44 protein-coding genes and 1 pseudogene (2 of these 45 running past the window's edge) are annotated in these 57,671 nt (G+C 61.1%); 29 read left to right on the top strand and 16 right to left on the bottom strand.

Annotated elements, in window-relative coordinates; translation table 11 throughout:
• The 5 genes and pseudogenes from ACFX4T_RS11560 to ACFX4T_RS11540 form a co-directional block, all read left to right on the top strand.
• Positions 1-736, top strand: the 3' portion of a protein-coding gene (locus ACFX4T_RS11560) for an MFS transporter (RefSeq protein WP_377651950.1). The gene continues 554 nt to the left of window position 1, outside the view; only the last 736 of its 1,290 coding nucleotides appear in the window; its start codon lies beyond the left edge, outside the window; its stop codon occupies positions 734-736.
• Positions 737-1,459: 723 nt separating this feature from the next.
• A pseudogene (locus ACFX4T_RS11555) lies at positions 1,460-1,770 on the top strand (glucose-6-phosphate dehydrogenase); the annotation flags it as partial.
• A gap of 61 nt (positions 1,771-1,831) precedes the next feature.
• A complete protein-coding gene (locus tag ACFX4T_RS11550) occupies positions 1,832-2,596 on the top strand; it encodes an IclR family transcriptional regulator (RefSeq protein ID WP_377651949.1) in 765 nt (254 codons plus the stop codon).
• Positions 2,597-2,708: 112 nt separating this feature from the next.
• On the top strand, positions 2,709-3,680 hold the full coding sequence (locus ACFX4T_RS11545) for a PDR/VanB family oxidoreductase (protein WP_377651947.1): 972 nt from the start codon (positions 2,709-2,711) through the stop codon (positions 3,678-3,680).
• A gap of 26 nt (positions 3,681-3,706) precedes the next feature.
• Positions 3,707-4,915, top strand: coding sequence for a cytochrome P450 (locus ACFX4T_RS11540; RefSeq protein WP_377651945.1), 1,209 nt, complete (start codon positions 3,707-3,709; stop codon positions 4,913-4,915).
• Positions 4,916-5,391: 476 nt separating this feature from the next.
• Here ACFX4T_RS11540 and ACFX4T_RS11535 read toward each other — a convergent pair whose 3' ends face one another.
• From ACFX4T_RS11535 to ACFX4T_RS11515, 5 genes are all read right to left on the bottom strand, one after another.
• On the bottom strand, positions 5,392-7,005 hold the full coding sequence (locus tag ACFX4T_RS11535) for an MFS transporter (RefSeq protein WP_377651943.1): 1,614 nt from the start codon (positions 7,003-7,005) through the stop codon (positions 5,392-5,394).
• A gap of 100 nt (positions 7,006-7,105) precedes the next feature.
• Entirely contained in the window at positions 7,106-7,993 is an 888-nt protein-coding gene (locus ACFX4T_RS11530) for an ATP-binding cassette domain-containing protein (RefSeq protein ID WP_377651942.1), read from the bottom strand.
• A complete protein-coding gene (locus ACFX4T_RS11525) occupies positions 7,990-9,759 on the bottom strand; it encodes a dipeptide/oligopeptide/nickel ABC transporter permease/ATP-binding protein (protein ID WP_377651941.1) in 1,770 nt (589 codons plus the stop codon). Before ACFX4T_RS11525 ends, ACFX4T_RS11530 begins: the two co-directional genes overlap by 4 nt.
• A gap of 116 nt (positions 9,760-9,875) precedes the next feature.
• On the bottom strand, positions 9,876-10,817 hold the full coding sequence (locus tag ACFX4T_RS11520) for an ABC transporter permease (protein ID WP_377651940.1): 942 nt from the start codon (positions 10,815-10,817) through the stop codon (positions 9,876-9,878).
• Between the two features lie 65 nt (positions 10,818-10,882).
• Entirely contained in the window at positions 10,883-12,292 is a 1,410-nt protein-coding gene (locus ACFX4T_RS11515; protein WP_377651939.1) for an ABC transporter substrate-binding protein, read from the bottom strand.
• Between the two features lie 686 nt (positions 12,293-12,978).
• Here ACFX4T_RS11515 and ACFX4T_RS11510 point away from each other — a divergent pair.
• Positions 12,979-13,905, top strand: a complete 927-nt coding sequence (locus ACFX4T_RS11510) for a LysR family transcriptional regulator (RefSeq protein ID WP_377651938.1) — start codon at positions 12,979-12,981, stop codon at positions 13,903-13,905.
• A gap of 23 nt (positions 13,906-13,928) precedes the next feature.
• On the opposite strand, the gene uidA is transcribed toward ACFX4T_RS11510, so the two are convergent.
• From uidA to ACFX4T_RS11480, 6 genes are all read right to left on the bottom strand, one after another.
• Positions 13,929-15,704, bottom strand: a complete 1,776-nt coding sequence (gene uidA, locus ACFX4T_RS11505; RefSeq protein WP_377651936.1) for a beta-glucuronidase — start codon at positions 15,702-15,704, stop codon at positions 13,929-13,931.
• Positions 15,705-15,708: 4 nt separating this feature from the next.
• Complete coding sequence (locus ACFX4T_RS11500) at positions 15,709-16,719, bottom strand: LysR family transcriptional regulator (RefSeq protein ID WP_377651935.1); 1,011 nt, start codon at positions 16,717-16,719, stop codon at positions 15,709-15,711.
• 52 nt (positions 16,720-16,771) lie between these two features.
• Positions 16,772-18,445: a sulfatase gene (locus ACFX4T_RS11495; protein ID WP_377651933.1), complete on the bottom strand. Its 1,674-nt coding sequence runs from the start codon at positions 18,443-18,445 to the stop codon at positions 16,772-16,774.
• A 45-nt stretch (positions 18,446-18,490) separates the two neighbouring features.
• On the bottom strand, positions 18,491-20,824 hold the full coding sequence (locus ACFX4T_RS11490) for an arylsulfatase (protein WP_377651931.1): 2,334 nt from the start codon (positions 20,822-20,824) through the stop codon (positions 18,491-18,493).
• Positions 20,825-20,903: 79 nt separating this feature from the next.
• Positions 20,904-22,445 (bottom strand): sulfatase-like hydrolase/transferase, encoded by a 1,542-nt coding sequence (locus ACFX4T_RS11485; RefSeq protein ID WP_377651930.1) that lies wholly within the window; start codon positions 22,443-22,445, stop codon positions 20,904-20,906.
• A 220-nt stretch (positions 22,446-22,665) separates the two neighbouring features.
• Complete coding sequence (locus tag ACFX4T_RS11480) at positions 22,666-23,613, bottom strand: formylglycine-generating enzyme family protein (RefSeq protein ID WP_377652046.1); 948 nt, start codon at positions 23,611-23,613, stop codon at positions 22,666-22,668.
• A gap of 285 nt (positions 23,614-23,898) precedes the next feature.
• Here ACFX4T_RS11480 and ACFX4T_RS11475 point away from each other — a divergent pair, with 285 nt between their 5' ends.
• From ACFX4T_RS11475 to ACFX4T_RS11405, 15 genes are all read left to right on the top strand, one after another.
• Positions 23,899-24,918 carry a VOC family protein gene (locus tag ACFX4T_RS11475; protein WP_377651928.1) on the top strand — a complete coding sequence of 340 codons (1,020 nt, stop codon included), beginning with the start codon at positions 23,899-23,901 and terminating at the stop codon, positions 24,916-24,918.
• A 6-nt stretch (positions 24,919-24,924) separates the two neighbouring features.
• A complete protein-coding gene (locus ACFX4T_RS11470) occupies positions 24,925-25,869 on the top strand; it encodes a fumarylacetoacetate hydrolase family protein (protein WP_377651927.1) in 945 nt (314 codons plus the stop codon).
• Positions 25,866-26,903, top strand: coding sequence for a cyclase family protein (locus ACFX4T_RS11465; RefSeq protein ID WP_377651925.1), 1,038 nt, complete (start codon positions 25,866-25,868; stop codon positions 26,901-26,903). The genes ACFX4T_RS11470 and ACFX4T_RS11465 overlap by 4 nt, the downstream gene beginning before the upstream one ends.
• A 41-nt stretch (positions 26,904-26,944) precedes the next feature.
• Entirely contained in the window at positions 26,945-28,015 is a 1,071-nt protein-coding gene (locus tag ACFX4T_RS11460; protein WP_377651923.1) for an amidohydrolase family protein, read from the top strand.
• Positions 28,016-28,026: 11 nt separating this feature from the next.
• Positions 28,027-29,007 carry a fumarylacetoacetate hydrolase family protein gene (locus tag ACFX4T_RS11455; protein WP_377651921.1) on the top strand — a complete coding sequence of 327 codons (981 nt, stop codon included), beginning with the start codon at positions 28,027-28,029 and terminating at the stop codon, positions 29,005-29,007.
• 2,576 nt (positions 29,008-31,583) lie between these two features.
• Complete coding sequence (locus tag ACFX4T_RS11450; RefSeq protein ID WP_377651919.1) at positions 31,584-33,251, top strand: family 78 glycoside hydrolase catalytic domain; 1,668 nt, start codon at positions 31,584-31,586, stop codon at positions 33,249-33,251.
• 714 nt (positions 33,252-33,965) lie between these two features.
• Entirely contained in the window at positions 33,966-34,970 is a 1,005-nt protein-coding gene (locus ACFX4T_RS11445; RefSeq protein WP_377651917.1) for a LacI family DNA-binding transcriptional regulator, read from the top strand.
• 66 nt (positions 34,971-35,036) lie between these two features.
• On the top strand, positions 35,037-36,440 hold the full coding sequence (gene uxaC, locus ACFX4T_RS11440) for a glucuronate isomerase (protein ID WP_377651915.1): 1,404 nt from the start codon (positions 35,037-35,039) through the stop codon (positions 36,438-36,440).
• The gene (locus ACFX4T_RS11435) at positions 36,437-37,891 is read left to right on the top strand and encodes a mannitol dehydrogenase family protein (RefSeq protein ID WP_377651913.1); all 1,455 of its coding nucleotides are present in this window, start codon (positions 36,437-36,439) and stop codon (positions 37,889-37,891) included. The genes uxaC and ACFX4T_RS11435 overlap by 4 nt, the downstream gene beginning before the upstream one ends.
• A gap of 34 nt (positions 37,892-37,925) precedes the next feature.
• Positions 37,926-39,155 (top strand): D-mannonate dehydratase ManD, encoded by a 1,230-nt coding sequence (gene manD / locus ACFX4T_RS11430; RefSeq protein ID WP_377651912.1) that lies wholly within the window; start codon positions 37,926-37,928, stop codon positions 39,153-39,155.
• Positions 39,152-39,715: a gluconokinase gene (locus ACFX4T_RS11425; RefSeq protein WP_377651911.1), complete on the top strand. Its 564-nt coding sequence runs from the start codon at positions 39,152-39,154 to the stop codon at positions 39,713-39,715. The genes manD and ACFX4T_RS11425 overlap by 4 nt, the downstream gene beginning before the upstream one ends.
• A gap of 287 nt (positions 39,716-40,002) precedes the next feature.
• The gene (locus ACFX4T_RS11420; protein WP_377651910.1) at positions 40,003-40,401 is read left to right on the top strand and encodes a YidH family protein; all 399 of its coding nucleotides are present in this window, start codon (positions 40,003-40,005) and stop codon (positions 40,399-40,401) included.
• On the top strand, positions 40,398-40,748 hold the full coding sequence (locus ACFX4T_RS11415; protein ID WP_377651908.1) for a DUF202 domain-containing protein: 351 nt from the start codon (positions 40,398-40,400) through the stop codon (positions 40,746-40,748). The genes ACFX4T_RS11420 and ACFX4T_RS11415 overlap by 4 nt, the downstream gene beginning before the upstream one ends.
• A 624-nt stretch (positions 40,749-41,372) precedes the next feature.
• A complete protein-coding gene (locus tag ACFX4T_RS11410; protein WP_377651907.1) occupies positions 41,373-42,047 on the top strand; it encodes a polysaccharide deacetylase family protein in 675 nt (224 codons plus the stop codon).
• Positions 42,048-42,307: 260 nt separating this feature from the next.
• On the top strand, positions 42,308-43,585 hold the full coding sequence (locus ACFX4T_RS11405; protein WP_377651906.1) for a hypothetical protein: 1,278 nt from the start codon (positions 42,308-42,310) through the stop codon (positions 43,583-43,585).
• A 171-nt stretch (positions 43,586-43,756) separates the two neighbouring features.
• Here ACFX4T_RS11405 and ACFX4T_RS11400 read toward each other — a convergent pair whose 3' ends face one another.
• The 3 genes from ACFX4T_RS11400 to ACFX4T_RS11390 form a co-directional block, all read right to left on the bottom strand.
• On the bottom strand, positions 43,757-44,278 hold the full coding sequence (locus ACFX4T_RS11400) for a PDDEXK nuclease domain-containing protein (protein WP_377652044.1): 522 nt from the start codon (positions 44,276-44,278) through the stop codon (positions 43,757-43,759).
• 668 nt (positions 44,279-44,946) lie between these two features.
• Positions 44,947-45,276 (bottom strand): phosphotransferase, encoded by a 330-nt coding sequence (locus ACFX4T_RS11395; protein WP_377651905.1) that lies wholly within the window; start codon positions 45,274-45,276, stop codon positions 44,947-44,949.
• 40 nt (positions 45,277-45,316) lie between these two features.
• Entirely contained in the window at positions 45,317-45,799 is a 483-nt protein-coding gene (locus ACFX4T_RS11390; protein WP_377651904.1) for a hypothetical protein, read from the bottom strand.
• A 94-nt stretch (positions 45,800-45,893) separates the two neighbouring features.
• On the opposite strand from ACFX4T_RS11390, the gene ACFX4T_RS11385 reads away from it, so the two are divergent.
• From ACFX4T_RS11385 to ACFX4T_RS11355, 7 genes are all read left to right on the top strand, one after another.
• A complete protein-coding gene (locus tag ACFX4T_RS11385; protein WP_377651902.1) occupies positions 45,894-46,385 on the top strand; it encodes a hypothetical protein in 492 nt (163 codons plus the stop codon).
• A gap of 75 nt (positions 46,386-46,460) precedes the next feature.
• Positions 46,461-47,033, top strand: a complete 573-nt coding sequence (locus ACFX4T_RS11380) for an SRPBCC family protein (protein ID WP_377651901.1) — start codon at positions 46,461-46,463, stop codon at positions 47,031-47,033.
• Between the two features lie 139 nt (positions 47,034-47,172).
• On the top strand, positions 47,173-47,790 hold the full coding sequence (locus ACFX4T_RS11375) for a hypothetical protein (RefSeq protein ID WP_377651899.1): 618 nt from the start codon (positions 47,173-47,175) through the stop codon (positions 47,788-47,790).
• A 98-nt stretch (positions 47,791-47,888) separates the two neighbouring features.
• Positions 47,889-48,626 (top strand): YcnI family protein, encoded by a 738-nt coding sequence (locus tag ACFX4T_RS11370; RefSeq protein WP_216921555.1) that lies wholly within the window; start codon positions 47,889-47,891, stop codon positions 48,624-48,626.
• 101 nt (positions 48,627-48,727) lie between these two features.
• Entirely contained in the window at positions 48,728-49,354 is a 627-nt protein-coding gene (locus tag ACFX4T_RS11365; RefSeq protein ID WP_216921558.1) for a DUF4232 domain-containing protein, read from the top strand.
• 55 nt (positions 49,355-49,409) lie between these two features.
• Positions 49,410-54,320, top strand: a complete 4,911-nt coding sequence (locus ACFX4T_RS11360) for an ATP-dependent helicase (protein ID WP_216921561.1) — start codon at positions 49,410-49,412, stop codon at positions 54,318-54,320.
• Positions 54,313-55,143, top strand: a complete 831-nt coding sequence (locus ACFX4T_RS11355) for a DNA-formamidopyrimidine glycosylase family protein (protein ID WP_377651898.1) — start codon at positions 54,313-54,315, stop codon at positions 55,141-55,143. The genes ACFX4T_RS11360 and ACFX4T_RS11355 overlap by 8 nt, the downstream gene beginning before the upstream one ends.
• 29 nt (positions 55,144-55,172) lie before the next feature.
• Here the strand turns inward: ACFX4T_RS11355 and ACFX4T_RS11350 are convergent, their stop codons facing one another.
• Positions 55,173-55,802 (bottom strand): YitT family protein, encoded by a 630-nt coding sequence (locus tag ACFX4T_RS11350; RefSeq protein ID WP_216921566.1) that lies wholly within the window; start codon positions 55,800-55,802, stop codon positions 55,173-55,175.
• Between the two features lie 60 nt (positions 55,803-55,862).
• Between ACFX4T_RS11350 and ACFX4T_RS11345 the strand changes: the two genes are divergently transcribed.
• A complete protein-coding gene (locus ACFX4T_RS11345) occupies positions 55,863-57,317 on the top strand; it encodes a PLP-dependent aminotransferase family protein (protein ID WP_377651896.1) in 1,455 nt (484 codons plus the stop codon).
• Here ACFX4T_RS11345 and ACFX4T_RS11340 read toward each other — a convergent pair.
• Positions 57,314-57,671 carry the 3' portion of a DUF4188 domain-containing protein gene (locus ACFX4T_RS11340; protein ID WP_377651895.1) on the bottom strand. Its footprint extends 146 nt past the window's final position, so the window shows 358 of its 504 coding nt (coding positions 147-504); its start codon lies off the right edge, out of view; the stop codon is at positions 57,314-57,316. The two genes, ACFX4T_RS11345 and ACFX4T_RS11340, sit on opposite strands and share 4 nt — an antisense overlap.

The raw sequence follows: 57,671 nt of genomic DNA, 5'->3' as shown, positions 1-57,671 counted from the left end.
GCCTTTCATTCTCGCAGCTGCAGCGTACCTTATCGCTGGACTGACACTGACCGTGTTCCTGCGACCCGATCCGTTCCTCCTCGCTCAGCGGCTACGGCAAGCCCAACCGGACCCGTCAGAAGACGGCTCACCATCGGTGCCTGCGAGCCCAGGCCGCCCAGGGCGGCGAGGCGTGTATACCGGGGCGGCGGTCATGATCGTTGCCCAGATCACGATGACGGCCATCATGACCATGACCCCGGTGCACATGCTCATGCACCACCACGTCCTTGAAGCGGTCGGCGCCGTCATCGGAATCCATATCGCAGCGATGTACCTTCCCTCGCTGGTCACCGGCTACTTGGTAGACCGCATCGGCCGCACCGCCACGGCCGTCGCTTCCTGCGCGACCCTGCTCCTTTCAGGGGTTGCCGCGGCGCTCCTGGGCAACTCTCTCGCAGCCTCCATCACCGCCCTGGCGCTCCTGGGCCTGGGCTGGAACTTGGGAATCATCGCCGGAACCGCCTTGGTTGTCGACGCTACAGCACCAGAAGAGCGAGCAAAAATCCAAGGCAGCGTCGACGTGCTCATCGCCCTCTCCGGCGCTGGTGGCGGAGCCGCCTCGGGCATCATCATGGCCGCGACCAGCTACTCCACGCTGTCCTTCGCGGGCGGAATCCTCGCTCTGACGCTCATACCCATCGTCGCCCGCCAAACACGCCGGCCGGCACCCCGAAAGAAGGCCAGTGGCTCGTAAAGCATGACTGTTGCCCAGATCAATGGATGTCGATGGGTGCCGCCGGGACGAGACGGTGGTCTGCGCGGCAGCATGGTGCACGACAATCGGAGGAACGCAATCCCGGGCAAACGCTCTTCGGCGAACATCCAGCCGCGCGGCAAAGCCTCTGGGAGCCCCATTCCGGATCAGACCGCAGACTGGGGTTTGACATGCCGGATTCCACCTGTCTTTACGGAATCACAATTATCGGCGTTTAAAAAGGGCCGGGGGAGAAACCTCAGGAGGGGCCGGTTTACCTGCCGATAACGACCTTGTCGGCCGCGGCGAAACCGCTTGCAGATCGTCGTCGATGCTATAGATGGTCTCGGACCGGTCGGTGAGCCTTGGAAATGTCCTCGGTCGTGATGTTGATGAACGCCGATCGGTTTTTCAGGTGTAGCACCGGCTCCGTGTGCGGTCACAGCAGCCGGTCGTAGAACACTCTTCCTTCGCTTCGAGGTGGAAGCAGGGCGGGCGCGGATGTAGCCGTAGCAGGCGGGGCAATCTACAGCGCCGCTGATCCGGCACTGGCAGCCAGGAACGGAAGGCCGCCATCAACTAGCGCGTATTCCTGCTGCTTTGGGCGGCCTCACCGATGGGTGGGGCCGCCTATCCGTGTAGGAAAGGATAGGATGGTCGGCCCAACAGCGTCGTTGACCGCTCCTCGTTCCCGGAAGCGCCGTGCGCGTAACTCGATACGTGATGCGTGATCGCCGTTTGAACCGGATCGCGGGTCGATAGTCGTTGGTCCTTTTGGGGTTAGGGGGATCTTGCCCGCAAGACGTTGATGCCGGCGGCGTATGCCCGGACCAACCGTGGCCTGTTGCCGCCCAGTTTCGCGTTGGTGGGTCCCGCCCGCCGGGGACTGTGAAAGCGAGGATTTCGCCTCGGAGGTGAAGGCCTCGGTGCAAACCCATGCGCGGCCCCCCGATGAGGGGGTGTGGAACCAGCTGTCTGAGGGCCAAAGCGGGTTCGACGACGACGCGGCCTTTGAGCCGGTCGGCGAGGCGATCACATCTCGACCCCCTAAGTCTGCGGTCGACACGCCACGGCCCATCGAGGAAGCTGTTGTACATGCCCCGCACTCAAGGAGGAGAGTCCGTGCTCTCCCGTGTCGTCCGAATTGTTGAGACCTTCGCGCCGGGCGACTCGGCGCTGTCGGTCACCGAAATCGCGCGGAGGTCCGGGCTTCACATTGCAACGGCTTCACGTTTAGTGGAAGAACTGTGCAGCTTCGGCTGGCTTGAGCGGGACAACGACAGGAAAGTCCGAGTTGGTATGAGGATGTGGGAGGTTGTCTCCAGGGCCTCCCCAACACTGAGCCTGCGGGAGGCAGCTATGCCCATTATGGAAGATATCCATGGCATCGTCGGTCAGCATATCCAACTCGGTGTTCTCGAAGGCGACGAGGTGCTGTTCATAGAACGGCTGACAGCCCCGGGCGCCGTCATCAATTACACCCGGGTCGCAGGACGGTTGCCGCTGCATGCCTCGTCATCAGGTTTGCTTCTGCTGGCCTACGCAGCGCCTGCCCAACAGGAACGCATCATCGCCGGGCCCCTGAAGGTATTCACTGGGCAAACCATCAGCAATCCCTCCCAACTCAGGTCAGCTCTCGCGGATGTGCGCAGGCAGGGATACGCGTTCCTGGCAGGACATATCCACCCTGACGCCACAGGTATCGCCGTGCCAGTCCGTGACCCTGCTGGAAAAGTGGTGGCCGCATTGGCCATAGTTCTCCCAAACGACGACACAGCTCGCTCCCGCATCGCTGTTCTCCAGGCCGCTTCCGCCGCGGTTTCCCGCGCGATGGTGTATCCGGCACCACCCCAGCACTAAGTCGCACCACTGGAACGGAAAACTTTCACTCTCAACCATTGATACTGCTGTGGTGACCGGTGCCACGCTCGAACGATTCTTATCCAAGAAACAAGCGAGCAAAGGAGCCGAAATGTTCACTGGAACGAATTCCGCTGCTGACACCTCCCCAGTCAAGCTGATAGTGACGGCAAAAGCGAAGGTCGCCGATGAAGTGGTCGCACTGACTATGGCCCACCCGGACGGGCGACGACTGCCGGACTGGACGCCGGGTTCACACATCGATGTGGTGCTGCCCTCAGGAGTTAACCGCCAATATTCCCTGTGTGGGAACCGGTGGGACGCGCACAGCTACCGCATTGCCGTTCTGCACGAGACGGAAGGCCGGGGTGGATCGGCATACATCCATGAGGAAGTTGCTGCCGGAACAACGGTTGCGGTTGGGGGACCACGTAATAACTTCCGATTGGTGCCGTCTGAAAGGTACGTCTTCATTGCTGGCGGGATCGGTATTACTCCGATGTTGCCCATGATCCGGCAGGCAGAGATGCTGGGTGCTGACTGGAAGTTGCTGTATCTGGGACGGTCACGGACCACTATGGCGTTCCTTGACGAGTTGGCTGTCTACGGTGACCGCGTCGTGGTGCTACCGAAGGACGAGACAGGGCCGTGCCTACTGGAAGAGATGATTGGCGGTCCAGCTGCTGATACGAAGGTTTACGTCTGCGGGCCGCAGCGGCTGCTTGCCGCCGTTGAGCGTCACTGCGTGGATTGGCCAGCAGGTCTCCTGCGCCTTGAGCACTTCGCCGCCAAAGCCCAAGGGGTCCCCGCAAGGGACACCGCCTTTGAAGTGGAGCTTGCCCGGGCCGGCATGTCAGTGACCGTCACCCCGGATGTGAGCATCCTCGATGCATTGCAGAAAGCAGGAGTGAATGTGCTCACTTCCTGCCGGGAAGGCACCTGCGGAACCTGCGAAGTCGCGGTACTGACTGGGGATCCGGACCATCGTGACTCCATGCTCAAAGACGCTGACCGTGCAGCCGGTAACTGCATGTTGCCGTGCGTCTCGCGCTCCTGCAGTGACCGCCTCGTACTTGATCTCTAATACGCGTCCAGCGAAAGGACCATCAAATGACTTCCCCGGTCTCCACCTTCGAAACCCCCGTCAGCAGCGCCGACCCTTTCAGTTACGACGTCCTGGAGGATCCGCTCCCCTTTCAAGCCGAACTCCGCGCCGCAGGACCGGTGGTCTACCTCGAAAAATACGACGTCTACGGCATGGGCCGCTACGAGGAAGTCCACGCGGCCCTCACGGATTGGCAAACCTTTCAGTCTGCAGCAGGCGTCGGTCTAAGCAATTTCCGTAAGGAAAAGCCGTGGCGGCCCCCGAGCCTTCTCTTGGAAGCAGACCCGCCGCACCACGATGCCCCCCGCGCGGTCCTGACTAAGATTCTAGGACCCAGGGAGATCCGCAGGCTCGGCGAATCCTGGGCCGCCGATGCCGAGGACCTCCTCGATCAGCTGCTTGCCAACGGTACCGAATTCGACGCCGTCACCGACCTGGCCGCAGCCTTCCCCCTTCGCGTCTTTCCCGACGCCGTGGGCATCCCCAAGTCGGGACGGCAAAACCTCCTGCCGTACGGAGACCACGCGTTCAATGCCTTTGGACCGGCCAACGAACTCGTAGCCAAGGGCGCGCCTCGGGTCGCGGAACTGTCCGCTGCGATCGCGTCCCACTGCGCCCGGGACGTGCTCACACCCGACGGATTCGGCGCACAGATCTATGCCGCTGCGGACAGAAGAGACATCACGGAAGCCCAGGCACCCTTGATCGTCCGCTCACTGCTCACGGCAGGGGTAGATACAACCGTGAACGGCCTTGCCGCCGTGATCTATGCCTTCGCGACGAATCCCACCCAATGGGACAGGTTGCGCGAAAACCCAGGGCTGGCCCGTACCGCTTTTGACGAGGCCGTACGGTTCGAATCTCCCGTGCAGACGTTCTTCCGAACCACCACCCGGGACATCGAAGTTGGAGGGACACTCATCCGGGAAGGCCAAAAGATCCTCATGTTCCTGGGCTCAGCAAACCGCGACCCCAGGCGATGGGAAAACCCCGATGAGTTCGACCTGAGCCGGGAGCCTTCCGGTCACGTCGGCTTCGGCTTCGGCATCCATCAGTGCGTTGGCCAGCACATCGCCCGCCTGGAAGCATCCACTATCCTCACTGCACTAGCCAAAAGGATCGCGGCCATCGAAATCTCCGGACCGACCCGCAGGCATCACAACAACACGCTTCGCGCGTGGGAGTCCCTCCCCGTCCGTGTGCGCAGAGCCTGAGAAGTCCATGGCCATCAACTGCCCTGACGTTCGAGTTGAGACACGGGCGTAGTTTTTCGAGATGACGGACTCCGGCCCCTCCGAGGAACCTCTGCAAGAACGCCCGGCAGGGATTCCTCGCCGATACGCCAAATACAAACCAGTTCAGGGGTCGGCGTCCCCTCCGGCGACCAACGCTGGTGGTTGCGACGAGCTGCTGGCCTACGTCCGATCTCTCGGGGCCGAGCTTCCACGCTCCAAAGAGGGTCTTGCGGCACTCGATCACCTCCTAGATGGACTCGATAACCGAGCCACTCTGGCAGAGCTAGTCCGTGTGCCATCGGCATGTTTTACGGTGACGTTCTCACTCACACCGTTCCAGGGGCGCATCGGGAAGTCATTGTAGAAGGCAGATCTTGCGTCCGCGTTTCCCGACCGCAGCGGTTTCCGTGGTTTACGTCGCCGAAAGGCGACTAGACATTGGGACCCCAACTCTCCTACAGAACTATGCGCACGTATGGGAAATCCTGGCCTCCCAAACCTAGTCGAGGGCCGTGACTGGGATCGGTACTTCGCGGCGCTGCCTCCGTTGCCTCATCCGGCAACTCGATAGTCTGCCGAAGCGGCAACTCCCTGATGCAGATGACTGCGACGAGGCCAATAAGTGCAATTCCGGCCGCTATGAGGAAGGCGTACCCGGTCCCCTCGGCGTAGGCACCCCGGACGACATCAATCGCCGGAGCTGACATACCGGTGAAATCAGGTGTAACGCCCTTCTCTCCTACAACCGCACCTTCTTGAGTTGCGAGATCATTTACACGTCGGCCCAATAATGCTCCGAGGAAGGCAACACCAACAGCGCCTCCGACAGATCGGAAGAACGCAACGGTGGCGCTAGCTGTACCAATGTGTTCGGAAGAGACAGTATTTTGCACCGCTAAAACCAGGTTCTGTATTAACATCCCGAGGCCAAGGCCAAGCGCGGCCGTATAAAGTCCTGTGAGCCACAGTTCAGTTGAGCGACCCATAGTTCCACAAAGAGCAAGCCCCGCCACTGCAAAAATCGCCCCAGTGACTAGATAGCGCTTCCACCACCCGTACCGGCTGATAAGTTGCCCGACGGCAACAGAACCCAACAGGTTACCCGCTACCATTGGCAGCGTCAGTAACCCAGCCTCCGTTGGTGTGGTGCCTCTTGCCACTTGATAATACTGGCTTAGGAATGAAGCGGCTCCGAACATGGCACCTCCGAACGTCATCGAGGCGAGGATGCATAAGGCCGTCGTTCGCTCCATCACGATTTTTAGAGGAATGATGGGGTCCTCAACTTTTGTTTCTACGAAAAGCAGTAGTGCCGAGATAAGAAGAGTGCCAAGCAGCATTGCAGCCGTTTGCCAGGACCACCACGGATAGTATTTGTGCCGGCCAGCGAAAGAAATCCACACAATAAAGAGGCTCACAGCGGCGGTAAGCAGTACTGCACCTAACCAATCGACACGCCCGGACCGTCGTAAGGAACTCGTGTTGAGCGTCTTGTGGATAACACCAAGCGCCACCACCGCGAGAGGAATGCAGACAAAGAAGGTCCAGCGCCAGCCGAGGACGGAGTCCACAATGAAGCCACCCAGCAAGGGACCGCCCGCGGTCCCAACCGTGGCCACTGCTCCCACATAACCTGAGTATTTTCCTCTATCCCTCGGTGAGATCGTGGTGCCAAGGATTGCCATGGATAGGGCCATGAGACCCCCCAGTGCCAAGCCTTGAACGGCGCGGGCAGCTATCAGACGGACCATGTCATTGGATGAGCCTGCCATCACGCAGCCGGCCACGAAGATCACAATATTGAACTGAAATAGCGTCTTTTTGTTAAAAATATCTGCCATTTTCCCCCAGATAGGGGTTGATACAGCCGTCGTCAATAACGGAGCGACCATCACCCAGGCGAAGTCCGTCTGCGTGCCCGCCAACTCTGCCATCATGGCGGGAAACGCATTCACAACGATGGTGTTGCTAAGGATCGCGGTCAAAAAGGCCGCAAGCAAGCCAGTGAGTACCTTGATGATTTGCCGTTCGTCCAGTTTGGTTGCTCCTTCAATGACTTCGCGACTCATCCCCCGTGCTCCAACTGGTCTTCTACATCCAAGCCAGCCGGAGGAACTTTGCGAACCCCAGAAATAGGGTGTATTTATGCGTGGGCTGTTCCCGCAGGTTTCAATTCACAAGTCCTGCACGGGATTCGTGCGAAAGCCTCCGCCATGCCATGCGTCTTGCGGCTTGGGCATCGGGATCTGGAACAGGGGATGCTAGCAACAGCCGCTGTGTGTAAGGGTGATTTGGCTCTGTCGTGACCAGATGAGCATCTCCGCTTTCTACGAGGTTCCCGCGATACAGCACAGCGACGCGACCGCTGACGTGACGCACTACGTCGAGGTCATGGGAAATAAACAGATACGCGACTCCGGTGTCCTTTTGAATTTCGGCGAAGAGGTCAAGAACGCGGGCTTGCGTGGAGAGGTCCAATGCGCTGACTGGCTCGTCACAAACGATCACCTTTGGTTGCAAGGCGAGTGCCCGCGCGATTGCAACGCGTTGGCGCTGGCCCCCCGAAAATTCCCTTGGAAGGCGGTCCATTGCGTCCGTTGGCAAGTGAACACGACCAAGGAGGCCACTCACACGCGCCCGGGCTTCCTTCGGCGAAACGCCGAGGGTGAGCAAGGGCTCTGAGAGCGTATCTCCGACTGTCCTCGAGGGATTCAGTGAGCTGTACGGGTCTTGGAATACGACCTGGAGGTCCTTTCCCAGTCGTCGCCTCTCCCGCCGCTTTAGTTGGGAGATCTCGCGGCCTTCAAGTTGTATGCTCCCGCTGGTCACCGGCGCCAGTCCTAGAATGGCCCGTCCGATGGTCGTTTTTCCCGATCCCGACTCACCGACCAATCCCAAGGTCTCTCCGGGGGCGATTTCCAACGAGACGCCGTTGAGGGCCTGGAAACCTTTGCGAAAACGGTGCTTGGAGGGGAACTGCACGATGAGGTCATTAACCGAGAGAATTGGTCCCGGGCGGTTCGGTCCGGACCGCCCCATCTGTAGGGATGAAGTCATTTCGCGCTTTCCTTACCAGCGAGTCCGCCATATTCAGTGGACCCATCGATGTTGACGAGGAGTTCGTCCTGGGCCTTCTCGAAGAGCACATCTTTCATATGGCTGTGCGTTCCTGAGGCGACCATTGATTTCAGCAGCATCTGCGTATAGGGGTGTTGTGGGTCGCCCATGATCTGTCGCACCTGGCCTTGTTCCACGATCTCGCCTTGCTTCATGACGGCGACCCGGTCGCAAATGTCGGCGACGACGCCAAAGTTGTGCGTGATGATAAGAACGCCGAGCTTGAGCCGCTTTTGGAGTTCCCGCAGGACTTCGAGAACTTCGGCCTGGACGGTGACGTCCAGTGCGGTTGTCGGCTCGTCCGCGATGAGCAGGTCGGGCTCGCAGCTGATTGCGCCTGCGATTAGGACCCGTTGGGCCATGCCACCGGAGATTTCATGTGGATAGGCACGTAATGTGCGGGCGGGGTCGGCAATGCCGACGCTGGCGAGCAGCTCCAAGGACCGGGCTTCTGCCTCTCCCTTCGACATCTTCATTTGTTTCCGAAGTGGTCGCATTAGTTGGTAACCAATGGTGAAGGACGGATCCAAGTTGCTCATTGGTTCTTGAGGGACGTAGGCCAGACGAACCCCCCTAAGACCTGCATACCGCTTCTGAACGATCCTTTGATCACCGGGGGCCACAAGCCACTTTTCGTCGAAGCTGATGCTACCTCCAGTTACGACGGCGCTGGCGGGCAGAAGACCAAGGGCTGCAAATGCGGTTTGACTTTTACCGGATCCCGACTCGCCAACTAGTCCTAGGACTTCGCCGCGTGCAACGCTGAGGGAAACACTGTTCACCACCTGACGGAGCCCGCCGCGACCCTCGGGATACGCGAGACTGAGGTTGCGCACGCCCAGAATCGTGTTCTGTTCCTCGGCTGGAGCTGGAAGCTGGGCGTTCTCTTTTCCCTTGTTTGTCTCGATTAAACTGGTCTTTTGGGGGGAGCGCACGGCATGCTTTGGCTGGTCTTCAAGAGCGTCGCGCAATCCGCTGCCCAGAAGGACGAATGCCGCGGTCACCAGGCCAATGGCCAATGACGGCCAGAGCAGGTTCAGCTGGTTCAGGTAAATGTTCCCGAAGGCGTCGCCCACCATGGATCCCCAGGTGACTGTGTTCGGATCGCCTACCCCAAGGAAGTCCAGGGCAGATTGAACCCCGATTGCGATCCCGCCGACGTGCGCCGTGTGGATGATTAGCGGCGCACGCACTACCGACAGCACGTGCCGGCGCATAATTCGTAGATCGCTCAGGCCGGACACTTGAGCGGCCTCTACGTACAGTTCATGGCGAACAGACTTAACAGCAGCAGCTGTTAGCCGAAAATACGAAGGTGAGACCATAAGACCGAGCGCCACCATAGTAATGACCAGGGAAGGACCAAAGGCGGCTCGTACCGTCAGCAGAACGATAACCCCGGGCAACGCAAGCAGGATGTTCGCTGCCCAACTTGCGACCTCGTCGACGGCCTTGCCATAGTATCCAGCCAAGAGACCCATGGGTACACCAACGATGAAGGCAGTGCCGGCCACGATGAGTATCCCGATCAGTGTCGTCTGGCTTCCCCAGACGATGCGACTCAGTATGTCTCGTCCGACGCTATCGCTACCAAGCGGATGGGCGGCTGAGGGCACTGCAAGTGCGTCTGCCAAGTTCGATGCGTCCGGCGGGTACGCCGCGACAAGGGGCGCCAAGACAGCCACCACAATTAGAGTGAGCAACACCAGAGCGGAAAGGCATGAAATTGGGCTTCGCAATAATTTGGAGAATATTCCGCGACGGGACTTAGCCGGAATCACCTGCTGGCCATTCTGGGATGCAACATTGTTCTTGCTTGCGTTCATGCTGTCCGAACCTTTGGATTGAGCCATGCGTTGAGTAGGTCGACCAGGAGGTTCACGATCACTACGACTAAAATCGTGTAGACCACGATGCCCATCACCAGCGGGGTATCGCTGGTACTGGTGGCAGTTAAGGCAAGTGAACCAATTCCTGACAATGCAAACAGGTGCTCAATGACGACAACGCCACCAAGCATCCCGATGAACTGGAGTCCAAGGACCGTGAGCGTAGGTGGAGCTGCATTTCGTAGGACATGAACCGTGAGGATCTCCAGACCCGATGTACCCCTGCTGCGAAGGGTGCGGACATAATCTGCATCCATCTGCGACAGCAGCCCGTTGCGGAGTTGCTGCGTCACGGCAGTCGCTGACCCGATTGTGAGCGCGATTACCGGAAGGGCAAGACTTGTCACCCAATCCCCAACCCCGGCACCGGCGGAGATTGTGCTGATGGCGGGAAACCAGCCCAGTTGGACCGCGAACACGGCTACGAGGAAAATGGCAATCAAGAAGTTCGGCACTGCACTGCCAATTGTGCTCAAAACTTGAATCGTCTTATCCGGCCAACCGCGATGGACCGCGGCCGACCCCGCCAGGAGGACGGCCACGACAACCGTGGCCAGTGTGCTGGCTATCACGAGCGCAAGCGTCATCGGGAGCCGGTTCATGATTGATTCCCACACTGGCTGGCCGTTATACCAAGAGACGCCCAGATCGCCGCCGAGGGCTTTAGCCCACCAAGCACCAAGACGCATTAACAGCGGTTGGTCGAGGCCAAGTTCCTGTTCCTTGGCAACAATTTGTTCTGGCGTCGCATCCGTACCCAGGAGGTTGAGGGCCACGGATGCGCCGGACAGGAAGAGGAGGGAATAAGCGGCACTGCAAACCACGATGAAAACGACGACATTGGAAGCCAGTCTGCGTGCGATGAACAGATACATCTGTCTAGGACCTTTCTGCGGAAACGGGAGGGAAGCAGCTAACCGCTTCCCTCCCCCAATCCGGTTCAGCCAGCGGGGACGATCCCGAAGATGGACGGATTGTTTTGGTAGGCCTGGGCCAGCACTTTCACTTTGCTACCATCTGCGGCGTATGGGGTTGCCAAGCGGTACCAAGGGGCAAACCAGGCATTCTCCACCATGTAGCGGCTTAGTTTCTGGGCCGCTTCAGGGCTGTCGCCACTTTGCTGTATCGCATCGAGCAGTTTTTGAACGTCCGGCGTCGTGGACTTGAAGGCGTTGTACTGTGACTGCGGAAGCAGCGTTCGCTGCACAACCTGCCACGTGGGGCCAAGACCTATGATTGACCACGGCGCCACATAGTCCCCTCCTGAGATGGAAGCCTGAAAGTTTTGCCGCGGAATCGAAACAGTCTCAACCTTGATGTTGATAGCTTCCAACGACTGCTTCGCAAACGCCTGGACGACATCGTTGCCGGGGGCCCAAGGCATCTTGATGGTGAAGCCGTCAGCATAGCCAGCGTCGGCCATCAATTTCTTTGCTTTATCGAGGTCGTACGGGTAAGCGTTGTCCAGCTCGGGAACATAAGCGCTGCTATCAGGTGCAAAGATCTGACTCGTCGGCTCTCCGTCGCCCTGCGAATTTTGCTGCACAACTAACTTGCGGTCGAACGCGTAGTTAATTGCTTGGCGCACGCGCACATCACCTAACGCGGGCACCTTGGTGCCGGCGCGGTCCAATAGCAACAAACCCTGTACTGCGGACGTCCACTGAGTAACTTCAAGTTTGCGCGCCTGCGCCTCCTTGGACTGGCGCGGATCAATCTGTGCCATGTCTACCTGTTTGGATGCCAAGGCGTTAAAGCCGGCTGCAGGGTCGCTTAGAAGCCGCAAGGTCATGGTCTTCCAGTGCTGGACTTCTGGATTCCAATAACCATCCCGAGCTTCGTACACATATTCTGTACCTTCAACAGACTTGGGAGAGAGTTTATAAGCCCCCGTTCCACTCGGCGTCGTGCCCAGGGTACCCGCGGCAGCCGACTTCGGATTCGCTTGCAGGCCAGCCGCCTGCGACAAGTTGTACGTCAACAGAGGATCGGCCGCCGACAACTTGATATCGACTGTCTTCTTGTCTACGGCCGTGACACTGGCCACGGACCGCAATTGAGCGGCCTGGGGTCCGTTCGCTGATTTGAACCGGTTGAGGTTCGCAACGACCACCTCAGAATTGAAAGGTGTCCCGTCGTCGAATTTGACGTCCTCACGGAGCTCAAGACGGAGATCCGTCTTGGCTTGGTCGGTGTACTCCCATCGGGTCGCAAGCCAAGGAATGGCGTTTCCTTTGGCGTCGACACCCAACAGGGTGTCGTAGACGGCCCGTTCCATCTCGAGTGGAATTGCCGTCCCGGCCTGAGCCGGGTCCCAGGACGGAAGGGGGCTGTAAATGGCCACTTTCACGCTTTCACCCTTGGCAGCGACTCCCGGCGTACTTTGCGTCTGGGCACCTCCCGCCCCTGAGCAACCGCTCAGAGCTAGCGCCGAGGCCACGACTCCCGTCAGGGCAATCAGTCCACGCCTTAACCTCATTGTTAAACCTTCCTCATTGAACTACTGCCGCTTAAGAGCGGAGACTCTCTCCCGGTATGCGGTCCTGCATTGATCACACAGTCCAATGCGTAACGCATTTGGTGCTGTGACTTGGGGAGAAGCAGCGAGTTTTTTATGCATTCCACAACCTACTGTGAGGCAGGCCATGTATCTTAGAAAGGCGTATTTAACGATAGTACCTATTAACCTAGGCAATAGAGGGAGCCGCTGAACTGCCCGCGGACGTACCTACCGAAAGCGACCAGAGATCTCTTCCTGGAGGCGGCGTCGCTAATGGGTTCGACTCTTTGGAAGAACGCCCCGACCAAGTGAACTTGCCGCGGCTTGGTTCTGCCGGCTTGAACGGCCTCGCCTGTTGCTAGGACGCGACTCATGTATCACCGATGACAGCACAACTTGCCAGCTACTATTGCCTGTGTTGATTACAGGGCACCCCCTGACTGGTCTGACGGGTCAATAGGTGGGGGCGGCGGCAGCGTAATCAGCAACTAGTGAGTGCCGGAGCAACCAGAAGACCTAGGAAGGACAGCCAATCCATGAAGGGTATCGATCTAAATCTGGTGCCGCTGCTGCAGGTGCTACTCGAGGTCCGGAATGTCTCGCGCGCGGCCGAGCAGCTTCAAATCAGCCAGCCCGCGGCCAGCACAGGGCTGGCACGCCTTCGCCGACATTTTGATGACGAACTGCTGCTGAGGGTCGGCAGAAAATACGAGCTGACGCCGTTTGCGCAGTCGTTGGTCCCCCTGGTGGACGAAACGATGCAGCAGATCCGCCTTATGTCGGGCGCGCGGTCACACTTCGACCCCACTTCCACTGAACGTGCATTCAAAATCGTCGCTTCTGGCTACTCAGCTACGCTTCTGATTGGTCCAATCCGCCGGATCCTTCGCAGGGAGGCACCGCATGTCTCGATCGAATTCGTACCGCTCGGGTCCATCACTCCGGAACCGGCCGAATTTTCCAGAGTTGATTTGCTCGTGGCTCCTGCGGATTATGGGATGCCGGGGTCCAACCGGCACCTGTTCAGGGACAGCTTCGTTGCAATAGTGTCTGCCGATAACCCGGTAGCGAACGACGTCCTTACGTTGGCAGAAGTGGCCAACTTGCCGCACGTCGTCGCGCGTATCGGAGAGGGCATACGTACCCCTGCGGACCTGATGTTTGACCAGCATGATCTGAAACGAAACCTTGTTGCATCTGCGGCAGGGTTCAACTCGCTGCCCCTGATCATCGAAGGGACGGACCTCATAGCCATCGTTCCGCGGATGCTCGCCACTAAAGCGCAAAACGCCGGCATCCGAATGATGGAGCTTCCCCTGGAAGAAGAGGTGTACCTCGTCGAATCAATGTTTTGGCACCCTGCCCAGACCAACGATCCTGCCAACACCTGGCTGCGCTCCGTGGTACAACGCTCAGCCGCCCTTCTCCCAGGGCTATTCCAGGAGAACCCCAACGAGACATAACGCTGAAATGCCCCAGACCTCCGTCAGCTCTGCAACCATCTCTTTCGAAGGATATGAGCCGCTGCCTTAGGTCGACGGTCCCGCGTGAAGACACCCTTCTTGTTGCCGTCGACGCGGATAACGCCGGTAGCTGTCTGGAAGTCTGCGAAGTTCCAGACATGTTCGCCCACTACGGCTCCGATCCTGTCGAAGACCCGATGGTACATGTCCAGGAAGGCTGCCTGGAATTCCTCGCTCCATGGCGTCTCATATATCGAGTGGAGTCCGGTAATCGTATCTGCGCCGTATTCGGTGATGATGATCGGCTTGCTGTGCCTCGACTCCCATTCCAGGAGTTCCTTTTCCAGCGCTGCCTCCGCGCTGGGAAGATCGCCGTGGTGGTGGTACCAGCCGTAGTACCTGTTGATCATGACCACGTCGAAAAGATCCGTAAGGGTGTCCTTGTCGGGTGTATCGAAGCCTACATTCACATAGCCTACGGGTCGGGTGGCATCGAGCTTCCGGGTCAGGGCCGCCAGTGGCTCGAAGTAGGGACGCGCGCCGTCGTCGGAGGCATTCGGTTCGTTAGCAATGCACCACATAACCACGGAGGGATGGTTCTTGTCCCGTGCGATCAGTTCTGAAATCGCCTGCCGATGGCTTGCGGCAGTGTCGTCGTTGACATAGTCGTCAGAATAGGTGGATTTGGGTCCGGCGCCGAATCCAAACACGGTGTTAAGGCCCACGGCGCCCGTCTCGTCGATCACTACAATGCCGTGACGGTCTGCATAGTCCATCACCTCTTCAGCGTACGGATAGTGGGTCGTGCGGAAGGAGTTGGCCCCCGTCCAATCCAGCAGCTGAAAGTCATTCACCATCTGAGCCTGGCTGTGTCCCTTGCCGATTCCCACATGGTCTTCGTGCATGCCGAAGCCCTTGAAATAGAAGGGCTCACCGTTGATGAGGAATTGCTTGCCGCGGACCTCAACCGTGCGCACGCCGAACGATTGCTCGTAAAGGTCAACGAGCCGTCCCTCTTCATGCACTTCGGCTACAAGCGTGTAGAGATAGCCCTTGCCCGGTTGCCAAAGTTGTACATCCGGAATGTCGATGTGCCCTTCGCGGCCCTCGATCGAAGCTACCTCGCGGCCTTCCGCATCCAGCACTCGGGCGGAGACACTTTCTTTGCCTGTTGCTCCTGACAGATCGATGCTGTAGCTGACAGCTCCGAGGTTCCCCTTAAAGCTGGTGGTCACCGTGACATCATCGACCCGGACGGTGGGGGTGCTGTAGAGCCAGACGCTTCGGTGAAGACCGGCATAGTTGTAGAAATCATGCATGTACTGCTGCTGCCGGCGCCCGTCCTTGGTCTCGGTGACGACTCCGGGCGGAATCGAAGCCTGGGTGAGCTCGTTCTTCACCGCGATAGTTAACCGGAATGTACCGCCCGGTGTGACATGGTCGGTGATGTCCGCAGAGAATGGTGTGTACCCGCCCTGGTGCTCCGCTACCTTTGTTTCGTCGACAAAGACGATGCCTTCGTGGGTGGCCGAGTCCAAGCGCAGGTGAATCCTTTCCCCTCCCCATCCACGTGGCACCTGAACTTCACGCTGGTACCACACGTATCCGACATGATCTCGGATGGCTTTGTCAGCAAACAGGTCGTTGTAGCTGGAGGGAACGCCGGCTTCCAGGTCCGTCTTAAGCCGCGCGTTTTGCCATTTCTCTGTTAGCCCGGATCGTTCGAAGTCGACCTTGAAGCTGTACAGACCGTCAAGGTTGATAAGTTCCCGGGTTGGGCTGTTCTGCGGTTTTAACATGTTTCTACCTTTTGATTTGGGCCGGTTCCGGAACTGTCGCTGACAGGTTTGGCGAGGGGGCTGTGACTGTCAGCCGGTGGCTTCTGGGCTGGAAGAGTTCCGGCAGCTGGGTGCTGGAACGTCTGACCACTGAGCGCAGCCAGGTGCTGGCGGGGTCGTTCGTTTGGGTGGGGTGCCAGAACATGGCCTCGACCAGGTACGCTTCCCGGTCCAAGGGCAGTTCAAGAATGGCTATGGCATCGGTCTGCTGGGCACGTGCGGCCAGCATACGTGGAACGGTTGCAACGAGGTCTGTTCCTTCGACGAGCAGGGGCAGAGCGAGGAAGCCGTTGGCGACAGCCGCGACGTTGCGCTTGAGGCCGGCTTTTTCGAAGAGTTTGTCTGCCGGGGTGCGAATGCCCTCCCCGAAAAATCCGACGGCGTGCGGCAGGTACGCAAAGTCTTCCAAAGTGAGGCTGTTCTGTCGGAGGATGCCGTTGTCTGCTGCAACGATCGCGACAAAACTGTCCCGGAACAGCTGCCTGCTGGAGCCAGGCATACCATATCCAGCAGGAGCGATGAGGAGGTCCATCCGGGAAAATTCAGACACTTCTCCGCTGATGGAACTCGTAGGTATGAACTCCACCGCGACGCCCGGTGCTTCTTCCTGCAGGATCCGCCGCAGCGGTCCTACCAACAGGGTTGCGGCGTAGTCGGACGCGGCGACGATGAAAGACCTAGCGGTGGTCGAGGGATCGAAACCAGACCGCGCCCCAGACATGCGGTGAATCCGGTGCATCGTTTCGTCCACCAGCGGGACCAGTGACTGCGCGAAAGGCGTCAGCTCGTATTTCCTGCCGACGCGCAGCAGCAGTTCGTCATCAAAATGCCGGCGAAGACGTGCCAAGCCGGTGCTGGCCGCGGGCTGGCTGATTTGAAGCTGCTCCGCGGCCCGAGAGACGTTCCGGACCTCGAGGAGCACCTGTAGCAGCGGCACCAGATTGAGATCGATTCCCTTGACTGTTCCCCGCGTCATGTCGTCCTGGAAGCGCGGGGAAGAGAGAGCCACGATGCTTGCGCTGCTAGCGTCACGAGCTCGACCGTTCGTTGGTTGCAACAAGCTGGGGAGGCTTGCCAAAGGAAACTTCCGGGCTCGGTTCGAACCCAAGCCTCCAGGCCTTAAACCATAATGATCGTCCAGCCGATTCCACCGGGCCTGTATATAACTGCCAATCCCGTCCGTCGTCCTCTGGCGACCCGCCAAGGCGTTCAAGCATTCCAAGGGTTCGCCCGGTGGCTCCGGGAGCAACGGTGGTCCAACCGATGGACGCTCCTGGGGTTTCACACGTCGCCTCGAAGCCGTGAGGGGTATCGGTGACTACAGGTGCGGCGGTCTCCCGCCGTACACCCCCCGGGCGCCACATATCGATGAGCGTGTCTTCGTTTATCAGGCCGAGGTCTCCATATCGGTCTTGCCAGTCCTTTAGAACCCTCCGCATGCGCGCCACTGTTGACCTGTAGTTCGGGTTGCTGGCGAGGTCGCAAGTCTCGTGCGGGTCAGCCGAGATGTCATACAGCTCCTCCTCCGGCTTAGTCGATGCTACGAGTGTGCGTTGGAGGTCGGTGAAGAGACTGCGTGGCTCACCGCGACCGATCTGGCTGGCCTCTTGCTTGGCCAGGTTACGCAGTTCCGCCCAGGTCGCCAGCTGGTCCGGGTAGCTCGTATGGGGAAGAGCTGCGCGGTCGGGGTGAAAGTGGCGGATATATCGGAACTTGGCGTCCCGGACTGTCCGGGAGGTGTCTTCCGCCTCATCCATTCGGTCCCGGCCTCCGAACGCGTATTCGTTTGTTCCGTGAACAATCTGCCCGTTCGCGGAAAGGAACGGCACGCCCTGCATATGCCCAGGGACGGGAAGGCCGCAGGCCTTGAGCATGGTCGGACCAAGGTCAAGGGTTTGCACCACGTCTGTAATCACCGTGCCCGGGGCGATTTTCTCCGGCCAGCGTACGATGAGCGGTTCGCGGAGGCCCGCTTCCGTGGCCCACCGTTTTGCCCTGGGCATGCCCCGTCCGTGGTCGCTCCAGAACACGACAATCGTGTTATTGGTTAAGCCGTCTTCCTCCAACTGATCAAGGATGCCGCCCACCCAGTGGTCCATCTCGGTGATGAGGTCAAAATACCGGGACAATGCCGAACGGAACACTTCCGTATCCGGGTAGTACGGCGGAAGCGGAACCTCTGTCGGGCTGTGGCGCTGGTCGTCTTGAACGTTCGGAGTGGCCTTGGCGAAGGCTTCCTCGTTCAGGTGAATTTGGGACTCATGTGTCGTCATGCCTTGGAAGGCCGCAAAGAACGGCGTCCCTGGCTCCGGCCTGTTCCGCCAGTGGGCTGTAGGGGAACAATCGTCAAACACCGTGTTTGGGACGTCCACCTGAAAGTCTGTGTACCAGTTGTTGGTGCAGTAATAGCCGGCCTGCCGGAAGTACTCCGGCAGCAGGCGCACCTCAGGTGGGGGCACTGCTCTTGTCCGCATGTGCATGGTCCCGATGGATGTCGGGTAGCAACCGGTCATGATCGCGGATCGTGCAGGTGCGCATACGGGGGCGGCGGCAAAGGCCTGGTCGAACCGGGCCCCTTCTCTTGCCAGCCTGTCAAGGTTGGGTGTGATGGAGAATTCGGCACCAGGCCATACCCCCGCATAACAGCCAAGGTCGGGGTTGATGTCGTGAGTGGTGATCCACAGTACGTTGGGCTTTTCCATGACGTCTCTCTATATCTGAAGGGCTACAAGCGCGCATCGATAGGCTCAGTCGTAGACTTTCGCTACTTCCTGCTCAAGGTCGATGATTTGCTCGCGGTTGTAAGCTGCTTTGGGTCCAGGTGTGTAGCGGACAGAGGAGAGCAGCCCGTTATAGGGGAATGATCCGTGTCTTTGGTGTAGTTCCCAGTCCACGGGGCCGCCGCGGTCAAGACCGACGCTGATGCCGGTAAATGGACACATACCGCCGGTGAGCTGGAGTACCGGGCCGAGTCGGACTTGTTGACCCATGACTTTGACCTCGATATCCCATTTGAAGTCCGGTGTCGTCTGGAATTGCACCTGGATCTCCTGCAGGCCCTCGGAAATCGCTACAGACGTCCGCTTAATCTCGCCGTACTGGTTGTACGACACGTGCAGCGTCTCCGCTTTGACGTACAGGCAGTAGCCGCCCCCCTGGTCGCCGTGGGCAACAAGGACGCCCTCTTTGCCATAGCGGTGGTCCAAGCGGATATCGATGCGGAAGGAACGCATCCGGATGAGTTTGTTGGAGCGGTAGCGTTCCAGTGTTGGCGTGCCCGGATAGAGGATCACGGGTTCTTCGAAAAGAAGCTCGGTGGAGGGACGGTTGCGCATCATGGAGTAGTCATCGTTGAGCGGAAATACCTGGTTGTACCAGGCGGCAGCTTTCCATCCCTCGGCCATTTGACGGACCCGTCCCGGGTATTCGGACGCCAGGTCGTGGAGCTCGGTTGGATCTGCCTCGACGTCGTAAAGTTCCCACCCGCTTTCTCCCCAACTGGGTCCATTGGCGTGCGGTTCAATTGCTTTCCATCGTCCGTCCATGAAGGATCTGCGTCCGCCCAACTCAACATACTGTTCCGTGTGGCGCGTTGGCAGGGCGGGGTCCCGCAACCATTCATCAAAGGAGCGGCCGTCGGTTTCGACGGCCTGGCGGCCCTTGAAGTCGGTTAGGGGCTCAACACCCGCGAGCTTCATCAGTGTGGCTCCCAGGTCTGTCGCATACGCGTACTGTGTCCGAAGGCCGTCGTCGGCCACTGTCCGGGGAAGCCCGGCCGGCCACGACAGCAGCATGGGGACACGGACGCCGCCTCCGTAAGTATGCGATTTATACAGTCGGAAGGGGGTGTTGGAGGCATAAGCCCAGCCGTGGGGGTAGTGGACGTATGCCTGCGGGCCGCCGATCAGGTCAGGATCCCGGGGAACATCGTTTGTCCACTCCAGCGGCATTGCCGGATTGCGGGCACCGAAGCCACTGAAGTAGCTGCGGGTGCCACCGATGCCTCCGCCGGCCGCTCCCCCGTTGTCGGAGGTGAAAACGACGATTGTATTTTCGTACTCGCCGGATTCCTTGAGGTGGTCCGTTATCCTCTTGAGGTTCTGGTCCACATTGTCGATCATGGCGGCGTATACCTCCATGTACCGTGCGAACAGGTCTTTTTGCTCCTCGCTTAGGGACGCCCAAGGCACAACTTCCATGCCGGGTTCTGTATTGCGGGGCGCGCACTGGGTGCCCTCGGGGAACAATCCGCTGCGGATTTGGCGAGCGAAGCGTTCAGATCGGATGTGATCCCAGCCGGACTCGTACCGGCCGCGGTATTTCTCGATGTCTGCGGCTTTAGCCTGAAGGGGTGCGTGGACTGCCTGGTGCGAGTAGTAAAGGAAGAACGGTTTCAGCGGGTCAGCGGCCCGCGATGACTTGATCATTTCGAGGGCGCGGTCTGTCAGGTCATCTGTGAGGTAGAAGCCCTCAGGGTACTCGTCCACCACCACCTGTGCATTGTCCTGCACCAAGCGGTGCGGGTGGAAAAGCGAAGTGAAGCCATCCATGCACCCGTAATACCGGTCGAAGCCCCGCTGGATGGGCCAGCTGTCTTTGGCCGCGCCGTCGTGCATCTTGGATTCGACCGTCAAGTGCCATTTGCCGACCATAAACGTTGCATACCCGCCGGCACGGAAGTTTTCCGCCAGAGTAGGTGCGTCCTGCGGCAACTCCATTGCTGTATTTGGAAAACCCGGATCCATATGCGGCACGAAGGCAAATCCGGCGCGGTGGGGATTTAGTCCGGTTAGGATCGCGGCCCGGGCTGGAGCGCACATCGGCGGAGTTTGGTAGTTGTTCAACCGATAGCCCTCCGCCGCTATCTCTGCCAGAGTAGGGGTGTCGATTTCCGCACCAAAGGGCGAGATGTCGCTAAAGCCCATATCATCAAGAAGCATCAAGACGACGTTGGGCGCACCTGGCTTCGCGCGGCGCTGCTTGGGCCAGGAGGGAATCGATTCCGAGGCGCGCTCATTGATTACTCCCTTGAATCCTTCGTAGCCGCGGACAGGGTAGGGGCTGTTGTTTGATGGGCTCATGTGCATCCTCACGCTGGTACAAAGTTGAAGGCGGGCGCGCAGTGGTAGGCCGCCGTGCCCGTGTGTTCTGCTGGCCGCCTTAAGGGCGGCGGGGCTTGTTGTAGTGCTTGTACGCGATATCGAAGCCCTGGCTGATGCGTTCCCGCATTAGTTGTTCGGCGGATTCCGATAGCTGTGCATGCGGCCGTCCGGCAATGAGGTCTTCCCCATTTGCCGTGAAGCCTTCAGGGCGTCCCTGGAGTGTCTTTGCCAGGAGACGCCGCCAGGCGATCAGGTTTTCGGCCTGTTCGTCCTTGGTTGCAAGGTCGACGAGTTCATGAGGATCCTCGACCAGATTGAAGAGCTGCTCCGCGCCTGAACTGTCGAACCAGATGTACTTCCATCTACCGTCCGTCAAGGAATGCCAACTAGGTTCGTACACGAGGTTGCCTTCTACCTGCTGCCCCGGAAGTGCCGGGTACATGCCGGCGTGCGCTCCCCTGAGGGAATTCTCACTATGGAGATACTCCCTCCAGGCCTGTTCGCCGCTTCCACTTAGCAGGGGGACGATGCTCTCCCCGTCTACGCCGTCGGGGCAGGGCAGTCCAGCCAACTCAAGGACGGTGGGCAGAGTGTCATGCCACCCGATCGGCTCATCGCGAACTTGAAGTGGAGAGATACCCGGACCCGAAATCAGGAACGGGATGTGAGTCGCCCCTTGATATGGCCGTGACTTGTGGTATAGGTAGTGATCGCCTAGGTTCTCGCCATGGTCTGACGTAAAAATGATGTAGGTATTGGGGAGGCGAGCCGCCGCGGACAGAATACGCCCGATCTGGAAGTCCGCGAAAGTGATGTTTCCGTAGTAGCCCGCCTGAACGGATTTAAGAAGCTCCCCGTCGAGCTTGACGTAGCCTGTCCTGTCAGGATTCCAATTCGCGACCGGCGGGATGTCCCAGTCTCCAACTGCTGGCTGATCGACGTCGTTGCGGTTGTAGTACCGGTTGAAGAATTCTTCAGGGGGATTGAGTGGACCGTGCGGCGCGTAGTAGCCGACGGAAAGGAAGAAGGGACGCCCCGTATCCCGGGCGCCCAGGAATTTCAGTGCCTCCTCGGTGGTCCACTGAGTGTGATGGAACTCGTTATCCATGTGGAAAGGCGCCGCGATGAGGGAATTGTTTCCCGTCCCGTTGCCGTAGTAGCCGCCTGCATGACCGGGGGCATTCTTCCGAAGAAACTGGAAAAAGTGGTCCTTAGTTTCCTTCAACTCCGAACTCGGGTCACCCGGGACGTAGTACTCGAACCCATTCGGATCATCTGAAGGAACAGTATGAAAGGTCCGACCCACGAGCGCCGTCTGATAGCCGCCGTTGCGCAAGACATGAGGCAGAGAGTTTTGCATCGGCAAGTACGGAATTCCAATGTTGCCTTGAACTCCGTGAGTGGAGGCAAGCTGACCCGTCAGGAACGTCAGCCGTTGCGGGATACATACGGGACAAGTGGAATAGGCCGCTGAAAACCTGGCCCCGCTGACGGCAAGGTAATCCAAGTTCGGGGTGAATACCCGCCGCTGACCTTCGATGCCCAAGCAGTCAGCCCGGTGCTGGTCAGTATGGATGACGATGAAACTAGGCCTGGCCACTCCGTCCGTCCCTTCTCATGCGTCGAGCACCAGAAAAGACAGGGCGTGGAGGAGGGGTCCGCGTTGATTCCCTAGGCGTTCCGGATGCAGTTTCGAGTTGATTCGACTACAAGCGTGACGCGCCTCATGTATCTAAGAAAGTCCAATCTTCAGATACAAACTATTAGAGAACTGTATAGATTTGGAACTGAAGCCGATCAGCTTGGATGGGCTGAGCGTTTCATCTCGCGACAGTGCGGAATCCGCAGTTTCCACTTGATGAATCAGGGGTGTTCGAAGTTCTGGCTGCAACACGGTAGCGGTTGCAGTAGGAGTCGTGGCAAAGGTATGACCCGCCCCGCATGACGCGCCCTGCTCCGATGGTCGGCCCCTGTGGATTCTCTCGGGGCGAGTTGCGGTAGTACCGGGGCAGGTACCAGTCCGAGCACCATTCCCAAACATTGCCGGCCACCTCGTATAGCCCGTAACCATTAGGTGGAAAGGTCCGGACGGGCGCTGTCCCAAGATATCCGTCATCAGCTGAATTGGCGTCCGGAAAAGTACCCTGCCAAATGTTGCAGAGGTGCTCACCCTGGGGACCATAGAGGTCGTCACCCCAAGCATAGCGCTTTCCCGAAAGCCCTCCCCGAGCGGCATACTCCCACTCCGCTTCCGTAGGCAGGCGACGCCCCGCCCACTCGCAGTAGGCCAGGGCGTCGCCGTGGGAAACGTGGACCACGGGGTGGTCAGGAAAGTCGGACCAGTGCGAGTTGGATCCTCCGGGGTTCCGCCAATGAGCTCCTTGCACGCTAAGCCACCAGGGCGCCCCGGAAGCTTGTCCTAAAACATCCTGGGGAGGTGCCGCGAGGAGCAGATGGAACACCGCGGAATTACCGTAAAGCTCAGCCTCCGTCTTGTATCCTGTCGCATCCACAAACCTGCTGTACATCTCATTGGTCACCACGCTCCTGTCCATGCGAAACGTGTCGATGCTGACCTCATGGACCGGCGTTTCGCCGTTGGCAGCATAGCCCTCGCCGAAGGCGTCGCCCATCGAGAAAACACCGCCAGGTATAAGCGCATCGTCATGGATCACCCCAGAGAATGGGTCTCCGTTACTTACCAAGCCGCTCCCCCCTCTCCCTACCTTCTGGTCCCTGCCGCCACCGCAGCAACAGGATCCGGACATTTGGACCGCTTCACCACTGACGCCACGCCCACTGGCAGCCACAGAGGGGGGATCGTGTGCCAACGCATTATTCGGCAGGTCATTCATGAGGTTCCTTTTTACTGGTCGGGGCGGTCGAACGGACAAGCCCAAGATGATGGTGACCTATGCTACCGGCTTCAAACCATACAATCTGCTGATATTTGGCATTCGGAAATCGGTCTATGACAAATACCCATGCGCCTCCATAGTGGTGATGTCCCCGACACTCCGGGATCGAATTCTGCTCCAGAAGGAAGTGACCACGTGGAAACTCCACTCTCTCATCTTGCCCACCTCGAGATCACCAGCCCGGACGTCGAAGCCTCGGCCCGGTTCTACGAGGAAAGATTCGGCATGCGCATCATCGACCGTGTGGACGGGAACGTCTACCTGCGCTGCTGGGGCGACTACTACCGCTACAGCCTGGTGATCACCGAAGGACCCGAAGCGTCCCTGGGCCGGATGGCCTGGCGCACCAACTCCGAGGCAGCCCTTGAAGCAGCAGCCCAGCGCATCGAAGCGACCGGCGTGCAGGGCACCTGGACCACCGGCGGCCACCGCTACGGCAAGGCCTACGAATTCACCGGCCCCTACGGCCACCCCATGCGCCTCTTCTACGACGTGGAAAAGTTCGTGGCCGAGCCCGGCTTCGAGTCCACCTACCCGGACCGCCCCGAGCGCCGCAGCAGCCACGCCGCCGCCCCCCGCTTCCTTGACCACGTCACCGTGGCGTCCTCCGACGTCCGCGGCTTCGCCAAGTGGTACAACGAAGCCCTGGGCTTCCGCGTGATGGCCTTCGTGGACCTGGACGAAGCCCCCATCACTGTCTTCTCCGTGCTGACCACCAACGAAAAGTCCCACGACCTCGGCGTTGTCCTGGATACCTCCAGCCGCCCCGGCCGCGTCAACCACATCGCCTTCTGGGTGGACACCACCGAGGACCTGCTCCGCACGGCCGACGTGATGATGGAAAACGGCACCCCGATGGAATACGGCCCGTCCATCCACGGCGTGGGTGAGCAGAACTTCCTCTACTTCCGCGACCCCTCGGGGCTGCGCGTGGAGCTCAACTCTGGCGGCTACCGCAACTACGTCCCGGACTGGGAAGCCAACACCTGGCACCCGTCCGAGGGTTCCAACAACTTCTACAAGAACGGCGCCATGCCGCACTCCATGACCGAGTCCTTCCCGCCGGCCGAGGGCTTCACCGCCACCGAAGAAGGCGCCTCCCCCGAGATGAAGGAAGCCCTCCTGAACCCGTACGCCAAGCAGGGCCGGGGCTAAGACACCATGGCTGAAACCTATGCACTCATCCGTTTTCAGGAAGCCGGCGACGCCAAGGCCCGCGCCGGCCTGCTGGTTGAAGACCGGGTCCTGCCGCTGGACGGGGACATCAACTCCCTGATCGAGCACTGGGACACCACCGAAAGCCAGCTGGACTCCCTGGCCGCCTCCGCAGGCAAGGACACCGGCCTAGCCCTGGCCGACGTCGAAATCCTTGCTCCGGTGGAGCCAGCGCAGGTCCTGCAGACCGGCGCGAACTACCGCAAGCACGTCATCGACCTCGCCGCAGCCCACCGCGAACCCGGCGAGGACGAGGAGGAAGTGCGTGCCAAGACCGCCGCCATGATGGACAAGCGCGCAGGCCAGGGCACGCCGTACTTCTTCATCGGCCTCCCGACTGCGATCGCATCCGCCACGGACGATCTCACCCTGCCGTCCTACTCCAAGTCCCACGACTGGGAGCTGGAACTGGCGGCAGTGATCGGAAAGACGGTGTTCCGGGTCACCCCCGAGGAAGCCCTGGAGTATGTGTTCGGCTACACCATGGTCAACGACATCACCACCCGCGAGTACGTTTTCCGCAAGGACATGCCCGCCATCGGCTCGGACTGGTACCGCGCCAAGAACGCCCCCGGCTTCCTGCCCACCGGCCCGCTCCTGGTCCCGGCCAAGTTCTTCGGCGACCCGCAGGACGTCCAGGTCACCCTGAAACTCAACGGCAAAGCCATGCAGGACGAAACCACGCAGGACATGATCTTCGGAGTGGCCAAGCTTGTCAGCGAAGCCTCCCAGATCATGCCGCTGCGCCCCGGCGACCTGGTCCTCACCGGCAGCCCCGCCGGAAACGGCCAGCACTGGGGACGTCTGCTCCAGGACGGGGACGTGATGGAAGGCACCATCACCGGGCTGGGCACCCAGCTCATCCACTGCAAGGACGAGGTTCAGCCGTGACCACACAGGACACAGCACGTATCACCGGAACCGGGGAATCAACTGATTCCCCGGTCATCCGGCGTGACGATCCGCTCGGCAGCATCCGGGCCATGGCGCAGGCCCACAACAACTGGGGCCGCTGGGGCCAGGACGACGTCCTAGGCACCCTGAACTTCATCGACGCCGGCAAGCGCATCGAAGCCGCAGCACTGGTAAAGACCGGCGAGGCGTTCTCGCTATCCCAGCCGTTCGACACCAACGGCCCGCAGAAGGGCTGGCGTCGCCGCACCAACCCCGTCCACACCATGACGGACACCGGCGTCGATGCCGAACGCGGCAACCAGGGCTTCCCGCACGGCTTCGGCGGCGCAGACGACGTGATCGCCATGCCGCTGCAGTGCTCCACCCAGTGGGACGGCCTGGGCCACATCTTCGACCAGGGCAAGGCATGGAACGGCCGCGCCGCCGGGGACGTGGTCACCTCCGAGGGCGACCTGGTCACCGGCATCGAAACCGCCGCTGCCAAAATCGTCACCCGCGGCGTCCTGCTCGACGTCGGCCGGGCGCTCGGACCCGAACTGGGAAGGAACGACGGCGAACTTCCCGACGGGTTCGCCATCACCCCGGAACACCTGCAACGGACCATCGAGATCCAAGGTCCGAGTTCCGCAGTACGCCGCGGCGACATCGTGGTGATCCGCACCGGCCAGTACACCCGGGTCCGGCGCGACGGCTGGGGCGACTACGCCGGCGGCGCCGCCCCCGGCCTTTCCTTCAGCACCGCGCCTTGGCTTCACCGCAGCGAAATCGCCGGCATCGCCACCGACACCTGGGGCTTCGAAGTCCGTCCCAACGAGTTCGACGCCGCGTTCCAGCCCCTCCACCAGATCGCCATCCCCAACCTGGGCCTGTTCCTCGGAGAGATGTGGGACCCGGACGCGCTGGCCGAAGCGTGTGCGGCCGACGGACGGTACGACTTCCTGCTCACCGCCGCTCCCCTGCCTATCACCGGAGCCGTCGGATCGCCGGTCAACCCCATAGCGGTCCGCTAAGCGGCCCCGTTCACGCCTGTCCCGCCCATCAAGGAAGAACCATGCCAGTTTCCAGCCCCCTGCCCGTCGTGGACGTCCACGCCCACATCCTGCTTCCTGCCCTCCAGCAACTGGTGGCAGAAGCTGACCCCGACGGCTTCGGTGCGCAGCAGGCCCTGGAGGTGCGGCGCAACGGACCGGAGTCGATGGCGTCTTCGGGCAGGATGATCAAGGACCGCTGGCCGCAGCTGACCGGCCTGGACCGCCGACTCGCTGACATGAACGCCCAAGGCGTGGATGTGCAGTTGGTCTCACCGTCGCCGTCGCACTTCTACTACTTCGCCGGCGAACAACTGGCCATGGAAGTGGCCACGGAGGCCAACCAGGCCGTGCGGGACCTCGTGGACCGCGCACCGGACCGGCTTAACGGCGTGGGCCTGGTTCCGCTCCAGCACCCGCACCTCATGGTGGAGGCCCTTGAGAACGCAGTCCTCGAGTGCGGGCTGCTCGGCGTCGAAATCGGATCGTTCGCCGCTACACCCGCCGACCCGGAGCGCAGCACGATTGAGCTCTCGGACCCCCGGCTGGAGGCCTTCTGGTCCCGGGCTGAGGAACTGGGCGCCCTGGTGTTCCTGCACCCGTTCGGTTGCTCGCTGGATGAGCGGCTAGACAGGTTCTACCTGGCCAACACCGTCTCCCAGCCCGCCGAAAACGCCGTGGCCCTGTCCCACGTGATCTTCAGCGGCGTCCTGGACCGACACCCGGGAATCAAGGTCCTGGCTGCGCATGGCGGCGGCTACCTGCCCACCACCTTGGGCCGCTCCGACCGTGCTTGGCGGGTCCGGCCGGAGGCACACGGCTGCGCCGAACCGCCGTCGTCCTACCTCAAGAAGCTCTACTTCGACTCGCTGGTCCACAGTCCGGCGGAACTGCGCGCCTTGGTGGCGGCCGCCGGGCCGGAGCAGGTGCTGCTGGGGTCTGACTACCCGTTCGACATGGGCTCGGACCAGCCCGTGGCGGAAGTCCTGGAAGCGCGCCTTCCGGAAGAGGAACGGGCACGAGTGCTGGCAGGCAATGCCGCCGCCCTGGGCATCACGCCCGCTTCCGTCCGCACCACCAGCCAGTCAGCCTAAGGAACAGATACATGGTCAAAATTGCCCGTTGGGAGTACGACGGCGGGACGCAGTCCGGCTTTGTTGACGGCGGCGCCTGCCACGCCCTCCCCCAGGGCCAGGACGTGCAATCCCTGCTGGACGCCGGGCTCGAAGCGACTCTGGAAATTGCCCGGCACACCATCGGGTCCGGCGCCCCGGTTCGGCTTGCAGACGTGCAGTTGCTCGCCCCCTTGAAACCCGCCACCATCCGCGACTTCGTGGCGTTCGAAGAACACGTCGAAGGTGTGCGGAAGAGCATCGACGGCGTCGCCGGCGTGGTCCCGGAATGGTACGAGGCACCCACGTTCTACTTCACCAACCCGCACACGGTGACCGGAACCGGTGCGGTCATCGGAATTCCCGCCGGCTGCAATGACCTGGACTTCGAAACGGAAGTCGCCGCCGTCGTCGGCCATGTGCCGGGCAGTGACGGCAGCAACCTCTCCGCCGCGGACGCCCACCGGCACATCCTCGGCTACACCATCCTCAACGACTGGTCCGCGAGGGACCTGCAGCGCCGGGAAATGAAGGTCAGTCTGGGCCCATGCAAGGGCAAGGACTTCGCCAACACCCTGGGGCCTTGGATTGTCACCGCCGATGAGTTCGAGGACCGGCACGATGCCGAGGGGTTCCTGCCCATCTCCATGTCCGTGCACGTCAATGGCGAACAGATTGGCCAGGACCTGCTCTCCAACATGGGCTGGCCATTCGCCGAGCTCGTGGCCTACGCCTCCCAGGACTCCGTGGTGCGCCCTGGCGACGTGCTGGGCTCCGGCACCTGCGGGAGCGGCTGCCTGGCCGAACTCTGGGGGCGCAATGGCGCCCAGACCCCGCCGCCGCTGAAGACCGGCGACGTGGTCCGGATGACCGTTGAGGGCATCGGCACGATCGAAAACAGGGTAGGTGACCGGCGCAGAGGAATAGCACCTGTGACCGCCAGACCCAGGCCCGGCACGAACCGTCAGGGCTGAATCGGCGTCAGCCGCCGTTTGGCAGCGTTACAGCCGCAGAACTCTCGCACCTCGATGTGTGGGTCACCACCTCTGCGGCGGGCTAGCCCCCATCCACCATCTCGAGTACACGTTTCGCCGTCCTAACTCCCAACTAGCCGAAGGTACTGGAGGTCACGGGAGGATCGAACATATGGCAAAGTACCGTGCACGAAAGAAGCCTTGGAGCCTCTTGAATGGAACGGACGCATCACCAGGAAGACATGTCAAGCAACCCAGCGGAGCATTCACCCGTAGCTTTCCCACGGCAACCAGTCGATGACTGGTCCACTCTTGAAAATCAAAACGTAGAGGTACACATCGCTGAACGCGTGGCTGGTCGAGGAAGAGCTGCGGACGTCATGGCAGACGGCTCAATCCTTTGGCTAATGCCCGAAGAGGAGTTGCCGGGAGACGCATAGTCGAAAACCAACCGGGGACGTATATCCGGATCAGCGACACAAGTGGAAGATGAGCTTTGGGGCAAGGGCCTAGGCGGAAATCTCCTGCCAGTAGACCTGCACCAGACCTGAGCTTCCATTCATTGCTGACGGACTGTGAGATGTGTGAGTAATGCGGGCGCACTGCAGCCGGGACCAGCTAACTTCTCCGTTCCAGACACAAGCCATCTGACAGTTTCAATCCCTACCGTACAGGCCCTCGGAGCCGTACTACACCTGCGCCCACCTCCACCCCCACTATCAAGGTATTCAATTGCGAAATAGTTTCCATTCCTAACTCGTCGTTCCAGGAATTCCTTGGTGAGTGCAGAGTTGAGTTTGAATTTTCATGCATGCGGACCTACTTGCTGCATACCCCCGGGACGTCGTAGGCACAGTTCCGTCAGGGAGTGAAAGTGCACAGGCGTGTAGACGAAGGGGGCCTTCGGTGCGCTCGTCATACTCAGCGGATTGAGGCATTAGGTCTCTGCGCCGCCATTCACCCAAGGGGGCAGAAGGAGAAGAAGGTGATGAATCATCGGGGTCCACGCCACCAGCAGTTATGACATCTGCAGCGTTGCCGCACGCCTGGGTTCTGCCGGGCACCCGCGGTCTTGCAAGCAGCGCGAGATCCCGTAGGCAACATTGAAAATGCGACTCGACTAATTAGAGCAGGAAGACCCTAAACCTATGAACAATGAAAGCTCTCCCTGGGGACTGGCGGCGCAGGCTCTGGCTGCTCCCCTCGATCTAGATCCAGACCGCGAGATTGTACTGTCGTGGCGGCTGACCGCTTCGGCCCAGCCGCAGTATCAGGTTCAGGTGGCTCCCTACATTGCCGGCTGGGGGGATAACGGCGTATGGGAGTTCGAATCGGATGAGGGATCCGAGCACCGGCTCATCGTGCCGGGGAGGACCTTTCCCAAAGGAGGCAGATTCAAGTGGCGTGTCCGCACGTGTGATTCGGCGGCAAGAAATTGGTCGCCCTGGTCGTCTGAAAGCGCGTTCGGGACCGCCCCAGACGGGGGATGGGCAATGGCAACTCCAATCTGGGCCCCCGCTAGCAGCGAAACACAGTTGACCGACTACGTCGTCAGAGCATCCTTTACGTTTCCTATGCGGCCGAACGTGAAGGCAGTGCCGGACGGTCTGGCGGCAGGAATCCGGTTCCGCGCCCGCAGTGGGGGTGACGGGTACGTCTGCTGGCTTGATCCTTCCCTGGCTGAGGTCAGGATCAGCCTTGTTTCCGAAGGTGTGGAATCCGTTCTGGGACAATTCCCTGCGCCCGACCTTACGGTAGGCGATGTTCATGAGGTCACAGTGTCGGCTATGGGCAGCGCTCTTTCGGTAAGCCTAGACGGTGAAGCGGCTGGCAGTGTGACAAATAGCTCCTTTCTTCATGGTGGAATTGGTCTTTGCGGGTCGTCCAAAGGACGTTTCACGGTCTTTGAACTCAATCTAACCGACCCCAATGGTGACGTGCTTTTCCACGAGAACTACCGGAACGGATCAACCTCGCTGGCTTGCGGGTCGGTACGCAATGACGCTCTGGAAGTCGCAGCCAACTCGGACTCCTTGTGGCCGGCACCTAACGAGTGGGCCTTCCTTAGAACCGAATTCATGATTCCATCCGGGCGACAGCCTATCTGGGCGACACTGTTCGCGACGGCCTCTTCAGCCGAACCCGCGCGCCAGTTTGTCTATAAAGCTTGGGTTAACGGCCAATTTGCGGGCTTGGGTCCAACCCGTTCTGTCTCGGACGAGACGCGCTTCGACGGCTTTGATGTCACGGCGCTACTCACCGACGGGCGGAATGCGATCGGATTGCAAGCCTATACAACTAGAGAACAAAGAGTTCAGATCCTGCTCGCGGTAGGGTTTGCCGACGGTAGCATTCTTGAAGTCCCCTCTAATGCGACCTGGCAAGGTCTGGGCGGGGACGGTATATACCCGAACGTCGGCAGCATCGGCACATCATTCTTTTCTGCGCCGGTAGAGAATTTATGCGGACCATCGTTTCCCTACGGTTTCGCCAAACCCGGCTTCTCAGCAGAAGGTTGGCAACCCGTCGACATACGTCCCGTGTTCAAACGCCTGCAACCCAGCACAATGGCCAAAGTGCAGCTACAGAACTCCTTGCCGGTCCGGCTACAAGAGGTAGAACCGCACCGTTATATCTTGGACTACGGGAAAACCTTGGTGGGTGGCTTACGCCTTGGCGGTGAGGAATGGAGTGGCCGCGCAGTGCTGATCCGGTACGGGGAAGTCCTCGGGCAGGACGGGGCAGTCAAGTTTCAACTCGCCACAACCAACACCTATCAAGACACGTGGCTGATGCCAGAGACCTCAGCCCTTTCCGAGACGTGGGGATTGCGGGTGTTCCGATACGCTGAGGTCTTAAACGCTCCTCGAGGACTTTCGCCTGCTGACTTTGCCGCAATAAACCATGTCTACCCCGAAGATTTTGTCGGTAAGCAATCCTCATCGAACGCCGTTTTGGACCGCATATGGGAGCTTAGCCGCGCAACACTGGAATCAAGCAACGGCAACTTGTATGTGGACTCCTGGACGCGTGAACGGGAACCCTACGAAGCCGACGCCTACCTGCAGATGCGTGCCAATTTTGCGGTTGGAAGCGACACTGCCCTGGCCGCTTACTCACTCGAGTATTTGATGACGCGGCGTACTTGGCCCACTGAGTGGCCGATGTACATTGTCCTGGCAGTCCATGACTACTATATGGAGACGGGAGATCTGGAATTCGTCAGTCGCCATCGGGAGGTCCTCGCGGAGAAACTCCCCCTCCAGTGGCTGGACCCCAAGACGGGACTGCTCGGAAAAGACGAAGGCTCGGACGGCTCCCAAGGACGCCCTGACTGCGACATAGTTGACTGGCCGCGGAGCGAACGCGACGGGTACGTCTTCGCTTACTACAACACCGTAGTAAACGCCATAGGTTATCGGTCGCTCATTTGTATGGCTACATTGGAGAGCGCCCTTGGACACGCAGAAAGTGCCGGCCGTCTCTCAAGGATTGCCGCCCGCCTCCGTTCTGCAATGAACGAGCTACTCTATGACGGCAACACCGGGGCATACCGCGATGGGCTCTACCAAGACCTCACTCCGATCGATCACCATGCCGTCCACGCAACAGCGTTCCCGCTGGCGTGGGGCGTTCCGGAGCATACTAACTACGCCCAACTTGCGCAGCACCTCCTCCTTCGGGGCATGAACTGCAGCGTTTATGCAGCGCCCTTCTTTTTAGAAGCGCTTGCTATCGCGGGTGGGCCCGAAGAAGTTGTGGGCTTCATAACAGGGCAGGGCATACGGGGGTGGAAGCACATGTTGGATTTAGGCGCCGGTTCAACCATGGAAGCGTGGGACGAAAGTCTTAAGCCGAATCTCACGCACTCCCATCCCTGGGCGGCCTCCCCGACTTTCCTAGTAAGCGAAGTCCTCATGGGGATCTCACCACTCGCGCCGGGCTTTTCTCACTTCACAGTCCGACCCCAATGTAGCGGGCTTGAACGGCTTCACGTCGAACGACCGACCGTCCGGGGGACGATCAAGGCCACGTGGACCCCGAATGAGCATCGACTGGAAATCGACGTTCCGGGAGGATGTTCAGCAACGGTCGCACTCCCGTCGAACACCGCAAACGCCACAATAAAGAGCTATGCGGAGCAGGATCTCGCAACGCCGATTGAAGTGGGACCTGGCCAATACGTTGTGGGCATACGGAACAACAGGTACTTCGTCACGCCGGTCTCGAGCGGGCAGCTGTGACGAGGGACTGAGCACTCCGATCCAGTAGGCGATCTAAGTGGGGGAACGCCAAGTGTCAGGGGCGGTCGCAAAGTTAACCAATTCGCGGCCTCGGCGTACTACTGGTCGTAGCAGCGCCTGAGCCTTTAGGAACTGCAACCGGTCCCTCCAAGAATGCTGCACGGGCTCACTATGCTCGCTGATGAAGCAGGGAATGGGCATTATGAGACCTTCTGGATTGTGGGAATCAGCCGGCGCTCGGGGACTCGATGGCGGCACGATCACTTGTTCTCAAGTTCGGAGACATCAAAAAGGTTGCTCCTATGTCGCATTCGCTGCCACTCCCCGGGTTCCTCTACGTCGGAACGGATCCCTATCGGGAACCTCCTGCTTGTCGGACGGAGCATTGGTGTTATCGCCAGAGAGCTCGGGCGTTGTCCTTGCTCTGGTGATACCGGCCCAGGTCCTAGACCGGCGCGACCTATCGTAAGCAGGTCCTGGACCTGTCTTCCGTGCGATTGCCGAAGTGAACGGAGCCGGACTGAGTCAGCCCCTTCGAATTATTACCAATCGAAATACCTTCTACATGAAAGGCACTCTTCCAGTTTCTGGGCTGTCACGGGAGAGTCATTAAGAGGGCATTTTCTCAAAGGGACGCTTTGTCGACCTTTGAACAATTGAGCGAACATCATTGCCCTCATTATCGCTACGGAACAACGAAGGGAGGCTGGAGCTGTGGCAAAATCAGTGCATTCCCGTGCAACCATCTACGACGTTGCGCGGATGGCAGGCGTCCACCCATCAACAGTCTCCCGGGCTTTCAGCACACCGGGAAGGGTGAACACCGGGACGAAGAAGCGCATTGATGAAGCCGCCGCTGAGCTGAAGTACCTTGCGAACCCCTTCGCAAGGGCCTTGCCCACAGGGCGCACCACCACCCTCGGACTGTTAATCCCCAAGACCCAAAATCCGGCATTCTATGACGTCATCTGTGCGGCCCAACGCGTCGCCGCCAGCCGGGACTATGCCTTATCGCTCCAAATGTCATCAGCCGGGGCAGGGACAAGAAGTGGTGCTGGCCCTCGTCTGATGGAAACAGTGGACGGTCTCTTGCTGGTAAGCCCTGATATGGATGATGACACCATCCGTGAGCTGGCTGATGCAAAGCCGATTGTGCTCGTGAACCGGGAGGTGCAGGGTGTGCCGAGTGTGCTGCCCGACATAAGCATCGGACTTAACCAGGCCTTTCGGAGTCTTGCGGCGTCTGGCCACCGTGAAATCGCTTTTGTGGCAGCCCCCGGTGACTCCTGGATGTCCCGGCGGCGCTGGGAGGGCGCAAGCGTCGCCGCCACCTGGCTTCGACTTAGGCTCCACAAGGTGTACGCCACCAAAGACAGTACTGGCGGGGGCAGAGGGGCGGCACGCAGCGTACGAGCTTGCGGGGCAACAGCGGTTGTGGCCGATAGCGACCTGCTTGCCATCGGGCTCATGCAGGAACTCCAAGCGGCGGGTCTCGGTATACCCGATCACCTAAGCATCATCGGCTCCGACGACATCCTCGCGGCCGAGTTCACCTCTCCGCCACTTAGCACCATCCGTTCATCCTTGAACGCTTGCGCAGCGCAGGCCTCAGCATTGCTGTTGGACATCATCCACGGCGCGAGTGCCCTGGACACAGTCATCACGGTGGAAACAGAGTTCGTCATGCGTGGATCCAGCGGCAGATTGAACTCTATGTGAGTGTCCTTGCCTTTGGTTCCCGAATGACATCCCCACTGAACACCCCTAAATATGAAAGTACAGACCATGCCATCGCAAATAGCGTTCCACCCGGACCGACTGCTGCCCGCCGATCCCGGGGTCAGGGAGATTGCCCGCTCGCTCTTCGCGAAAGTGGAGGGCCTGCCGATCATTTCTCCGCACGGTCATGTGGACGCTGCGTTGATCGAAGAGAACACTGCGTTCCCGGATCCGGCAGCGCTGCTGGTCACCCCGGATCACTATGTCACCCGGCTGATCCATGCCGGCGGCGTGCCTATGGACCAGCTGGGTTTGGGCAGCCAGCCGACCGATTCCCGGTTGGTGTGGCGGCATTTTTGCGAGGCATGGCGCGCTTTTGACGGGACCGCGTCGGGGTACTGGATCCGGCAGGAGTTCGCGCACGTGTTCGGGCTGGTCGAGGAGCCGTCCGCGGACAACGCTGACCGGCTGTTTGACGCGCTGCAGGCCAAGCTGTCCGAGCCCGGTTTCCGCCCGCGGGAGCTCTTCAAGGAATTCAACATCGAGGTGTTGGCCACCACGGATGACCCGCTGGATTCCCTGGACAGCCACGCTGCCCTGCAGGTGGATCCTGCCTTTTCGGGGAGGGTGCTGCCCACCTTCCGCCCGGATCAGTACCTGAACATGGCGCATCGGGCGTGGCGGGACAACGTGGAGCGCCTCATAAGCTCCACGGGGGAGGGCACGATCGGCTACGTCGGGTACATCAAGGCACTCGAAGCGCGGCGGCGGCATTTCGTGGAGCGGGGCGCGGTGTCCGCGGACCACGGCGTGTTTACTCCGGCCACCGTGAAGCTTGATGACGGCGAGGCGGAGCGACTTTTCGAGCGCGGCAGGTCCGGCCAGGCAAGTGCTGCTGACCGGGATGCCTTCGAGGCGCACATGCTGTACCAGATGGCCCGGATGTCAGTGGAGGACGGGCTGGTGATGACCATCCACCCGGGCTCGTTCCGCAATCACCACAGGCCCACGTTCGAGGCCTTCGGGGCCGATACCGGGCATGACATCCCGGTGGCGGTCAACTACACGGAGGCCATCCGGCCGCTGCTGCAGGACTTCGGGGCGGCCAAGGACTTCCACCTGGTGCTGTTCACGCTGGACGAGACCGTGTTCTCGCGCGAGCTGGCACCCCTGGCAGGGTTCTACCCGTCGGTGTATTTGGGGGCCCCGTGGTGGTTCCTGGATGCACCGGATGCGATGCTGCGCTTCCGGTCGGCAGTGACGGAGACGGCTGGCTTCTCCCGGTCCTCGGGATTCATCGACGACACCCGGGCCTTCTGCTCCATCCCCGCCCGGCACGATACGGCTCGCCGGATCGAGGCATCCTTCCTGGCGCGGCTAGTGGCCGAACACCGCATCACCGAAGAACGGGCGCACGATCTGATCGTGGACATCGTCGACGCGGCGCCGCGGCGGGTGTTCAAGCTGTGAAGACCACCCATTCTGCGGACCATCCCGTCCCTGCACTGAATTCTGTTCCTGTCCTGCACCGGGGCCTGAAGCCGCTACCCAAGGCGCCGGTGCGGATTGTGCACCTTGGCTTAGGTGCGTTCCACCGCTCGCATCAGGCCTGGTACACCCAGCACGCCGGTGATGCCGGGGAGTGGGGGATCGCGGCGTTCACCGGCCGCCGCCCCGATGCCGCAGAGGCACTATTCGCCCAGGACTGCCTCTATACGTTGGTGGAGCGCTCGGCCGGCGGCGACAGCTTCGAAGTCATCGGCAGCATCGTCGAAGCCGTGGACGGCGCCGACGTCAGCAGCCTCTGCGCGCTGGTCGCCGCCAAAGAAACGGCAATCGTCACGTTGACCATCACCGAGGCAGCCTACGGGCTGACCGCGGACGGAATGTTCGACCCCGGTGTTCCGGGTGTGGCGGATGACCTATATACGCTGTCGGAAGTAGCGTCCGGCGGGGCAGGGGTGCCTGGCACGCCTTTGGGGCGCCTGGTGCTTGCCCTTGCCCGGCGCCGTGACAGCGGCGCGGGACCCCTCGCCGTCGTCAGCTGTGACAATCTTTCCGCCAACGGCGAGGTGGCCCGGCGCGCCGTCCTGGGCCTCGCGGCCGCGTGGGGCTCGGGCTTGGCGGAGTGGATTGGGGCGAACGTCAGTTTCGTCAGCACTTCCGTGGACCGCATCACTCCGAGCACCACGGAGGCGGATATCGCGGAAGTGGCAGAGCAATGCGGCTACCGCGACAGCTCGCCGGTGGTGACCGAACCGTTCCGGAACTGGGTGCTTAGCGGTGCTTTCCCGGCCGGCAGGCCGCGCTGGGAGGACGCGGGCGCCGTGTTCGTGAATGATATTGAGCCGTATGAGAACCGGAAGCTGTGGCTGCTCAACGGTTCGCATTCGATCCTGGCGTACGCCGGGCAGCTCCGTGGCCACGCCGCGGTAGCGCAGGCCCTGGCCGATCCGATGTGCCGGAAGGCCGTGGAGGATTTCTGGGATGAAGCGGCACACCATCTCACCGCTGCCGGCCTGGACGTCCCGCAGTACCGGCAGGCCCTGCTGGACCGGTTCGGCAATGCCCGCATCGCCCATCGGCTGGCGCAGATCGCGGCTGACGGGACCACCAAGCTGCGTATGCGCGCTGTGCCCGTCCTAATGGCGGAACGGGCCGCTGGACGCACCGGCGCCGGCAGCGCCCTGATGCTTGCCGCCTGGATCGATTATGTCGCCACAACCAATGACTTCCAGGACCCGCTGCGCTTGGAAATTCAGGCGGCAAACGCCCTCAAGGGCGAGGACAGAGTGGAAGCCCTGCTCCGCCTGGTCAGCGCCGGCCTTGCCGAGGACCCGCAGATCGTTGCGCTTGTTCGGCGGCTGCCAGGAGTTTTCACCCCAAACGCTGCGGCCACGGCCGCCCCGATACGGCACTGAAACTGCCTCTAGCTCCGGAAGGAACCACTTCTCCATGAAAATCATCGCCGCCGACGTCTTTGTCACCAGCCCGTCCCGGAACTTCGTGACCCTGCGGATCACCACCGAGGACGGTGTGACCGGCATTGGTGACGCCACCCTGAACGGGCGTGAGCTCGCCGTTGCCGCGTACCTGAAGGAACACGTTGCGCAGCTGCTGATCGGCAAGGACCCACATCGGATCGAGGACACCTGGCAGTTCCTGTACCGCTCCTCGTACTGGCGCCGCGGCCCCGTGACCATGGCTGCGATCGCTGCTGTTGATATGGCGCTGTGGGACATCAAGGGCAAAATGGCCGGCATGCCGGTTTACCAGCTCCTCGGCGGCGCATCGCGGAACGGGCTCCGTGCCTACGGGCACGCCTCGGGCGCGGACCTGCCGTCCCTGTTCGATTCCGTGCGTGAGCACCTGGAGCTCGGGTACAAGTCCATCCGGATCCAGACCGCCGTCCCGGGCATCAAAGCCGTTTATGGTGTTGCCGCCCAGGCCCAGGCCTCGGGCGAACGCTACGACTACGAGCCCGCCGGCCGCGGCGCGTTCCCGGTGGAGGAGGATTGGGACACCCGCGCGTACCTGCGGCACCTGCCCACCGTGTTCGAAGCCGTCCGGAACGAGTTCGGCCCCGAAATCCCGCTGCTGCACGACGGGCACCACCGGATGACCCCGATCCAGGCCGCCAAGCTCGGCAAGGCGCTGGAACCGTATGACCTGTTCTGGCTCGAGGACTGCACCCCGGCCGAGAACCAGGAAGGCCTGCGCCTGGTCCGTCAGCACACCACCACCCCGCTGGCCATCGGCGAAATCTTCAACACCGTGTGGGACTACCAGACGTTGATCAAGGAACAACTGATCGATTACGTCCGCGCCGCGTCCACGCACTTCGGCGGGATCAGCCCGTTGAAGAAGGTCATGGACTTCGCCGCGCAGTACCAGATCAAGTCCGGTTTCCACGGCCCCACGGACATCTCCCCGGTGGGCTTCGCCGCGCAGCTGCACGTGGGCCTGGCCATCCACAACTACGGCATCCAGGAATACATGCAGCACTCGGACAAGACCAACGAGGTCTTCCAGCAGTCCATGACGTTCAAGGACGGCTACCTGCACCCCGGCGACAAGCCCGGCATCGGCGTCGAATTCAACGAAGAAGCCGCCGCAGCCTACCCCTACCAGCAGGCCTACCTGCCCTACAACCGACTCATCGACGGAACGGTCCACGACTGGTGAACACTTCCCAACCCAACACCGGCCAGCCTAAGCTCCGCATCATCGTGATGGGCGTGTCCGGCTGCGGTAAGACCACCATCGGCGACCTTGTGGCGCGGAAACTGGGCGTGCCCTTCCTGGACGGTGACTCCTTGCATCCCGTGGAGAACGTGGCCAAGATGGCAGCCGGCACACCCCTGACGGACGAGGACCGCTGGCCCTGGTTGGCAATCGTCGGCCGCGAGCTGGCTGCTGCCGGGGACGGCGGCCTGGTTCTGGCCTGCTCGGCGCTGCGGCGTGTCTACCGCGACGCAATCCGTGCCCAGGCACCGGACACGATCTTCCTTCACTTGAACGGGAGCAAGGACGTTCTCGCACAGCGGGTGGCAGGCAGGTCCGCACACTTCATGCCCCCCGCCCTGCTCGACTCGCAACTCGCCACACTCGAACCACTCGACACCGACGAGGCCGGCGTCGTCGTCGACATCGCCGCCCCAGTCACCGACATCGTGGCCCAGGCACTTACGAGCCTCGCCGCCCATACTCACGTACTGTTCGCTGAACTCCCAGAGCAAAGGTGACTGCTATGGAACGTCAAGGTACTTATTTGGCTTGTTTCCTATCAGCTTCGCGTCGACGAGTTGATGGCCGCCGCGAAGCAAGCCGACGGCTACCCGCGCAGAGGCACCGTGCATCACCTGCGATTCCGGCCCTTGCCACGGCTACTTCTAGGAGGAAAGTTCGCGCTAGGGCTGTTACGTTCGGTACCGCGTGCCTTTCCTTCGGCGACCTTGCGACTCCGCAGACTCGCCCCAATTGCCAAAACCGCCGGGCCCCAATCCGGTGGCCTGGTTAGAAAGAAACCTACATGTCAAACACCAGGCCAGATGACAGCGGCAGCCGGATGCCGCTGTCGGTCCGCCTCCTGCGCGGCGGCGAAGAACCGGATCCCCGATTCACCCTCGCAAACGAACGGACTTTCCTGGCATGGATCCGTACCTCCTTGGCTTTACTTGCTGCCGGCGTCGCGGTCGAAGCCTTCATGGCAGACTTTTTCGGCCCGGAGCTACGGAAAACCATTTCAGTTCTCTTACTGTTTTTGGCTCTCGCCCTTGGCGGTGGGTCCTTCTTTCGATGGCTTGCTGTGGAACGTTCAATGCGCCATAGCATCCCTCTGCCGCTACCCTGGATCGCGCCCATCCTGGCGGCGGGAGGTAGCCTGGTTGCCGCCGCCATGGTCGTTTTCGTTATTGCTCACCCCACATGATGAAACAGCCGTCAAAGGACCCCCCAAGGCATGGCGATGCCGGCCTCCAGCCTGAACGCACGGACCTCGCCTGGGGGCGCACCACCCTATCTCTGGTCGTCGCGGCTGCCGTCTTCCTGCGCTGGATTCCCCATCACGGCTGGTTTATCGGAGTCCTCGTCGCCGTAGCCATTCTTGGCGCCTTGTCCATCAACTTCACCCGCAGACGCCGGTACCACCGGGCGATCCACGGTATTAGAAACGAAATTATGGCCTCCGACCTTGCATCCACAGCGGCCCTCGCAACAGTCGTCGTCGTCTTATCGGGGCTTGGCATCTATGCTGTCCTCTTCCTGCCCGTGGGTTAGACGACGACGCATGCATATTAGGAGGACTCGTGTCCCACGATCCGCTTTTTCGATCGTCACTGCAGCCGTCCCCATGATGGGCGGCGAGCGTTTCCCGACCTGGCCGTTTCCTCCTTCCCTTGAGGTCAGCGTTGTGGAGAAAGCGGAGGAACGCTGTATGTCACGGCCACGTTCCGCCGCTCGGAACTTGGCTTTCAAGTGGTCCCTGCGCCTTTCCGCAGGTGTGCAATCGCACTTCCTCTAGCGTCTCCTAGGTCGAAGTCTGGATTGACGAGCCAACGGAGTAGATAACCACAAAGGAAAGGAATGATTATGCTCGGCCATACCTGGAGCCCGCAGGGCGGGGAGCCAACGAGGAAAGCCAGCCGGCGGGCGCTCATTTCGGCTTTAGCTGCTGGGGCTCTTGCCACGGGCCTTGCCAGTTGCGCGGCGGAACCGGAGGCGCGCCGAGGCTCGGAAGCAGATCCCTCGCAGTTTCGCTCCCCCATTCCTGCCAGCACCACCGCGGATGGACCTGCCCAACGACCTGCGCCCATTCAAGCGGAATCCGCGTCCGCTCCCCCGACACGAGAAGACATACTTCGGCGTTTCGCTGGGAATCGAGCCACCCAATGGGGCTTGGACTTGCCCGGCATCCTCACGAGGACGGAGTCTACTGCCGTCGTCCTGACATTTGACGCCTGTGGTGGGCCCGGGGGATCGCGTCTGGATGAGAACCTCATCCAGACGCTTCGCCGGCTCCAAGTCCCGGCCACCCTTTTCCTCAATGCCAGATGGATCAATGCCAACCCCTCCGCGAGCAGGGAACTTGCTGCCGACCCGATGTTCGAGATCGCCAACCATGGGATGGCCCATGTCCCGCTCTCCACGACTGGCCGCAGCGCGTACGGGATCCCCGGCACGGCTTCATTGAGTGCTGCCTTGGATGAAGTCTCGGCGGGGGCGAAGGCGATTGCTGCCCTCACCCAAAGCCCGACGGCCTGGTTTCGTACGGGGACCGCCTTTTATGACGACCTCGCAGTTCAGGCCGTAGCAGCCATGGACCTCGTACCGGTGAACTTCTCGATCAACAGCGACGGCGGAGCCACTTTCGCCCCGACTATAGTAGCGGCCCAACTGGCGGGAGTGGGAGCAGGAGACATCGTCATAGGACACATGAATCAGCCCCAGTCCGGCACCTCGGCCGGATACGCAACTGCGGTACCTCGCCTGATCGACCGCGGCGTCAGCTTCACGACACCGTCCCGGGCTATCTCCCCGTTCCCGACCCTTGCGTCTGCGCCTGACAAGCAGCGCTAACTAACCAAGACGCAAGGTCGGTGACGGCGATTTGGTCTACACCCCAACCTGACGTCAGGAGAGCACCGAAAAACCGTAAGGTTGAGGTGTGATTTCGGTTTGACTGACACAGTCTCGGCCGGGTCTTAGAGTTCAGACTGACAGTGCCTCGCCCTTCAGCTGAAATAGCGCGAGTCGTGGCGCCACCGATCCAAGAAATGACAACGCTGACGGTACGGTGGCTTCAGAACAGACGTCTTGGCTCCTTTGGAAGGTGAAAAGTGCATCAGCTTCGCCGGCTGGCGGCAGTCAGCGCGTACCGCTTCGGTTCGTTCGTGCTTCGCTTCAGGTGGATCATTGTTGGCGGCGCACTCTCTGGCCTGGGTATCTGGGACCTAGTGGCCAAACTCCCTGACCCTCTCATGATCACGGCGGCTGCTGCAGGTCTGGGCCTAGTGGCCTTTGATCTGAACAACCACCTGCGGGCATGGCGGTCCACTAACTTCGTGCCCAGAGGCTCGGAAACATTCAGGGAGCTCAACATTCAGCATGGGCCTGGAGAGCGGCACAGGATTTGGGAGTACCCGAACGGGACCTTTGCCTACGACGAGGAGCTCAGCAACGCTATCGAATCCGGCCTGCTCGCCAGAAAGGCTGCTACTGGCTACGCGTTGCCCCCACCCCTGGCGGCTTGGGGCCGACGGTATCTGGACTGGGTATTTGGACCTGCTGGCGACAAACCCTACAACGATCCGATACTCGGATGGGGAACCAACATAAATGACGTCACCGAGGTGGTTGCCGCAGGTGTCGAACTCATTCCATCCAACTACTACAACCACATCAGCTCTGATCACTTAGCAACAGTCGACATCACGCAAGACGGCGATACCCTTCCCAACTACGGTCGACGCCTTTTCATCGACCGCTACGGTTGCCTCCGAGACTTCGGGGATTCCTGGCTTCTAAACGGCATCGGGACCTCTGCACTCGCGTTCACCAGCGACGGAATGCTTGTCCTAGTCGAGCAGGACAAGCGAAACATCAACAGCAAAGCGCAAATGGCTCCGAGCGGTTCAGGAGCCCTAGATCCTGTCGACATGAGCGGTTTGGATATCCGCCCGTTGAAACACGTCGCGGCCGATGGTGGCAATCGAGAGCTCTGTCAGGAAAGCGCGGTCGAGCCTACAGAGGTTTCCTCGAGCCGTTTCCTCGGCTTCGGGCGATGGCTCAACAAAGCTGGTAGGCCCGAACTGTTTACACTGACATTCCTCTCCACGGATTCTCATGCTCTGAGGGCCCGCCCCATTCGCCGGGAAGAGCGACAATATGTCCGCCGTGTTCATTTCGTCCGTTTGAACACTGATATTGGAGCCTGGGACGAGAAGCAGCCGGACAGGATGCTCCCTGCAGCTCACCGCCACGCCATGTCTGTTCCGCTGTCCGCGGCGCTGTCCATGCTTGCCCACAACTGGGACTCTCTCGCCGAACCTTTCAAGCACCTCATTGCGCCGCAACACCTTCAACACCAGATCCCAGATGAAGGAAGAAGTCTCTGAGTTTTGCCGAAACGTCCCAAGTACTTTTCACTATCTGGTGGCTGCGGGCGCAAGCTCTGATCATTGGCCGCGTCTAGACGAACGACAGATCCAAAACTTAGATACTTACTGGCACGACATGTGGGTGCTTATCGGCGCTACCGCTGCTGGTCCAGCGATCGGCGGGGCGCCCTAGTCAGTGTCCACAGTTCTCTGGACATTTGAGTTGACGCGGAGCCTGTGGCGCGGATGCCTAACCGGGGTAGTCTCTCCAGGGTCTGATTCAGCTCGTTCGAGCGCTGCGACGAGGTGTCCTTCGTTGGGCAGGGCTAGCTTTTCGTCTGCGGGGAGCTTGTCGTAGGTGTAAGCAGCCACGGCCATCGGTGAGGTCGAGCGCCCCAAGCTATACCTGACGCTGCGGTCGTTCTTGGTGCCGCAAATCAGGATGCCGATGGTTTCGTCATGGTGCTCGCGACGGAGCATGTCATCGATGAGAGCGACGTAGAAGTTGAGTTTGCCAGCGTACTCGGGCTGGAACTTTCCTGTCTTGAGCTCGACGACCACATATCGGTTCTGGTGCATATGGAAGAAAAGCATGTCCACGAAGTAGTCGTCGCCGTCGACGTCGAAGTGCATCTGCCGGCCTACGAACGAGAATCCCGGACCCAGTTCCCGGAGTGTTTTGGGGATCCGATTCGTAAGGGCATTTTCCAGATCCCGTTCGGCGACTTCCCCTGACAGTCCGAGGAATCCGAAGTTGCAGGGGTCCTTTGGCGACTTGCTGGGCCAGTTCAGAATCTACTCCAACAAGCCGTTGGACAAAGTTCGACGGCGCCGCGCCGATCCGTTCCAAGGTCCGGTTCATGACCATGTTCAGCAGGACGTTCCGGGACCAACCGTATTCAACTGCGGCAGGTGCATACCAAGCCATGTCTTGCCTGGCTTCTGTCTTGTCCAGAAGGACGGTGACATACCCCTACGGCAATTGCGCAACAGCCTGTTGCACAATTGGGTCCGGCCACGCGGCGGCAAAGGCTCGCATGTAAAAAGAGGTTCCGACGGGACAGGCCTTTCATTTCGGGAAACGGAGCACGAAGGTCGTCGACCAACCGGCCCATGACCCACCTCCCCCATTGCTCGACCTCCTGTCGAGCAATGACAGTTTTGCCCATCGACCCATACAGCCCAATCAGTTGACGGTCCGCAGCGCCATCAGACGAGCGGTCCGGACCTGGTCCTTGAGAGCCGACAAGAGGTCCTCGAAGCCCGAGGGCAGGACGAGGGTACTATCCTCCCACCCATAAACCTCGGGTACCGGTGAGGAAGCGGGCGGGAGGCTGAACCTATGATGCGCCGCTCTTCCAGCCAACGATTGACATCATCTAGAAGTTGGCCAACGCATCACGAAGCATGCGGTGGCCCTGCTGTTCAAACCGTTGATCGCCGGCTTGGTAAGCCCATGCAGCGGTAGCGACCGCCTCGCGCAGCAACGCAACATTCCAGAGCTCGCTGTCTCTGGGATCTGAACCGTATCCCTCAAAAAAGGCGGCTTCCAAATGAGGATGGGACCGCCATTGCTGCACAGCCAGACGACAGAAGTCAGTGGCGGCCGGCCTGAACTCATACCTGCCAAAGTCGATGATCCTAAGCTCGGTGCCGTCCATCAGCCAGTTGCGTGGTTGCCAGTCACCGTGAGTCGGGACGAGCAGCACAGGCTTCGGCTGATATCCGCCGAGGATGGCCTGAACTTTCTCAACGTAAGAGCTCTCGATGCGGTGGGGCGTTTCTCAGCCAGGACAACGTTTTGGAAACGGCTATCGCTTCATAGTCTGGGTCAGTCTGCGCTGCTTGCTCGTGGAACGCACGCATTAGGCGCCCGGCTTGCTGATAGGTTTCGGTGTCATATTCAGCTGCGGTTCCCTCCACGAGCGAACCCTCCAGATATTCGGTCATCAAGATATTCATGGAACGATCCGAGTGAACGAGCTTAGGCGCGCGGTTCTGCCGGGCCCACACATTCACCGGGAACTCGTGGGCATCTATCTCACGTCCTACGTGGTGATTCAAAGACCCCGCAGCTTTGACTATGTATTTGTGGTGCTCGTGCTCTACTTCAAGGACCGCCGTATCCATGGAATTCCAGGAGAGATCCTTGCGGAGACGAACACCTGGCAGCCAGCGTTCTACGAGTTCGGCTTGGCTCACGCTCAGCCGGTTACGGTGCCAGGATTCCACCCCAACAGACTAACGTCTCAGTCCGCACATTCACATGCGTGTTGTCCCACTCCCGCTAGGCTGGTGACACATCGGGCCGCCATAGGGGGATTTCATGCGTCGCCGTATCGCGTTAGTGTCTATTGCCGTATTTTCGCTGGGAATGCACACGGCCTGCGCCGTCCCTAACAGCCTCAAACTGAATCCATCGGAAACCACTGTCGAGTACAGGTTCCGCGACAGTTCCGTCCCGCCCAAATACCATCGCAGCTACGTCATCAAGGCCTCTGACAAGGAAGCCAGCATCACGGTCGATTCCTACGGCGACGTGCTTCGTCAGGAAACTGCTGCCATGCCCGCAGAGACGTGGACCGAAGTGATGGATCTTGCCCGAAGCCTTCCTGAGCGCACCAAGGACATCCGCGCTCCGAAGCCTGGTTGCGCAGGCGGAACTGCGTCGACGATTGTCGTCCGTGAAGGCGAGCAAGAGCGATACTCCCAGCGAATTGAAGATTGCGGCGGAGGCCCTGTCACACCACTTACGGACACAGCTGCGCTGCTCGAAGCACTTTTCGACATGAAGGATCTGCTGAAAACCGGCGCATGAGGTTTAGGTTTGCACAAGCGACAAAGCTAAGGCGCTGGGACCAGCCTCTCGGTACGATTAGCAGCGGAGGCACCAATGTCCAGGTCAATGCAACGAACCAGCAAAAGCACCGACTACGAGTTCCTTACGGTCTGGAGAGTGGCCGGAACGCCCGAGGAAGTGGTGGATGTCCTCGGTAACGCGGGCACCCTTAAGCAGTGGTGGCCTTCGGTGTACCTCAAGGTGACACCAGTGGCGCAAGGCAACGCGGACGGCGTGGGCTCCTCGTTCGATCTCCACACCAAGGGCTGGCTCCCCTATACGTTACGTTGGCGGCTCACCGTTACCGAGCCCATCACCCTGCACGGATTTGCGCTCAAAGCCGAGGGCGACCTCAACGGCACTGGCCGCTGGACCTTCGAGACGGACGGCCCTGAAGTCGTGATCACCTACGACTGGCGGGTGAGCACCGCCAAGCCACTGCTCCGCAGGCTGAGCTGGCTCCTGAAGCCTGCGTTCTCGGCCAACCATCACTGGGCCATGGCGCGTGGCGAAGAAAGCCTGAAACTTGAGCTGCGCCGTCGTCGTCCCGGGGCGGACCTCAGCCGCATACCTGAGCCGCCAGGACCAACCTTTGTCCGCACCAAGGGCCAACTTTCAGCGCAATAGGGGGCGACGCCGGCATCCCCATAAGCGCGAAAAGTATCCACATAGGCACCAATCCGAGGCCAATCGGGCTCCGAACTCCCGATAGAATCAAGACGCTGACAACAGACAGCATCCAGCCAGGCGATAGAGGGAGGACTCCGTGCGCTCATTGCAGCCCCGGGCACCCTTCCATGCACTGCGGTCGGGCGCGATCTCGCTCGTTATCGTGCTTCTGGCAGCTGGGGCTCACGTGATCGGCGGCGGGGAACTTCCCGCTATCCCGGTTCTGTTGGCACTTGTCGCATTGACAGGATTGGCCGCGACGCTTGCCACTCGCTTCAAGCTCAACTTCACCGCCATGACGGCCTTGCTGGGAACCAGCCAGCTCGCGCTCCACGAAGCCTTCACGGCTTTGAGTCCAGTAACGTCAACGGCTCAAGGGAACTCGCACCACACTGCCGAACCTCTGAATCCCTTGCTCTACACAGGGACGCCCCACCTCCATGAGTTGGGTACAACTCTGGGCACTGCGATGTTGGTTGGTCACATCCTGGCGACGATCGGGTCTGCCGTGATCCTGGCCAAGGGCGAGGACGCCCTGTGGCAGTTGGCGGCCTGGCTGCGCCCCTTGGTTGCGCTGCCCACCCTGCTGTTCAGGCCCGACGTCGGCGCCTCCCCTATCGCCGTCGACGCACCTGACGTCTTCCTGCCCCGCCCTTGGCGGAACCTGAGGCAAGACAGCCGCCGCGGCCCGCCCGCCGCCGTCGTTCTTCCCTGATTCCGCCCGGCACCAGCGCAACGCACTCAGCAGACGCCTTTGGTGACGGGCCACAAACCCGTACCCGCGCCAGTTCCGGCGCCCCGAAAGGCAATCCCATGAAGAAGTCCACCCTCCGCCGTACCCTGTCCGCGACCGCTGCCGCTGGCGGAACCGCTGCCCTGATGATGGCCGGTCTTGCCGGAGCATCTGCACACGTATCGGCAGATCCGAACAAGACTGCTGCGAACTCGTACGCCTTGTTGACGTTCGGCATCCCCCACGGCTGCGACACGTTCGGCACAACAAAAGTCGCTATCTCGTTGCCCGAGGAACTGACCGATGCCCAGCCCACGGTCAACCCAAACTGGACGGTTGAGAAGGTGACGGAGACGTTGCCAGGGCCGAAGAAGTTGGCTGATGGCACCACCATCACCAAACGGACCAGCCAGATCGTCTACACAGCCAAGGCCCCGCTGGATCCACATCTTCGTGATGCTTTGGTTCTCTCGGTCAAGCTGCCCGACGCCGCCGGCAAGACGCTCTATTTCCCGACGCTGCAGACCTGCGAGCAGGGCCAGACTGACTGGTCGGAGATCCCGAAGGAGGGACAGGACGAGCACGATCTCAAAGCCCCGGCCCCGTCCGTCACCATCACACCTGCCGAAGCCGAAGGTGACCACCACGCAGCAAACGCGGTGTCAACAGAGCAGGCGTCATCGGTAACCGACGACGGATCACAAGCGCGAAGCTGGGCGGGCCTTATTGCCGGTATCGCCGGTTTGGGCCTGGGCGGCGCCGCATTCTTCCGCGGCCGGTCAGCAAAGACAGCAGCAGCCAAAGTCGACGCCAAGTAACACGGTGGTTGGCGTCCGGAATATCACGATCCGGACGCCAATCCGCTTTCCTTGCCGTGGCTCAATTGACTCACGTCACACCCGGCGCAAGGCTGGTGCCCATGTGGACTCAGCGCATCAAAACCGGACTTGTGACGACGACGGCCGCAGCCTCGCTGCTGCTCCTTGCTGCTTGCGGGCCAAGCCCAAGCCCCGCGGGAAGCAGCAGTGCCCCGCCCACCTCATCTTCCGCATCTCCGACGTCGGCCTCCCCCAGCGCGAGCAACTCACCTTCGCCGTCCGGTACGGTCACCTCCGCAGCACCCGCCGAAGGTCAATGCAGGGCCGATTCCCTGACTGCCGCCACTGATTCCACTGGCGGCGGCGCTGCCGGAAGCATCTACGAAAAATTGATCCTGACGAACTCCGGAACCACGCCTTGTACCTTGGAAGGCTTCGCTGGCGTTTCCCTGACGGCCGACGCCAACGGTGCCCCTATCGGCGAGCCCGCTACCCGTGAAACCACTACGCCGGTCACCAAGGTCGAGCTTGCCCCGGGGAAATCGGCATGGGCTGAATTGCGTTACACCCAGGCTGGAAACTACGGCGATTGCACCAAAGTTCCTGCTGCTGGTTACCGCATTTACCCACCTAACGACACTGCGTCACTGTTCGTCGCTGAGCAACACGATGCCTGCAGCAACGCGGGCATCAAACTCCTGACCATCACTGCCTTCCAGGCTGTCTAACCGTCAGCCCACGGCTCGGGCTTATTCTGTCTGAGCCGTGGGGCATGATGGAGGAATGCAGGAGCAGCAGGCGTCCATCGGCGCCATAGGCCGTTTCAGCCAAGCAACCAGGGAATGGTTCCTCGGCGCTTTCTCCGCGCCCACTCCCGCCCAGGATGGCGCATGGAACGCTATCTCTTCGGGCTCGCATGCCCTAGTTGTGGCCCCGACTGGTTCCGGCAAGACTCTCGCCGCCTTCCTTTGGGCCTTGGACAGGTTGCATTCCACGCCGTCGGACGCGTTGCCCGGATTGGAGTCCGTCTCCGACGGAAAGGGTCGCGCGAAACGTCCCAAGACCAAGACCCGCGTCCTTTATATATCGCCGCTCAAAGCACTGGGCGTAGACGTGGAGCGGAACCTGCGGGCACCGCTTATCGGGATCACGCAAACCGCCAAGCGACTGGGGCTTCCGGCACCTCTGGTTAGTGTCGGCGTCCGTTCGGGAGATACGACGGCGGCAGATCGCCGCTCGCTGTTATCGAACCCGCCGGACATCCTGATCACTACGCCGGAATCCCTGTTCTTGATGCTGACGTCCCGGGCCCGGGAAACGTTGAGCGAAGTAGACACCATCATCATTGACGAAGTGCATGCTGTTGCTGGCACCAAACGGGGCGCCCACCTTGCGGTGTCCCTGGAAAGGCTGGATGCCCTTCTACCGAAGCCTGCCCAGCGGATAGGCCTCTCCGCTACGGTGCAACCGCGTGAGCTTGTGGCCCAGTTCCTGGCTGGCCAGGCCCCTGTGGAAATTGTTGCTCCGCCGTCCAAGAAGAACTGGAATCTCACAGTCACTGTGCCTGTAGAGGACATGTCGGACCTCCAAGGAGCTGCGGGCGCGTTTGACTCCGGTCCTGCCTCCGGGCTTCAGCCGCAAGCATCCATCTGGCCCCATGTTGAGGAACAGATTGTCGATCTTGTCCTCTCCAAGCAGTCCACTATCGTCTTCGCCAACTCACGCCGCTTGGCTGAACGGCTAACCGCCAGATTGAACGAGATCCATGCCGAGCGGCAAATGCTGGCCGCGGCCGGCGGTGAGTGGGGTGCTGCCGAAAAGGAAGAGGATTCGGGAAGCTGGGGCACCGGGCCGGCCGCCAAGTCTGCGGGGACCGCTCCCGTGTCCACTGCGACCCCGGCGCATATGATGGCGCAGGCCGGCAGCACGACTGGAGCAGATCCTGTCTTGGCGCGCGCCCACCACGGTTCAGTCTCCAAGGATCAGCGGGCCATGATCGAGGATGATCTGAAGTCGGGCAGGCTCCGCTGCGTCGTTGCCACATCGTCACTGGAACTTGGCATCGATATGGGAGCCGTGGATCTGGTCATCCAGGTGGAGTCGCCGCCGTCGGTAGCCAGCGGCCTGCAGCGTGTAGGGCGTGCCGGCCACCAAGTGGGCGAGATCTCCGAGGGCGTGTTGTTCCCCAAGCACCGGGCTGACCTCCTTCACACCACCGTCACCGTGGAACGGATGCTAAGCGGCCAAATCGAACGGCTCAGCATTCCCACAAATCCCTTGGATATTCTGGCCCAGCAAACCGTCGCCGCCACTGCCTTGGGCAGCATCGACGTCGAGGAATGGTTCAGCACTGTCCGTCGGTCGGCGCCGTTTGCAAGCCTGCCCCGATCCGCGTTTGAGGCCACACTCGATCTTCTTGCCGGAAGGTATCCCTCCGACGAATTTGCAGAACTTCGGCCACGCATTGTCTGGGACCGCCATGCAGGCACCATCGAGGGCAGGCCCGGGGCACAGCGACTTGCGGTCACTTCGGGTGGCACCATTCCGGACCGAGGTCTGTTCGGCGTGTACATCATCGGCACGGAAGTTGAAGGATCCTCATCCTCCGCCAACGCCGATGCTGAAGGCCCCAGTGCCTCCGCCCGCGCCGCGAAAGGTGGTCGCCGCGTTGGTGAACTCGACGAAGAAATGGTCTACGAATCGCGGGTGGGCGATATCTTTGCCCTCGGAGCCACCAGCTGGAAAATCGAAGACATCACCCACGACCGCGTTTTGGTCTCCCCTGCTTTCGGTCAACCGGGAAAGCTGCCCTTCTGGAAAGGCGATTCGCTCGGCCGTCCGGTGGATCTCGGCCGCGCTTTGGGAGCCTTCATCCGCGAACTCTCCGCGGCCGACCCCGCGCCAGCCATGGAGCGCTGCCAAGCGAGTGGGCTCGATGCCTTTGCGGCCGGCAACCTGCTGCAATATCTGGAAGAACAGAAGCAAGCCACAAACATCGTTCCCAGCGATCGGACCTTGGTTGTGGAACGTTTCCACGACGAGCTCGGGGACTGGCGTGTTGTTCTCCACAGTCCGTTCGGAATGCCTGTCCACGCGCCGTGGGCTTTGGCCGTTGGACAACGCCTTCAGCAGCGTTACGGCTTGGACGGTTCAGCCATGGCCGCCGATGATGGCATCGTTCTTCGTGTCCCCATGATGGAGGACGAGCCGCCCGGTGCTGAGTTGTTCCTGTTCGATCCCGAAGAACTCGAACAGATCATCACCGCCGAGGTGGGCGGCAGTGCCTTGTTCGCCTCCCGGTTCCGTGAGTGCGCGGCCCGCGCCCTGCTGCTGCCCCGCCAAAACCCAGCCAAGCGCCAACCCCTGTGGCAGCAACGGCAACGCTCTGCCCAATTACTGGATGTCGCCCGGAAGTATCCGTCCTTTCCTATCGTGCTGGAAACCGTCCGCGAATGCTTGCAGGATGTTTATGATCTGCCCGCCCTCAAGGACATTGCGGCATCAGTCGAGCGCCGTGAACTGCGCATTGTGGAGACCACCACCCAGCAGCCTTCACCTTTCGCGAAGTCCCTGTTGTTTGGCTATGTAGCCCAGTTCCTCTACGAAGGCGATTCCCCCTTGGCGGAGCGTCGGGCCGCAGCGCTGGCCTTGGATTCCACGCTGCTCAATGAGCTTCTGGGCAGAGTGGAACTCCGCGAGCTCCTTGACGCCGCGGTCATCGATGCCACGGAACGCGAGCTGCAGCGGCTGGTGCCGGACCGTCGCGTGCGCGGAATGGAAGGTGTCGCTGATCTCCTCCGGCTCCTTGGTCCGCTCAGCGTCGAGGAAGTGGCGGAGCGCCTTGAAGAAGGGCCGGACGCGGGCTCACACCTGGCCGCTCTCCAGAAAGCCAACCGGGCGCTGAAGGTAACGATCGGCGGCGTCGAGCGTTTCGCAGCAGTGGAAGACGCCGCCCGGCTGCGCGACGCCATTGGTGTCCCTCTGCCCATGGGCGTGCCGCTCGCCTTCATTGAGCCCGTCCACGATCCCTTGGGCGACCTCGTCTCACGGTATGCGCGCACCCACGGACCATTCACAGCAGCCGAGGCCGCGTCCAGGCTGGGACTTGGCGTCGCCGTCGTCAATACTGCACTGAAGCGGCTCGCTGCCGATGGCCGTGTTGTGGAGGGCGAGTTCCGGCCACATGCCGTGGCGACGGAGAGCGCCCCACTAGAGCCTCTGGACTCCGAGCTCATGTCCGCCGAGGCACCGCCGTCCAGCGAATGGTGTGATGCCGAGGTCCTGCGGAAGCTCCGGCGTCGTTCACTGGCTGCCTTGCGCGCAGAGGTTGAGCCCGTTGACGCTGCCGCCTATGGGCGGTTCCTGCCGGCCTGGCAGAACGTGACGGCGCCTGGGAAATCCCGGAGCCAGGCATTGCGCGGACTCGACGGCATCATCACGGCGGTTGATCAACTCTCAGGCGTTCCCATCCCCGCTTCCGCATGGGAACCATTGGTGCTCTCAAGCCGCCTGGCGGACTACAAACCAGCCATGTTGGACGAACTCATGGCCGCCGGTGAGTTGCTGTGGTCCGGGGCTGGGGCCTTGCCCGGAAACGACGGCTGGATCAGCCTCCACGTGGCTGACTCCGCCGAGCTGACGCTCAATCCTGCTCCGGACTTCGAACCCGGCGACGCCCAACAACGGCTGCTGGACTACCTGGGTGCAGGTGGCGGTTACTTCTTCCGCCAACTCACTGAGGTGGCAGGCGGAATGGACGCTGTGTTGAGCGATGACGCCGTGGTCTCGGCACTCTGGGATCTGGTGTGGGCCGGCCGCGTCACGGGTGACACCTTTGCGCCGGTGCGGGCCATGATCGCCGGTGGGCGCACAGCGCACCGGCAGGTCGCCAAGGCACCTCGGGCCCGTGCCCCGAGAATGAGCAGGTTGGGGCGCTCCCACGGTACGGGCCTTCTGGGATCCCCCGGGCTAACGGGTGGGCGCTATGGTTCTGTCTCCGGCACCGCTCCCGCCCCGCCATCAGCGGTAGGACGCTGGTCTGCGCTGCCTTCGCCCGAACTTGACCCGACCATCCATGCACGCGGCACCGCCGAGCTCCTGCTGGATCGGTATGGCGTGGTCACCCGGGGCTCGGTCATGGCCGAGAACATCATTGGCGGTTTCGGACTCATGTACAAAGTTCTGGCCCGGCTCGAAGAAGCCGGGCGTTGCCGCCGTGGCTACTTCATCGAGCATCTGGGAGCGGCCCAATTCGCCGTCCCCGCAACCGTGGACAGGCTCCGTTCCTTCACCGAAGATGCGCGCATCACCAAAGCAGAACCCGCAGCCTTGGCACTCGCAGCCACGGACCCGGCCAACCCTTACGGCGCCGCGTTGCCTTGGCCGGCGCTGTCCGTCGACGCCGGTTCCGGACACCGCCCCGGACGAAAGGCCGGTGCGCTGGTAGTGATGGTCGACGGCGCGTTGGTCCTTTATGTTGAGCGCGGCGGTAAGACTCTTCTCACCTTCAGCCATGATGACGCCGTCCTGGCGGTCGCTGCCGAAGCTTTGGTGGACGTGGTGCGACGCGGAGCGGTGGACAAGCTTTTCATGGAAAAGGTCAACGGTCACGACCTCCTGGACACGCCGATTGCTGCTGCGCTTGCGGCCGCCGGAGCCTACTCAACCCCGAAGGGGCTGCGGATCCGTGCCTGAGGGAGACTCCATTTGGCGTGCAGCCACGCGCCTCAACGCCGCCTTGGCAGAACAGGTCATCACAGCTTCAGACTTCCGGGTACCGCGCTTCGCCACCCTGAACCTTGAGGGTTGGACCATGACCGAGGTGGTTCCCCGGGGCAAGCACCTGCTCATGCGCCTCGTGGGACCTGTCGACGAGGAACCCGGCGCGAGCAGGAAACCCCGCGAGCTGACCATCCATTCCCATCTCAAGATGGAAGGCAGTTGGATGGTCTACCCGCCGGGAGGCCGCTGGACCAAGCCAGGCCACACCGCGCGTTGCGTGCTACGAACGGCTTCCGCTGACGCGGTCGGGTTCTCGCTGGGCATTCTCGAGGTGGTGCCAACCAGTGAGGAAGATCGGATCGTCGGGCATCTCGGGCCTGATCTGCTCGGCCCTGACTGGGATGAAGAAGAAGCCCTCCGCCGGCTCCAAGCTGAACCTGACGTCCCCATCGGCTACGCCCTGCTCGATCAGCGGAAGCTGGCCGGGATCGGCAACATCTACCGCTGCGAAGCGTGCTTCCTTTCCGGAATCCACCCCGCATTGCCTGTGGGCTCGGTGCCGGACCTCGCCAAGACCGTCAACGATGCCAAGAGACTCCTGGGCGAGAATCTGGGTCCAGGCCTGCGGAGCACCTTGGGTCCTCGGGCGATGAGGCCCGGCTACTGGGTTTACGGCAGGGCTCGCCAGCCATGCAGGCGCTGCGGGACACCTATTCGTCGCGATGTCCTCGCAGCGCCGGATGGAACCGAGGAGCGGGACATCTACTTCTGTCCCAGATGCCAACCACGTCACTAGGACTCGAAACCCGTCAGGACGGCTATCCATCAGGCAGCCGGCGCGGCCTCCACAGCTTCTGTGGGGGCCGGAGCCTTGGCTGGTTCCGGGACCATGAACTTCGGCAGGAGGACCTGCACAATCGGACCGATTGCCAAGGCATAGACCACGGTGCCCACGCCCACCGATCCACCCAGCAGGAAGCCCACGGCCAGGACCACCACTTCAATTCCGGTCCGGACAAGGCGGACAGACCACCCTGTCCGGCGAACCAGTCCCGTCATCAGGCCGTCACGCGCTCCCGGGCCGAGGCGTGCTCCGATGTAGCAAGCGGACGCGATTCCATTGAGGATCACCGCGCCGGCCAGCAGCGCAATTTGTCCTCCCAGGTGTGAGAACTCCGGGATCAGCCATAAGCCCAGATCAGCAAAGACTCCCACAAGGATGGCGTTTGCCAAGGTGCCGAATCCGGGCATTTGCCGCAGCGGTATCCAGAGGAGCAGGACGAGGAAGCTGACGGCGATCACCACAACCCCGATGCTGAATCCGGTCTTTTCCGAAACGCCCTGATGGAAGACATCCCAAGGGTCAAGGCCAAGCCCGGCGCGGATGAACATGGCCAGGGAAATGCCGTACATCGCCAGGCCGATCAGGAGTTGAGTGATTCTTCGGGTCATCATGGATCCATACTCGCGAAGAACTGGCCTTGTATTCCATAGCCAGTTTGGAATACTGGTCCTATGCCCGGCTCACTGAATCCCACCGCACTCGTCCGCCTCCTGGGCTCTTGGAGCAACGGAGCGCTACCCGCCTACCGTGAGCTGGCCGACGTCGTGCGTTTACTGGTGATGGATGGGCGCATTCCGCTGGACGTCGCGCTGCCCAGTGAGCGTGCGCTGGCGCAGACGCTTGGCCTGAGCCGCACCACGGTCACCGCGGCTTATGCGAACCTGCGCGAGCAAGGCTTTCTCACCGCTGGCCAAGGCAGCCGGGGCAGGACGAGCATTCCCCACCGCAGCGCACCGGTGAGCGTACCGGGCCTTGCCGCCCCCGAGGGACTCCAGGATCTTGCCTACGCATCGCTTCCCGCCGCCGGAGAAGTTGTGCACCGGGCGTTCGCCGACGCCCTCACTGAATTGCCGGCGCTACTGCCCGGTTTCGGGTACGACGCCCTTGGAGTGCCGGCCCTGCGTGAGGCGATCGCGCAGAAGTACTCTGCTGAAGGAGTGCCCACTACGGCGGACCAGATCCTGGTGACGTCCGGCGCGCAGCATGCCCTGAACATCGTTCTCCATACCCTCGTCGGGAAGCAGGACAGGGTTCTGGTGGAACACCCTACCTATCCCAACGCCCTGGACGCTATCCGGGCGGCTGGCTGCAAAGTGCTGCCTGTGGCGTTATCGCCGCACGCTTCCTCTGGCTGGGAAATCGACGCGTTCGTTTCCACCATGAACCAGCAGCACCCCTCAATGGCCTACGTTGTTCCGGACTTCCACAACCCAACCGGGCGCATCATGTCAGACCTTCAGCGCCGCCAGTTGGCACGGGCGGCTGCTTCTGCCGGGACGGTGCTTGTGGTGGACGAGACGTTGCGCGGGTTGAACCTCGACGGCGTCCAGTCGGCGCCTATGTCAACCTTCAGTCCCAGCGTTGTTTCGATCGGGTCGCTCAGCAAATCCCATTGGGCCGGGCTCAGGACGGGCTGGATCCGGGCGGAGGAGGCCATGATCACCAGGTTCGTGGCGACGAGAACCACCATGGACCTGGGCGGTCCGGTGGTTGAGCAGTTAGCTGCCGCGCGGCTGGTGAGGTCATTCGCAGAACCGCTCGATGCCCGCCTGCAGGAGTTGCGGCACAACCGGGAATCGCTGCTGGCGCTGCTTGCTGAACATCTGCCGGAATGGGAAGTGGAAAGGCCGCTCGGCGGGCTCACCGCTTGGTGCCGCCTGCCCACGGCATGCAGCACCGCCCTCACCGTGCTGGCGCCGGATTTCGGGCTTCGGCTGGCGGCGGGACCGCGATTCGGAGTGGGCGGCGCGTTCGAGCATTACCTGCGCGTCCCTTACACCTTGCCGCCGGCGCAGCTGGAATTTGCCGTGGGTGCGTTGCGAGCGGCCCAGGACAAGCTCGACGCTTCTCCCCAACTCCGCCGGACCCTCAAGGCCGAGCGGCCACCCGCCGTCGCGGTCGCCTAGGCGCCTTTGGGAGCCGCCCCTGCAGCTGAACCCATGCGCTGCTTGGCCGTGTTGCTGCCCGGTCCGACGGGGACATGGGAGGTGGCCTTCGCCAAGCCAAAAAGCGGCATCCCGTTGTACACCACTTCAATGCCCGACGCCGGAACCTGGTACGTCTCGTGCCACACGCCAATATCACCGCTGCCGGCAATCTCCTTCATGAACTTCCGCCACGGACCCAGATGTGGGGAATCACGGTCCGCTGCGAAGCGCCTCAGATGCTCTGGGCTTTCCCAGTAACTGAGCAGGATTGTGGTCCGCCCAAACCATTGCTCGCTGCCAAGCAACCCGGCCTCGGGGTTGGCGGCGAGGTGT

This window comes from Paenarthrobacter sp. YIM B13468 (assembly GCF_042788025.1).
Taxonomy (GTDB): Bacteria; Actinomycetota; Actinomycetes; order Actinomycetales; family Micrococcaceae; genus Arthrobacter; species Arthrobacter aromaticivorans.
This window is presented reverse-complemented; position numbering and strand designations above follow the sequence as displayed.

Bases quoted from the DNA above. Each gene is read 5' to 3' on its own strand.
- ACFX4T_RS11550 (WP_377651949.1), top strand. From the start codon at position 1,832: ATGCCCCGCACTCAAGGAGGAGAGTCCGTGCTCTCCCGTGTCGTCCGA.
- ACFX4T_RS11545 (WP_377651947.1), top strand. From the start codon at position 2,709: ATGTTCACTGGAACGAATTCCGCTGCTGACACCTCCCCAGTCAAGCTG.
- ACFX4T_RS11540 (WP_377651945.1), top strand. From the start codon at position 3,707: ATGACTTCCCCGGTCTCCACCTTCGAAACCCCCGTCAGCAGCGCCGAC.
- ACFX4T_RS11535 (WP_377651943.1), bottom strand. From the start codon at position 7,005: ATGAGTCGCGAAGTCATTGAAGGAGCAACCAAACTGGACGAACGGCAA.
- ACFX4T_RS11530 (WP_377651942.1), bottom strand. From the start codon at position 7,993: ATGACTTCATCCCTACAGATGGGGCGGTCCGGACCGAACCGCCCGGGA.
- ACFX4T_RS11520 (WP_377651940.1), bottom strand. From the start codon at position 10,817: ATGTATCTGTTCATCGCACGCAGACTGGCTTCCAATGTCGTCGTTTTC.
- ACFX4T_RS11510 (WP_377651938.1), top strand. From the start codon at position 12,979: ATGAAGGGTATCGATCTAAATCTGGTGCCGCTGCTGCAGGTGCTACTC.
- uidA (WP_377651936.1), bottom strand. From the start codon at position 15,704: ATGTTAAAACCGCAGAACAGCCCAACCCGGGAACTTATCAACCTTGAC.
- ACFX4T_RS11500 (WP_377651935.1), bottom strand. From the start codon at position 16,719: ATGACGCGGGGAACAGTCAAGGGAATCGATCTCAATCTGGTGCCGCTG.
- ACFX4T_RS11495 (WP_377651933.1), bottom strand. From the start codon at position 18,445: ATGGAAAAGCCCAACGTACTGTGGATCACCACTCACGACATCAACCCC.
- ACFX4T_RS11490 (WP_377651931.1), bottom strand. From the start codon at position 20,824: ATGAGCCCATCAAACAACAGCCCCTACCCTGTCCGCGGCTACGAAGGA.
- ACFX4T_RS11480 (WP_377652046.1), bottom strand. From the start codon at position 23,613: ATGTCCGGATCCTGTTGCTGCGGTGGCGGCAGGGACCAGAAGGTAGGG.
- ACFX4T_RS11470 (WP_377651927.1), top strand. From the start codon at position 24,925: ATGGCTGAAACCTATGCACTCATCCGTTTTCAGGAAGCCGGCGACGCC.
- ACFX4T_RS11460 (WP_377651923.1), top strand. From the start codon at position 26,945: ATGCCAGTTTCCAGCCCCCTGCCCGTCGTGGACGTCCACGCCCACATC.
- ACFX4T_RS11455 (WP_377651921.1), top strand. From the start codon at position 28,027: ATGGTCAAAATTGCCCGTTGGGAGTACGACGGCGGGACGCAGTCCGGC.
- uxaC (WP_377651915.1), top strand. From the start codon at position 35,037: ATGCCATCGCAAATAGCGTTCCACCCGGACCGACTGCTGCCCGCCGAT.
- manD (WP_377651912.1), top strand. From the start codon at position 37,926: ATGAAAATCATCGCCGCCGACGTCTTTGTCACCAGCCCGTCCCGGAAC.
- ACFX4T_RS11420 (WP_377651910.1), top strand. From the start codon at position 40,003: ATGTCAAACACCAGGCCAGATGACAGCGGCAGCCGGATGCCGCTGTCG.
- ACFX4T_RS11415 (WP_377651908.1), top strand. From the start codon at position 40,398: ATGATGAAACAGCCGTCAAAGGACCCCCCAAGGCATGGCGATGCCGGC.
- ACFX4T_RS11385 (WP_377651902.1), top strand. From the start codon at position 45,894: ATGCGTCGCCGTATCGCGTTAGTGTCTATTGCCGTATTTTCGCTGGGA.
- ACFX4T_RS11380 (WP_377651901.1), top strand. From the start codon at position 46,461: ATGTCCAGGTCAATGCAACGAACCAGCAAAAGCACCGACTACGAGTTC.
- ACFX4T_RS11370 (WP_216921555.1), top strand. From the start codon at position 47,889: ATGAAGAAGTCCACCCTCCGCCGTACCCTGTCCGCGACCGCTGCCGCT.
- ACFX4T_RS11365 (WP_216921558.1), top strand. From the start codon at position 48,728: ATGTGGACTCAGCGCATCAAAACCGGACTTGTGACGACGACGGCCGCA.
- ACFX4T_RS11360 (WP_216921561.1), top strand. From the start codon at position 49,410: ATGCAGGAGCAGCAGGCGTCCATCGGCGCCATAGGCCGTTTCAGCCAA.
- ACFX4T_RS11350 (WP_216921566.1), bottom strand. From the start codon at position 55,802: ATGATGACCCGAAGAATCACTCAACTCCTGATCGGCCTGGCGATGTAC.
- ACFX4T_RS11345 (WP_377651896.1), top strand. From the start codon at position 55,863: ATGCCCGGCTCACTGAATCCCACCGCACTCGTCCGCCTCCTGGGCTCT.